General features: G+C 70.1%; 37 protein-coding genes and 2 pseudogenes (1 of these 39 running past the window's edge). 14 read left to right on the top strand and 25 right to left on the bottom strand.

Features of this window, described 5'->3' with window-relative positions; genetic code table 11:
* Both ABZ464_RS30620 and ABZ464_RS30625 read right to left on the bottom strand, forming a co-directional pair.
* Positions 1-218, bottom strand: the 5' portion of a protein-coding gene (locus ABZ464_RS30620) for a cold shock domain-containing protein (RefSeq protein ID WP_358997105.1). It extends 172 nt beyond the left edge of the window; the window shows 218 of its 390 coding nt (coding positions 1-218); its start codon is at positions 216-218; its stop codon lies beyond the left edge, outside the window.
* 134 nt (positions 219-352) lie between these two features.
* Positions 353-745, bottom strand: a complete 393-nt coding sequence (locus ABZ464_RS30625; protein ID WP_359281995.1) for a DUF5997 family protein — start codon at positions 743-745, stop codon at positions 353-355.
* A gap of 58 nt (positions 746-803) precedes the next feature.
* Here ABZ464_RS30625 and ABZ464_RS30630 point away from each other — a divergent pair, with 58 nt between their 5' ends.
* Positions 804-1,631 (top strand): LysR family substrate-binding domain-containing protein, encoded by an 828-nt coding sequence (locus ABZ464_RS30630; protein WP_359281998.1) that lies wholly within the window; start codon positions 804-806, stop codon positions 1,629-1,631.
* Positions 1,632-1,651: 20 nt separating this feature from the next.
* Here the strand turns inward: ABZ464_RS30630 and ABZ464_RS30635 are convergent, their stop codons facing one another.
* The 3 genes from ABZ464_RS30635 to ABZ464_RS30645 form a co-directional block, all read right to left on the bottom strand.
* A complete protein-coding gene (locus tag ABZ464_RS30635) occupies positions 1,652-4,456 on the bottom strand; it encodes a beta-L-arabinofuranosidase domain-containing protein (protein ID WP_359282000.1) in 2,805 nt (934 codons plus the stop codon).
* Between the two features lie 135 nt (positions 4,457-4,591).
* The gene (locus ABZ464_RS30640) at positions 4,592-5,068 is read right to left on the bottom strand and encodes an Lrp/AsnC family transcriptional regulator (RefSeq protein ID WP_359282001.1); all 477 of its coding nucleotides are present in this window, start codon (positions 5,066-5,068) and stop codon (positions 4,592-4,594) included.
* A gap of 64 nt (positions 5,069-5,132) precedes the next feature.
* Positions 5,133-6,269, bottom strand: coding sequence for a CapA family protein (locus ABZ464_RS30645; RefSeq protein ID WP_359282004.1), 1,137 nt, complete (start codon positions 6,267-6,269; stop codon positions 5,133-5,135).
* Positions 6,270-6,382: 113 nt separating this feature from the next.
* On the opposite strand from ABZ464_RS30645, the gene ABZ464_RS30650 reads away from it, so the two are divergent.
* The 5 genes from ABZ464_RS30650 (at position 6,383) to ABZ464_RS30670 (ending at position 14,009) form a co-directional block, all read left to right on the top strand.
* Positions 6,383-7,072, top strand: a complete 690-nt coding sequence (locus tag ABZ464_RS30650; protein WP_359282006.1) for an alpha/beta family hydrolase — start codon at positions 6,383-6,385, stop codon at positions 7,070-7,072.
* 74 nt (positions 7,073-7,146) lie between these two features.
* A complete protein-coding gene (locus tag ABZ464_RS30655; RefSeq protein WP_359282009.1) occupies positions 7,147-7,800 on the top strand; it encodes a phosphoribosyltransferase in 654 nt (217 codons plus the stop codon).
* A gap of 217 nt (positions 7,801-8,017) precedes the next feature.
* Positions 8,018-10,294 carry a LuxR C-terminal-related transcriptional regulator gene (locus ABZ464_RS30660; RefSeq protein ID WP_359282012.1) on the top strand — a complete coding sequence of 759 codons (2,277 nt, stop codon included), beginning with the start codon at positions 8,018-8,020 and terminating at the stop codon, positions 10,292-10,294.
* A gap of 205 nt (positions 10,295-10,499) precedes the next feature.
* Positions 10,500-11,423, top strand: coding sequence for a hypothetical protein (locus tag ABZ464_RS30665; protein ID WP_359282015.1), 924 nt, complete (start codon positions 10,500-10,502; stop codon positions 11,421-11,423).
* A 315-nt stretch (positions 11,424-11,738) separates the two neighbouring features.
* Positions 11,739-14,009: a LamG domain-containing protein gene (locus ABZ464_RS30670; RefSeq protein WP_359282016.1), complete on the top strand. Its 2,271-nt coding sequence runs from the start codon at positions 11,739-11,741 to the stop codon at positions 14,007-14,009.
* Between the two features lie 75 nt (positions 14,010-14,084).
* Here the strand turns inward: ABZ464_RS30670 and ABZ464_RS30675 are convergent, their stop codons facing one another.
* The 3 genes from ABZ464_RS30675 to ABZ464_RS30685 form a co-directional block, all read right to left on the bottom strand.
* Positions 14,085-16,547: a SpoIIE family protein phosphatase gene (locus ABZ464_RS30675; RefSeq protein ID WP_359282018.1), complete on the bottom strand. Its 2,463-nt coding sequence runs from the start codon at positions 16,545-16,547 to the stop codon at positions 14,085-14,087.
* A 136-nt stretch (positions 16,548-16,683) separates the two neighbouring features.
* The gene (locus ABZ464_RS30680) at positions 16,684-18,423 is read right to left on the bottom strand and encodes a CocE/NonD family hydrolase (RefSeq protein WP_359282021.1); all 1,740 of its coding nucleotides are present in this window, start codon (positions 18,421-18,423) and stop codon (positions 16,684-16,686) included.
* Between the two features lie 62 nt (positions 18,424-18,485).
* A complete protein-coding gene (locus tag ABZ464_RS30685) occupies positions 18,486-19,397 on the bottom strand; it encodes a serine hydrolase domain-containing protein (protein WP_359282023.1) in 912 nt (303 codons plus the stop codon).
* On the opposite strand from ABZ464_RS30685, the gene ABZ464_RS30690 reads away from it, so the two are divergent.
* The gene (locus ABZ464_RS30690) at positions 19,327-20,460 is read left to right on the top strand and encodes an AMP-binding protein (protein ID WP_359282025.1); all 1,134 of its coding nucleotides are present in this window, start codon (positions 19,327-19,329) and stop codon (positions 20,458-20,460) included. The two genes, ABZ464_RS30685 and ABZ464_RS30690, sit on opposite strands and share 71 nt — an antisense overlap.
* A 1-nt stretch (position 20,461) precedes the next feature.
* Positions 20,462-20,920 carry a hypothetical protein gene (locus ABZ464_RS30695; RefSeq protein ID WP_359282028.1) on the top strand — a complete coding sequence of 153 codons (459 nt, stop codon included), beginning with the start codon at positions 20,462-20,464 and terminating at the stop codon, positions 20,918-20,920.
* 334 nt (positions 20,921-21,254) lie between these two features.
* Here ABZ464_RS30695 and ABZ464_RS30700 read toward each other — a convergent pair whose 3' ends face one another.
* The 5 genes from ABZ464_RS30700 to ABZ464_RS30720 all read right to left on the bottom strand — a co-directional run bounded on the left by ABZ464_RS30700 (position 21,255) and on the right by ABZ464_RS30720 (position 26,161).
* Positions 21,255-21,989, bottom strand: a complete 735-nt coding sequence (locus ABZ464_RS30700) for a GntR family transcriptional regulator (protein WP_359282031.1) — start codon at positions 21,987-21,989, stop codon at positions 21,255-21,257.
* A gap of 292 nt (positions 21,990-22,281) precedes the next feature.
* Positions 22,282-23,478, bottom strand: a complete 1,197-nt coding sequence (locus tag ABZ464_RS30705) for an ABC transporter ATP-binding protein (RefSeq protein WP_359282033.1) — start codon at positions 23,476-23,478, stop codon at positions 22,282-22,284.
* On the bottom strand, positions 23,468-24,268 hold the full coding sequence (locus ABZ464_RS30710) for an ABC transporter permease (RefSeq protein ID WP_359282035.1): 801 nt from the start codon (positions 24,266-24,268) through the stop codon (positions 23,468-23,470). The genes ABZ464_RS30705 and ABZ464_RS30710 overlap by 11 nt, the downstream gene beginning before the upstream one ends.
* 5 nt (positions 24,269-24,273) lie before the next feature.
* Positions 24,274-25,209, bottom strand: coding sequence for an ABC transporter permease (locus ABZ464_RS30715; protein WP_359282037.1), 936 nt, complete (start codon positions 25,207-25,209; stop codon positions 24,274-24,276).
* Positions 25,210-25,213: 4 nt separating this feature from the next.
* Positions 25,214-26,161, bottom strand: a complete 948-nt coding sequence (locus ABZ464_RS30720) for an ABC transporter substrate-binding protein (protein ID WP_359282039.1) — start codon at positions 26,159-26,161, stop codon at positions 25,214-25,216.
* Between the two features lie 374 nt (positions 26,162-26,535).
* Between ABZ464_RS30720 and ABZ464_RS30725 the strand changes: the two genes are divergently transcribed.
* The 3 genes from ABZ464_RS30725 (at position 26,536) to ABZ464_RS30735 (ending at position 29,107) form a co-directional block, all read left to right on the top strand.
* Complete coding sequence (locus ABZ464_RS30725; RefSeq protein ID WP_359282041.1) at positions 26,536-27,642, top strand: alcohol dehydrogenase family protein; 1,107 nt, start codon at positions 26,536-26,538, stop codon at positions 27,640-27,642.
* The gene (locus ABZ464_RS30730) at positions 27,639-28,607 is read left to right on the top strand and encodes a PDR/VanB family oxidoreductase (RefSeq protein ID WP_359282044.1); all 969 of its coding nucleotides are present in this window, start codon (positions 27,639-27,641) and stop codon (positions 28,605-28,607) included. Before ABZ464_RS30725 ends, ABZ464_RS30730 begins: the two co-directional genes overlap by 4 nt.
* 74 nt (positions 28,608-28,681) lie before the next feature.
* On the top strand, positions 28,682-29,107 hold the full coding sequence (locus tag ABZ464_RS30735; protein WP_359282046.1) for an aminotransferase class III-fold pyridoxal phosphate-dependent enzyme: 426 nt from the start codon (positions 28,682-28,684) through the stop codon (positions 29,105-29,107).
* On the opposite strand, the pseudogene ABZ464_RS30740 reads toward ABZ464_RS30735, so the two are convergent.
* The 12 genes and pseudogenes from ABZ464_RS30740 to ABZ464_RS30795 all read right to left on the bottom strand — a co-directional run bounded on the left by ABZ464_RS30740 (position 29,104) and on the right by ABZ464_RS30795 (position 44,376).
* Positions 29,104-30,139, bottom strand: a pseudogene (locus ABZ464_RS30740) (amidase). The gene ABZ464_RS30735 and the pseudogene ABZ464_RS30740 overlap by 4 nt on opposite strands.
* Positions 30,140-30,252: 113 nt before the next feature.
* Positions 30,253-31,662, bottom strand: coding sequence for an aldehyde dehydrogenase family protein (locus tag ABZ464_RS30745; RefSeq protein ID WP_359282049.1), 1,410 nt, complete (start codon positions 31,660-31,662; stop codon positions 30,253-30,255).
* Positions 31,659-32,768, bottom strand: coding sequence for a tartrate dehydrogenase (locus tag ABZ464_RS30750; RefSeq protein WP_359282051.1), 1,110 nt, complete (start codon positions 32,766-32,768; stop codon positions 31,659-31,661). The genes ABZ464_RS30745 and ABZ464_RS30750 overlap by 4 nt, the downstream gene beginning before the upstream one ends.
* On the bottom strand, positions 32,765-34,207 hold the full coding sequence (locus ABZ464_RS30755) for an aminobutyraldehyde dehydrogenase (RefSeq protein ID WP_359282052.1): 1,443 nt from the start codon (positions 34,205-34,207) through the stop codon (positions 32,765-32,767). Before ABZ464_RS30755 ends, ABZ464_RS30750 begins: the two co-directional genes overlap by 4 nt.
* A gap of 182 nt (positions 34,208-34,389) precedes the next feature.
* Positions 34,390-35,499 carry a Zn-dependent alcohol dehydrogenase gene (locus ABZ464_RS30760; protein ID WP_359282055.1) on the bottom strand — a complete coding sequence of 370 codons (1,110 nt, stop codon included), beginning with the start codon at positions 35,497-35,499 and terminating at the stop codon, positions 34,390-34,392.
* A complete protein-coding gene (locus ABZ464_RS30765) occupies positions 35,496-36,623 on the bottom strand; it encodes an aromatic ring-hydroxylating dioxygenase subunit alpha (protein WP_359282058.1) in 1,128 nt (375 codons plus the stop codon). Before ABZ464_RS30765 ends, ABZ464_RS30760 begins: the two co-directional genes overlap by 4 nt.
* Before the next feature lie 52 nt (positions 36,624-36,675).
* On the bottom strand, positions 36,676-37,929 hold the full coding sequence (locus ABZ464_RS30770) for a M20 family metallo-hydrolase (protein WP_359282060.1): 1,254 nt from the start codon (positions 37,927-37,929) through the stop codon (positions 36,676-36,678).
* The gene (locus ABZ464_RS30775) at positions 37,913-39,469 is read right to left on the bottom strand and encodes a long-chain fatty acid--CoA ligase (protein ID WP_359282061.1); all 1,557 of its coding nucleotides are present in this window, start codon (positions 39,467-39,469) and stop codon (positions 37,913-37,915) included. Before ABZ464_RS30775 ends, ABZ464_RS30770 begins: the two co-directional genes overlap by 17 nt.
* Positions 39,466-40,293 (bottom strand): enoyl-CoA hydratase/isomerase family protein, encoded by an 828-nt coding sequence (locus ABZ464_RS30780; protein WP_359282063.1) that lies wholly within the window; start codon positions 40,291-40,293, stop codon positions 39,466-39,468. The genes ABZ464_RS30775 and ABZ464_RS30780 overlap by 4 nt, the downstream gene beginning before the upstream one ends.
* A gap of 28 nt (positions 40,294-40,321) precedes the next feature.
* The gene (locus ABZ464_RS30785; RefSeq protein ID WP_359282065.1) at positions 40,322-41,722 is read right to left on the bottom strand and encodes an aminotransferase class III-fold pyridoxal phosphate-dependent enzyme; all 1,401 of its coding nucleotides are present in this window, start codon (positions 41,720-41,722) and stop codon (positions 40,322-40,324) included.
* The gene (locus tag ABZ464_RS30790) at positions 41,719-42,720 is read right to left on the bottom strand and encodes an agmatinase (protein WP_359282067.1); all 1,002 of its coding nucleotides are present in this window, start codon (positions 42,718-42,720) and stop codon (positions 41,719-41,721) included. Before ABZ464_RS30790 ends, ABZ464_RS30785 begins: the two co-directional genes overlap by 4 nt.
* Before the next feature lie 708 nt (positions 42,721-43,428).
* Positions 43,429-44,376 carry an AraC family transcriptional regulator gene (locus ABZ464_RS30795; RefSeq protein WP_359282068.1) on the bottom strand — a complete coding sequence of 316 codons (948 nt, stop codon included), beginning with the start codon at positions 44,374-44,376 and terminating at the stop codon, positions 43,429-43,431.
* Positions 44,377-44,521: 145 nt separating this feature from the next.
* Here ABZ464_RS30795 and ABZ464_RS30800 point away from each other — a divergent pair, with 145 nt between their 5' ends.
* The 3 genes and pseudogenes from ABZ464_RS30800 to ABZ464_RS30810 all read left to right on the top strand — a co-directional run.
* Positions 44,522-45,073 (top strand): YceI family protein, encoded by a 552-nt coding sequence (locus tag ABZ464_RS30800; RefSeq protein WP_359282070.1) that lies wholly within the window; start codon positions 44,522-44,524, stop codon positions 45,071-45,073.
* Between the two features lie 70 nt (positions 45,074-45,143).
* Complete coding sequence (locus ABZ464_RS30805) at positions 45,144-45,284, top strand: hypothetical protein (protein ID WP_359282072.1); 141 nt, start codon at positions 45,144-45,146, stop codon at positions 45,282-45,284.
* A 31-nt stretch (positions 45,285-45,315) separates the two neighbouring features.
* Positions 45,316-45,497: pseudogene (locus tag ABZ464_RS30810) on the top strand (alpha/beta hydrolase); the annotation flags it as partial.

Consider the following 45,497-nt stretch of genomic DNA (forward strand, 5'->3'; position numbering starts at 1 on the left):
GGCTTGCCGTCCGCGCCCCGCGCGAGCCGGACCCCGGACGCCTTCGGGCCGCGCTCACCGTCCTCGATCTCGAACTCGACGACGATGCCACGCCGCACCTGCGACTCGGGCATCAACATGTCGTTGACGTGCAGGAAGACATCCTCCCCGCCGTCATCGGGCGCGATGAACCCGTAGCCCCGCTGGCTGTCGAAGCGCACCACACGACCAGCAACCATCCCAACCCCCAGCAACCTCGAAACACCCACTTCGGTGAACCTGCCCAGATCGTAGTCAAACCGACCGCTCCCCGGCGACTCCCGGGGTTCACCGCGCGCGGCGCACCGCGCTGAGCTGCGGAAACGCGCGTCGGTCAGTCCTCGGCGGCGTCGCGCTCGGCGTCGCGCTTCTTGAGGCGGGCGGCCTCCTTGCGGACCTCGGCCTGGGTGCCGCGCTCCTTCTCCAGCCACTCCGGCCTCGCGTCCTTGAGCGCGTCGATCTGCTCGGTGGTGAGCGCCTCGGTCACCCCGCCGCGGGCCAGGCCCGCGATGGACACGCCCAGCTTGGCCGCGACCACCGGACGGGGATGCGGGCCGTTCTCGCGCAGCGTCCGCAGCCATTCGGGCGGGTTCGCCTGGAGTTCGTTCAGCTCGGCGCGCGAGACGACGCCCTCCTGGAACTCGGCGGGCGTGGCGGGGAGGTACACACCCAGTTTCTTCGCCGCGGTGGCGGGCTTCATCGTCTGGGCGGTCTGCTGCGACTTCATACGGTCCAGGGTATCGGCCGCCGCGGAGACCTCCGACCACAGCCGGTAACCTGGCGGGATGACCGACCAGGCGGATTCCCCTTCGTTCCGGCTCGCGTACGTCCCCGGAGTGACGCCCGCCAAGTGGGTGCGGATCTGGGAGGAGCGCCTGCCCGACACCCCTCTCACCCTTCTTCAGGTGTCCCCGGCGGAGGCCTCCGACGTCCTGCGCGACGGCGCCGCCGACGCGGCCTTCGTCCGTCTCCCCGTCGACCGCACGGTGTTCAGCGCGATCCCCCTCTACACCGAGACGACGGTCGTCGTGGTCCCCAAGGACCATGTGATCACCGCCGCCGAGGAGATCACCCTGGACGATCTCGCCGACGAGGTGGTCATCCACCCCCTCGACGACGTCCTCGGCTGGGAGGAGCTGCCCGGTGAGCCCGCCTTCGAGCGCCCGCAGACCACGGCGGACGCGATCGAACTCGTCGCGGCGAACATCGGCGTCCTGATCGTGCCCCAGTCCCTGGCCCGCCTCCACCACCGCCGTGACCTCACCTACCGCACGCTGCTGGACGCCCCGCAGTCGGCGGTCGCCCTGTCCTGGCCGGAGGAGGCGACCACCGACCTGGTCGAGGACCTCATCGGCATCGTGCGGGGCCGTACCGTCAACAGCACCCGGGGCCGGGACCGGCAGACGACGGCGAAGCAGGGCGAGCCCCGCACGACGCAGTCCGGGGGTGCGCCCCGCAAGAGCGCCGGAAGCGGCGGCGGCGCCCGGGGCCGCAGCGGCGGCACGAAGGGCGGCGGCTCGGCGAAGGGCGGCGGTTCGGCCAGGGGTGGCGCCGGTGCGAAGGGCGGCGGCCGGCGCGGAACCGGCGGCGGCAAGCCCCGCCGCCGGTCCTAGGGGCCACAACGGCCTGCGGCTCAGGCCACGTAACTCGCCGCGTCGGCGGTGTTCACCACCTTCGTCCCGTCCGCCGACGCCAGCAGCCCGGCGGCCACCCACGTGTCCACCACCGTCCGCACCCGGGCGACCAGCGCCGCCTTGGAGGCGAACGGCGCCGCCGCCCACACCTCGTCGAGCAGGGTGGTGCCGTCGGACTTCGCGGGGTTGGCGACCCCGGAGTCGACCGTCCCGAAGACGACCTTCGGCTCCGACCGCCGGAAGTAGGCGTGCGTCGGGTCCTCCGTCCCCTCGAAGAACGGGGCGAACTCGGTGCCGTTCAGCATGTAGTGGAGGGACTTGCCGCTCACCGGGGTCAGCGTGGGCAGCAGATCGCCGGAGAGGGCCGCGTTCGCGTACAGCCCGAACGGCAGGTAGCTCGTCGAGGAGTTGCGGGCGACCAGGTTGACCGGGCCGTGGAACAGGGTCTGCAACGACGGGTCGTCCAGGGCCTTCTCGACGCGCAGCCGGAACGGGACCGTGACGCGTACGACGTCGCCGGACTTCCAGGTGCGGGACACGGTGAAGTAGCTCCCGGCGACCGGAGTGCCGCTCACCGCGGTGCCGTTGACCGTCACCTGGAAGCCCGCGGTCGCCCAGGACGGCACCCGCAGCTTGAGCCCGAAGGCGGCGCTGCTCCCGCCGAAGGTGAGCGTCGTGCCCTGCTCGGCAGGGTAGGCCGTGGTCTGGGTGACCGTGACGCCCTTCTCGGCCCAGGTCAGCGTGGACGGACTGTAGAGGTTGACGTAGAGCGCGCTGCCGTCGGCGGCCTTGAAGTACACCGAGTCCTGGTACTTGGTGGCGCTCTCCATGCCGGTGCCCTCGCAGCAGGTGGTGCCCTGCTTGGGGGTGTAGTCGCGGACATGGCCGGGGGTGAGCCCGATGAAGTACGTGACGAGCGGCTTCTCCGCGTCGGCGGTGTCCTGCTTGGAGCCGAGGACCTGGTTGTACAACGCCCGCTCGTAGTAGTCCATGTAGGCCGGGGTCTGCTCGTGGAAGAACAGGGTCCGGCTCAGCTTCAGCAGGTTGTACGCACAGCAGGTCTCCGCGTTCGTGGCGCTGATCGTGCCCGCGACGCTGTCCCGCGCCTTCCAGAACTCCCCGGTGCTGGTCCCGCCGATGCCGTACATGCGGTGCGGTACGACCATGCCCCAGAAGTTCTTCGCGGCGGTCAGGTAGCGCGTCTCGCCGGTCGCGTCGTACAGCCTGAGCAGTCCGGTGAAGATCGGGATGTGCTGGTTGGCGTGCAGCCCGTCGAGCGTGTCGGTGTTCGCGGCGCACGCGTCGATCAGCGAGTCGAGGTCGAACAGCTTGGCCAGCGCGAGGTGTTCGGCCTTCCCGGTGAACGCGTACAGATCGACGATCGCCTCGACGATGCCGCCGAACTCCCCGCTGGAGAACAGCCCCCACATCCGCTGGAGCGTCGCCTCGGACAGCACCGACAGCCGGGAGTACATCCAGTCGCCCATGCCGGACGCGAGGTCGAGGGCACGGGTGTCGTCGGTGGCGATGTAGGCGTCCAGCAGACCGCGCAGGATCTTGTGCGCGGTGTAGTACGGCGCCCAGACCTTGGTGTAGTCGCTGCCGGTCATCGACTCCAGCAGGATGAACTGGGTCTCCGGGTACGCCGCGAGGAACCCGGGGTGGCTGGGTCCGCCCCAGGTGCGCTTCAGGGTGGCGGTCTGCCCCCGGCCGGAGCCGTCCGAGAAGGTGCCGCCGCTCGTGGCCTGGAACCAGTACGACGCGAGGGTGCCGAGTCCCGGCGAGGAGAGCTTGGCCTCGTTGGTCTGCAGCGAGGTGATCTCGGCCTGGGTGAGCACCCGCGACCACACGTTGAACTCGTCGTAGCAGCCGGCGTACAGGGGGTCGCCGGAGTAGTTCGAGCGGCCCAGCCAGTTGTTGGTGAGTGTGCCGAGCGTCGCCGGGGTGAGGGTCATCGCCGTGTTCGTGGCGACGGCCGTGCCGTTGACGTACAGGGTGCCGGTGGTGCCCGAGAGGGTCACCGCGAGGTGGCTCCACTGGTTCAGCGGCAGCGCGGCCGTGCCGTTGAGGCCCTGCTCGCCGCCCGCCCCGCCGGTCGTGATGGCGAACCGGGGCACACCGCTCGCGTTGCGGCTCGCCAGGTACATGTACCGGGTGGTGTTGTTGCCGAAGTCGAAGACCCGCTGCCAGTTGGCGTCGTGGGTGGGCTTGACCCACACCGACAGGGTGATCGCGGAGGCGCCGTTCAGGACGGTGGCGGGCAGGTCGACGTACTGGGAGGAGCCGCGCACCAGCTCCAGCGCGCCGCCCCACTTCCCGGTGACGGCGAGCATCTTCGGGTCCGTGCGCAGGGCCGTGCGGACATCGGTCAGCGCGCCGACCATGGTCGCGATCCGGTCCGCGAACACCTGCTCGCCGGTGCTCGCGTACGCCTGCGCCAGCATGGTCAGGAAGTGCCCGGTGTAGTGCCCGCGCAGATTGCCGTTGGCCTCCCCGTCGAGCCCCTCCCAGCCGCCCGGCGCGACCGCGCCCAGGGTGGAGAGCCCGGCGTTGGCCCGGAAGACCTGGAGCAGCCGGTTGACGTCGTAGCCGCGGGCGTGATCGAGCATCAGCTTCCGCTTGGTGGCGAAGATCCCGGTGCCGAGGGCCACGTCCTTGAGTGCGAAGGGCCGCAGCGCCCAGGAGGCCGGCGGCGGAAGCGTGGCCGCCGAGGCAGCGGGAGCCACCGCCGCGCCGGCGCCCGGGACGGCGGCGGCGAGGATCGCGCTCTGGAGGAGGGTCCGTCTGCTGAGGGGACGTGCCATGTGCTGCTCCTCTGATCCACAGGGGGGTGTGTTCGCAATGTTCGAGATTGCGAACAATGTGCGGATGGTCGACCAGACGTTAGAAGGGGGACGGGAGACCGTCAACGGGCCGGACAGGATCAAAAGTTGAGAAAGCTACTTCCGGGCCGCGCGGCCGATCGACTCCACCAGCGGCAGCAGCCGGTGCGGCACGCGTTCGCGCAGGGCGACCTCGGTCCGGGTGCGGACCACTCCGGGGAGGCTGATCAGCTTCTGGATCACGTCCTCCAGATGGGCGTTGTCCCGCGCCACCACCCGTGTCAGCAGATCACCGCCGCCGGTGATCGAGAAGGCCTCGACGATCTCGGGTACGGCGGCCAGCGCGTCGCCCACGTCGTCGAGATGGCCCTGGGTGACCTCGATGTGCACGAACGCGAGCACCGGATGCCCGAGCGCGGCGGGGGAGAGCGACGGCCCGCTCCCGGTGATCACTCCGTCCCGCTCCAGGCGGTCCAGCCGGGCCTGGAGGGTGCCGCGCGCGACGCCGAGGATCCTGGCGTACTCCCGCACGCTGGTGCGCGGCTGTTCGATAAGCAGCCGCAGAATGCGGGTGTCGAGCTCGTCGACGGCCATGACGCCCGGCCTCCTCGTCCAGGATCGATCTTCGCCGACTGTACCAACGGCCCGGTCGAACGGCTCACGAGCCCGCCGCCCGCCGCTGATGGAGGGCCGGGTGCACCACCGTGAGCGTGCCGTCGGGAGCCTCGGCGACCCGGACGCCGGGGCTGATCAGGTCCAGCGTCGCGCGCAGCCAGGCGCGGTCCGCGGGGGGAGCCTCCTCCAGGCGCATGCGGTGTGCGCGCAGGGGCACCATGGTCAGCCCGGCCAGCCGGCCCGTGTCCGCGGCGAGCCGCACGAGCCAGGCGATCCGCAGATCGTCGCGGTACTCCGCGTGGCCGGAGATGCCTTCGTAGTCGTCGATGAAGTCGCCGCAGCCGTGCAGGACGAGGCGGTCGCGGTAGATCTCCACGGGGCGCGGATGGTGGGAGGAGTGCCCGTGGACCAGGTCGACACCGCCGTCGACCAGGGCACGCGCGAACCGGGTCTGGTCGCGGGGCACCCGGTATCCCCAATTGGAGCCCCAGTGCACCGACACGACCACGAGGTCGCCCGCGCGCCTGGCCCGCCGGACATGCCGGACCACCGCGGCGGCCGTCGCCGCCGACAGCTCGGGCAGATAGGCGACCCCGGCCACGGCCCGGCTCGCCGCCCAGTCGGGCGGGATCCCGCTGGAGCGCGCCCCCAGCGCGAACACGAGCACTCGGCCGCCGCCCGGGACGGGCACCGCGGCGGGCGCGTAGGCCTCGTCGGGATCGTGCCCCGCCCCCGCCGTCCGCAGACCCGCACCGGCCAGTGAGCGGAGCGTCTCCGCCAGACCCGGCCGGCCGAAGTCCAGCACATGATTGTTGGCCAGCACACAGACATCGGGCCGGGCCACCGTCAGCGCCGGCAGGTTGGCCGGATGCATCCGGTAGTGGATCGCCTTGTCGGGCGCGAACGCGTCACAGCGCGTGACGGACGTCTCCAGGTTCACCACCCGCACGTCCGGGCCGCTCTCGGCCAGCACCCGCAACGCCTCGCCCCACGGCCAGGAGGGACCCACGGGCGCCGGGACCGGCCCGTGCGCCGACTCCGCCAGCCGTACGTAGTCCCGCGCGTCCGTGACCCAGTCCTCCCGCAGCCGGGGGCTGCCCGGATGCGCCAGGATCTGATCGACGCCGCGCCCGAGCATCACATCGCCACACAGGAACAGCGTCACGACGCCGCCGGTCACGCCCTCACGGTAACCCCGCTTGGCCGGTGCCATTCTGGATACCCGGAACCCGTGTCGGCGCCGGGGGAGGCAGGCGCGGCGCCGCCGCCGTTCCGCGGAAGAAGATGACGGTGATGATCTCCCAGCTGGTCCGCGTCCCCGCCGACGGCGCGGCGCTCACTGGTGACCTCCTCGTCCCGGCGCACGCCCGGGCGGTGGTGCTGTTCGCCCACGGCAGCGGCAGCTCCCGGCACAGCCCGCGCAACCGGATGGTCGCCGCCGAGCTGCGCACCGCCGGCCTCGGCACCCTGCTGATCGACCTGCTCACCGAGCCCGAGGAGCGGGCGGACGCGTCGACGGGCCTGCACCGCTTCGACATACCGCTGCTGGGGCGGCGCGTGGTCGCCGTCGTCGACTGGCTGGCCGCGCAGCACGACACCGAGGCGCTTCCCGTCGTCCTGTTCGGCGCCAGCACCGGCGCGGCGGCGGCCCTGGTGGCCGCGGCGGAGCGGCCCGGCCGGGTGCTGACCGTGGTCTCCCGGGGCGGGCGGCCCGACCTGGCCGAGGCCGCCCTGGACGCCGTACGGGTGCCCGTGCTGCTGATCGTGGGCGGGCGGGACCCCGAGGTGCTGCGGCTGAACGAGGAGGCGGCCCGGCTGCTGCGGGGGCCGTGCGCCCTGCACGTCGTCCCGGGCGCGACCCATCTGTTCGAGGAGCCCGGCGCGCTGGAGCAGGTCGCCGGGGCCGCGAAGCGGTGGTGCGACGACCGGCTGCGGTCCGTCCCGCTGAAGACGGAACGGGGAGGGGAACGGGGAGGGGACTGAACCGAATGATCCGGATGATTCGAATGATCCGGAGGGGGACGGAGGGGGAGTGACCGGAAGGAAGGGGCGGTCCCATGCAGTTCCGTGACCGCGCGCAGGCCGGACGCGAGCTCGCCGGCGTGCTGCGGACCCGGCAGGACGAGGGCGAACTGCCCGACCCCGTCGTCCTCGCCCTGCCCCGGGGCGGTGTCGCCGTGGCCGAGGAGGTCGCCCGGGCGCTGAACGCGCCGCTCGACGTGCTCGTCGTACGGAAGATCGGCGCGCCGTTCCAGCAGGAGCTCGGCGTCGGCGCGCTCGTCGGCGGCGCCGAGCCGCTCTTCGACGAGGACATCCTGCGCGCACTCGGCCTCACCGAGCGCGATCTCGCCCCGGTGGTGGAGCGGGAGCGCGCCGAGCTCCACCGGCGTGAGCTGCTCTACCGCGACGGCCGCCCCGCCCCCGACCTGCGCGGGCGTACCGCGATCGTGGTCGACGACGGCCTGGCCACCGGGGCCACCGCGCGCGCCGCGCTCCGCTCCCTGCGGCGTGCCGCGCCCCGGCGCACCGTCCTGGCCGTACCGGTCGGCTCCCCGGAGGCGGTCGCCCTGCTGGGGCCCGAGGCGGACGACGTCCTCTGCCTGTACCAGCCGGCCGCCTTCATGGCCGTCGGCCTCTGGTACGACGACTTCGACCAGCTCACCGACGCCGATGTGCTGCGCGCCCTGCGCGCGGCGGCCGACGACCGGTGAAGCGGCGCCGCCGGTGGTCCGTTGACGCCCCGTCGGCGGGGCGTCAACGGCGACGCCCAGGGCCTTCGCCTTGCTCGTTCGTGTGACCAGCGGCACTGCGGTCTGTACGGAGACTGTGGATTACGGTGGCGCTGTCGCACTGGTCACGCGCGCGTACGGCACCCTCGTGCGGCTGACGGCCGAGGTGACCGCGAAAGAAAGAAGGTGAGGGCGCGGCATGACCAGCATGATCTCGGAGGCGGGGAATCTGCCCGTGGCCTTCACCAGCTTCGTGGGCCGACGGCACCTCATCGCCGAGATCCGCCGTGTCCTCGGTCCGGCGAGGCTGCTGACGCTGACCGGTATGGGTGGCGTGGGCAAGACGCGGCTGGCGCTCGAGGCGGCCGCCGCGTCGAGAAGGGCGTTCGCGGACGGGGTGTGGCTGGTTGACCTGGCTCCGGTGCGGGAGCCGTTGGCCGTGGCGGACGCCGCCGCGGCGGCGCTCGGGGTGCCGGAACTGGGCGCGAGGCCCGCCCTGGACCGGCTCACGGGGTATCTGGCGGGGCGCCGGGCGCTGATCGTGCTGGACAACTGCGAGCATCTGGTCGACGCGTGCGCCGAGCTGGCCCAGGCGCTGCTGTCGGCCGCTCCCGAGGTACGGGTGCTGGCGACGAGCCGGCAGACGCTGGGCATCGCGGGCGAGCACGTCCTCGTCGTACCGCCGCTGTCGGTTCCGGACGAGGCGGTCGAACTGCTGCGGGACCGGGCCACCGCCGTACGGCCGGAGTTCCGGATCACCGACCTGAACCGGGCCGGCGCCTCCCGGCTCTGTGCCGGCCTGGACGGGCTGCCGCTGGCCATCGAGCTGGCCGCGTCCCGGCTGCGCACGCTCACCGTGGACCAGGCGGTGGACCGGCTGGAGGACCGTTTCACGCTGCTCACGAGCGGCAGCCGGACAGCGCGGCCCCGTCAGCGCACGCTGCGGGCGCTGGTCGACTGGAGCTACGAACTGTGCGGTCCGGCCGAGCGGCTGCTGTGGAACCGGCTGTCCGTGTTCGTCGGCGGTTTCACCCTGGACGCGGTCGAGGGTGTCTGCGTGGGAGAGGGCATCGCCCGGCACGAGGTGGTGGACCTCCTGGACCGGCTGGTCGGGCAGTCCATCGTTCTGGTGATCGAGCAGGAGGGTCTGCCGCGCTACCGGATGCTGGAGACCATCCGCCGCTACGGAAGACTGCGGCTCGCCGAGTCCGACGAGGAACAGCGGTTGCTGACGAGGCACCGCGACTTCTTCCTGGCCCTCGCCGAACACGCCGCCGGCACGTGGTACGGCCCAGGACAGCAGCAGACCCTGGCCCGGTTGCGCGCCGAACACAACGATCTGCTGGCGGCACTGAACCACGGCGGCGACCCGCAGGCCGAGCTGGCGCTGGCCGCGGCGCTGCGCTACCACTGGTGCGCCGACAGGTACCTCGGCGAGGGGCGCCGCCGGCTCGACCGGGCGCTCGCGGGCGCGCCCGAGCCCACTGCGGCGCGGGCCCGGGCGCTGTGGGCCGCCGCCTGGGTGGCGTTGCTGCAGGGCGATCCCGCCGCGGCCGACGAGTGGCTGACCGAGGCAGCGGAGCTGGGCGACCAGCTCGACGATCCGACGGTACGCGCGAACGTCCTCGGTTTCCGAGGGACGCTGGCACTGTTCCGCGGGAACCTCGCGGAGGCCGTGTCCCTCTTCGAGGGCGCGGTGGCCGCTCATACGGCGCTGGGGGAGGAAGCCACGACGGTCTTCTGGCTGTTTCAGCTCGCCAGAACCCAGGCCCACCTCGGTGACCCGCGCGCGGCCGAGACCGCCAGGCGGGCGGTCGCCGTCTCACAGGCCCACGGTGAGGGCCTGAACCGCGCATACGCGCTGTGGGCGCTGGGCCTTGACGCCCTGGTGCGCGGCGACCTGGCGGTGGCCCTGGAGCTGACCCGCGCCGGGCTGGAGATCCAGCGGGACTTCAACGACTACGTCGGGGCCGCGCTGCTGCTGGAACTGCACGCCTGGATCAGCGCCGCCGGCAACGACCACGAGCGTGCGGGGCGGCTGCTGGGCACGGTGCGCACCCTGTGGCGGGACACCGGCACCAAGCTCTCCGTGTTCGGCCCCGATCTGGCCGAGCACCATGCGCGCTGCGCGGAGTCGGTCGTCAGGGCTCTGGGCCCGGCAGCGTACGAGAAGGCTCTTACGGAGGGCAGCCGCCTCGACCGCCCCGGCCGGGGCATCGCCTTCGCGCTGACCGGCGGTGCCGAACTGGCCGCCGTGACGGCCGCGGCCCCCAGCCCGCTGACCCAGCGGGAGCGGCAGGTGGCCTCGTTGGTGGCCGAGGGTATGACCAACCGTCAGATCGCCGCCGCCCTCGTGCTCTCCCCACGCACCGTGGGCGGCCACGTCGACCACATCCTGGCCAAGCTCGGCTACGGCCGCCGCGCCCAGATCGCGACCTGGTGGGCGGAGAACCAGGTACCCGACCCGTCCGAATGACGCATGCGCCGGGGCGCCCCCCGCTGTGATCCTTACCGCCATGAACGCCAGTACGGCGGACATGACAAACGGGTGACGCGGGGCTGCTGAACGCACCGGCGGTCCGCTCGTGACTCCATCCGGTACACGCATACCCGGTCTCAGTAAAAGCCGACCTCGAGCCGGTATGCGCCCTCGCACTCTCCTCATTCAGCCCGGAGGACACATGTTCAAGCGAACCGCAGTGCATGTACGCGGAAAGACGAGATCCAGAAAAAGGAAGCCTGTTTTCGCGGCTTTCTTCGCGGTTGCCATCGCAATAGCGCTGCTCCAGGCCCTCCTGTCGATCACATCGGCACAGGCTGTATCGATCAACGACTGTCCGGGAGGCGCAAATTCCGGAGAAGGGTCATCCAGCTGTCCCAACCTGCACAACGATGACCTCAACAATCAGAGGGCGTTTCCCCGTCAGCTGTATCGCGGAGACACCCGCCTGCCGTACGACATCTTCACCAACGGCTTCACTGCGGTAGGAAGCAATGTCGACATAGAGCGGCATGTCCACGGCGGGGACAACAGCAACTATATTTCGACGACGGGAACGCTGGGCGTTGCGGAGGGGTTCGCGCGGGGCCAGGGACTGCGCAATCTGGAATCTGCGGCGCGGATACCACGCTGTTCGACCAGTCGGACATGGATATACGGACTCATTCCGTGGCGTGGTCTGCTGGAAAGCTGTGATCACGGTCAGGTGACCGCGCGCTCCTTCGTCTACGTCATCGATCCCGTGTGGGCAAGGAACGCAGTCTATATTCCCGATCAGATCCGAGGGAATGTGGATCTCCTCACCCACTATCGATCCCAGGACGAATGGGCCTACGTCCACCGGATTCCGAGAGAAGCGATTCTGGGTGTCCGCATCTATCGGATGACGGCGCACGCCAACGGCAGCCTGATACAAACACGGACCATCACGTGGGCCTACGACCATTTCGTCACGAACCCCCATCACGTGGAAGCGCGAATAGTCTACCAGCCGGCCAACGATCCGAATGGGCACTTCGCCTTCGACCAGGACCTGAACGTGCCCGCAATTCAGGCGAACCCGTACACCCGCGGCTGTTCGACAATCAACCGGTGCGCACGCTGACCGTGAAACTCCGCAAGAATTCCGTTCGGCGGCATCCCGTTCACCCTGCACCAGCTGAATCCGCCGCGCTTCAGGTTCGCCCGCCCGGCCGCCCGACCGAGCCCCGCAGGCGCAGGCCGCCCCAGGTGTTCTCCGCGCCGCCCCTTCTCGACGAACTCGGGCCGGCGCCGGTGCACCACGGTCGCTCGAAACAAGCCGGTCACCGATGAGGAGTGAAAGCACTCCCGTTGCCCACCCCGGCAGAATCCGTCGGCGAAGCCGCCCGGCTCACCCCGATACGAAAGGCAGCACATGCTGAAGAACAACGAGCCAGGGGTGAGAACCCGGACGGCCACCTCGCCCATGCGACGGATGCGGACCGGTCTCGTAGCCACCTGCTCCCTCGCGCTGGTCGCCACCGGCGGGCTGCTGACGACCGCTCCCCCGGCGCAGGCCGACATCACCGACGGCCTGCTGCTGCGGTACAAGCTGGACGAATCCGCCGGCACGGTCGCCCATGACTCCTCGGGCCACGGCCTTGACGGCACCGTCAACGGCACCGCCGACCTGGGTGGTGACAATGGGCTGGGCTTCAACGGCTCCAACACCTACGTCAAGCTGCCGAACAACATCATGGCCGGGCTGAACTCGATCAGCGTCGACTTCGACGTGTGGGTCGACAGCACCCTGACCAGCCCGTACTTCATGTACGGGCTCGGCAACACCAGCGGCAGCAACGGCAACGGCTATCTTTTCACCACCGGCGACACCTTCCGCACCTCGGTCTCCCTCACCGACTACACGGCCAAGAAGGACATCCAGCCCTCGGGCGGCTACACGCTGCCGCACGGCGCCTGGAAGCACGTCACCTACACGCAGACCGGCACCACCGGCATCCTCTACGAGGACGGGGTGGAGAAGGCACGCAACACCAACGTCACCATCACCCCGGGCTCGATCGGCAACGGAACCACCACCGCGAACTACCTCGGCCGGTCCCTCTACGCCAACGACAAGTACTTCAAGGGCCGGATGCGCGACTTCCGCCTCTACAACAAGTCCCTGTCCCCGGCCGAGGTCGAGGACAGAGCCAACGACATAGAGCTGCAGTCGGAGGAGCTGCAGGCCCTGGCCACCTACAACAACGCGCTCGCGGCGTTCGAGGACCCCAACATCGGCCCGGTCCTCATCTTCCCGTCCGACTACACCGGGGACATCGACAACGTTCAGCGGCCGCCGGACTGGACCGACTCCTCCGGTCGGACACCGACGCTCTGGCCCACCCCCACCACCGCGAAAAGCCCACTGTTCACCGCCGATCTGATCACTGCCCTGCAGGACGCGGTCTACGCCGCGGTCCAGCCCGACGGCGACACGACGTACAACCTGGCCGTCTACTACGACGGGATGAGCGACCGGGTGGTGGCCGTGACCAACGCCCCGTCATCGGTCACCGACCCCCTGGCCACCCAGTACGCCGGCCAGCTCGTGATCGACACGTCCACGGACACCCACCCGTCACCGCCCACGTGCCGGCCGGCGCAAGCCGGCAGCACCCAGGGACTGCTGCTGGACTACAAGCTGGACGAGCCCGTCGGCGAGATCGCCCACGACTCCTCGGGCCACGGCCGCGACGGCTGGATCAACAACGCCGCCGACATGGGTGGTGACGAGGGACTGGGCTTCAACGGCTCCGACACCTACGTCCAGATGCCGTACAACGTCATGAAGGGGCTGAACTCGATCAGCGTCGACTTCGACGTGTGGGTCGACAGCACCCTGACCAGCCCGTACTTCATGTACGGGCTCGGCAACACCAACGACAGCAACGGCAACGGCAACGGCTACCTGTTCACCACCGGCGACACCTTCCGCACCTCGGTCTCCCTCACCGACTACACGGCCAAGAAGGACATCCAGCCCTCGGGCGGCTACACACTGCCGCACGGCGCGTGGGAGCACGTCACCTACACCCAGACCGGCACCACCGGCATCCTCTACGAGAACGGCGTCGAAAAAGCACGCAACACCAACGTCACCATCACCCCCGGCTCGATCGGCAACGGAACCACCACCGCCAACTACCTCGGCCGATCCCTTTACGCCAACGACAAGTACTTCAAGGGCCGGATGCGCAACTTCCGCGTCTACGACCACGCCCTGACCCCGTCCCAGGTCCACGACAGGGCCGACGAGCCCGCGAAGCGCATGGAGCAGTTGCAGGAGCTGGCCGACTACAACTGCGCGATCTCGTACTTCGACGACCCCGACGTAGGGCCGGTGATCACCTACCCGTCGGACTACACCGGCGACCTCGACGTGCAGACACCGACCGACTGGACCGACTCCTCCGGGCAGACACCGACGAGCTGGCCCCAGCTCTCCATCGCCAAGAGCCAGCAGTTCACCGCCGCCGAGATCAAGAAGGTCACCGATGCGGTCTACCAGGCGATCCAGCCCGACGGCGACACGACATACGGACTGGTGGTCACCTACAACGGGCCGACCGACAAGATGATGGTGGTCACCTACGCTCCGGCCTCGGTCACCGACCCGCTGATGAGTGCCTTCCCAGGCAAGATCCTCCTCGAGGCCCCCACAGCCTGACAGGCGACCGGGATCAGCTGAAACCAGGGAGGGGCCCGGTCACCGGGCCCCTCCCCGAAGCCGCGACCGGGCAGGTCAGAAGTGGCCGGGCGGAACCGGCTCGAAGGTCTGTTCCGCCCAGATGGTCTTCCCCCGGGCGCCCTGGCGGGTGCCCCAGCGCTGGGTCAGCTGGGCGACGAGGAGCAGGCCGCGGCCGCCCTCGTCGTACGTGCGGGCGCGGCGGAGGTGGGGAGCCGTGTTGCTGCCGTCGGAGACTTCGCAGATGAGGGTGTTGTCGTGGATCAGGCGGAGTTGGATCGGAGGTTGGCCGTGCCGGATGGCGTTGGTGACGAGTTCGCTGACGACCAGCTCGGTGACGAACTCGGCGTCCTCCAGTCCCCAGGCCTCGACCTGCGCCAGCGCGTCCTTGCGGGTCTGGGCGACGGCGGAGGGATCGGCCGGTATCTGCCAGGTGGCGACCTGGGAGGTGTCGAGGGCGCGGGTGCGGGCGAGGAGGAGCGCGACGTCGTCGGCGGGGCGCTCGGGCAGGAGATCGGCGAGCACCGTGTCGCACAGGGCGTGCAGGGAGGGTGTCGGCCGGGTGAGCAGGTGGCAGAGCCGTTGGAGGCCGTCGTCGATGTCGCGGTCCCGGGATTCGATCAGGCCGTCGGTGTAGAGGGCGAGCAGGCTGCCCTCGGGCAGGTCGATCTCGGCCGCCTCGAAGGGCAGGCCGCCCAGCCCGAGCAGGGGGCCTGACGGGAGGTCGACGAGTGCGGCGGTGCCCTCGGGGCTCACCACGACCGGCTGCGGATGTCCGGCCCGGGCGAGCGTGCAGCGGCGGGAGATCGGGTCGTACACGGCGTACAGGCAGGTCGCGCCGACCTCGCCGCCGCTCTCCGGGTACCGGCCGGCCGGCTGGGTGCCCTCCTGCTCGGTGGACAGGCGGGCGACCAGGTCGTCGAGGTGGGTGAGCAGTTCGTCGGGGGGCAGGTCGATGTCGGCGAGGGTGCGTACGGCCGTACGCAGCCGGCCCATGGTCGCGGAGGCGTGGAGGCCGTGACCGACGACGTCGCCGACGACCAGGGCCACCCGCGCCCCGGACAGGGGGATCACGTCGAACCAGTCGCCGCCCACGCCGGCGTGCCCGCCGGCCGGGAGGTAACGGGAGGCGACCTCCACCGCCGCCTGCTCGGGCAGCCCCTGCGGCAGCAGGCTGCGCTGCAGCGTCACCGCCGTGCCGCGTTCACGGGTGTAGCGCAGGGCGTTGTCGATACAGACGGCCGCCCGGGCCACCAGTTCCTCGGCCAGAACCAGGTCGTCCTGCTGGAAGATCTCGGGATGGTGGTAGCGGACGAAGACGGCGACGCCCAACGTGGTTCCGCGTGCCGACAGAGGCACCGTCATCGCCGAGCGGGCGCCGAGTTCGCAGACGCGGGACAAGCGGGCCGGGTCGCGGGCGATCCACTCGGCGATCGCGGCGTCGGTCGTCCGGTGCACCGCGGACCGCCCTGACCGCAGGCTCTCGACCGGCGCCGAGCCCTCCGGGTACTCGTCCACATCGCCCAGGCCGAGGACCGCCTCCGGGATGCCCGGGGTCACGGACTGGTGGGCGACGCGCCGCAGCATGAGATGGCCGACCGCGGTCCCGCCCTCCGGGGGCGGTTCGTGCAGGTCGTCGAGGGAGGTCAGCAGGTCGACGCTGACGAAGTCGGCGAGTTCCGGGACCGTCACGTCCGCCAGCTCCTGCGCCGTCCGCATCACATCGAGCGTGGTGCCGATGCGCCGGCCGGCCTCGGCGATCAGCTGGAGCCGCGTGCGTGCCCAGTACTGCTCCGTGATGTCGTGCGCAGTGAGGCAGACACCCTGCACGTGGCCCGTCTGGTCCCGCAGCGGCGACAGGACGACCGACCAGGCGTGCTCGCGCGTTTCACCGCCGGCGCGCATGAAGTGCTCCTGGTACTCGGGCTCCCCGGTCTCCAGCACCCGCAGCATGCCCTGCTCTGCCAGCTCACCGACCGGCCCGTCCACGCCCTCGCCGGTGCGCAGTCCGAGTAGGTCGTCCCGGGTGAGGCCCAAGGCCTGTTCCATGCGGTCGTTCACCCACCGCGCCCGGAGCCCGGTGTCGTAGAGCGCCTGCGCGCAGGAAGGGGACTGCTCGAAGCTGCGGCTCACGAGGGCTTCGTCGGCCGGCTGAGGCTGCTTCCCGGTCAGGGCGGAGACCACGAACCACTCGCGGGTCCCGGTCTCCGGCGTCCGGTGGTGCGCGAGGACCCTGATCTCCAACCGCCGGCCGTCCCGGTGCCGGACGGAGACCTTCCCATGCCATCTCGGCAGCTCCTCGATGGGGCGCAGGTCCTCCACCGGGATCGGCTCGGCCAGCAGACCGGCCGCCGACCGCCCCACGATCTGCGTGGCCGAGTACCCCAGCAGGCGCTCGGCGCCCGCGTTCCACCCGGTCACGGTGGCGTGCTCGTCGAGGGTGACGCGCGCCGTGAGCGCCCCGTCGACCGGCTCTGCGAGCGGCCGCGCCGCCGCGTCGGCGGCGCTTCGCTGGTCCATGATCGCTCATCTCGCTCTCGCGGAGATCGCACCGGCCGGCGATTCGCGGTCCGCGTACCTCGGGCGGCGAATCGCGGGACGTAAGCCATTATCGCCCTATCCTGCGGCTCTGCCCGAGGGGCGGTCGGGTGGCTGATCATGTGAGAACGTCGAGAAGATCCGGGCGCCCGGGCAAAGGCGCCCGGCTCTCACCCGTTCGGCGTGGGCAGGAGTACGCGGGAGAGCGCGCCGTGTCGTGGTGGACCGTGTGCGTGCAGGGCCGCAGCTCGGTTCCGGTGCCGGGCAGTTCACCTGTGCCCTCGTTGCGTGTGTACCTGGGGTGGGAGCCGCCGGCGATCAGCAGGCGGATCCGGTGTCCGGCCTTGACCTGGTGGGTGCAGGCGTCCAGTCGTACGCGTACGGTCTGCACCTGGTCGAGGGGTGAGGTGGGGTCCAGCCGGAGGAGTCCTTCGGCGAAGTTGCGGGACACGCCCTTGGGGTCGACGTCGCAGAGCCGTACGAAGACGTCGGCGTGGGGGTTGCTCCTGGTGTGCGCCAGCTCGACGACCGGGGTTCCCATGATCTCCAGGGGATCGGTCAGCGGGTCGGTGGTGAAGGTGAGTACGTCGGGGCGGTTCTCCAGTTTCGCGTTGTCCTTGCTTCCGGCGTCGAGGGTGAGCAGGGGGCCGCCGAGGGTGGGTGTGGGGTCTGCGGGGTCGTAGAGGTAGGTGGACGGCGCGCCGCCGCTGGGCTCGCCGGCCTGGAGCCTGCCGCCCGGCTGCAGGTAGTGCACGGTCTCGCCCGTCGCCGGTGGCCATGCGGCCAGCTCGCGCCAGGCGCCCTGCCCGGTGACGTACACCTCGACGGGGGGTGCGGACCGTGGCTGTGCCGGTGCTTCGTCGGCGAGGTGCGTCTGAAGCCATTCAAGGTTGCCGCGGAGCATGATCCCCATGCCCTTCTGACCCAGTTCGTTGTGGGACCACGGGCCGACGGTGAGCGAGACGTCGACCCCGCGTGCACGCAGCGTCTCGTACTGGTGCAGGGTCTGGTCGAGGAAGAGGTCCTGCCAGCCTGCGGTGAGCCGCACCGGGACGTTCACCCGCTCAAGGGCGTCGTCGAGCTTGAGCCGGTCCCACACGGCATCGTCGCGCTTTGGAGTGGTCAGCCATTCCCGGAACCACCGCGCGCGGTGCCCGGTCGCCGCGTCGGCCGCGTCGGCCAGCGGGAGGGCGCCGAAGACCGGGGCCAGCCGCCGGTTCAGGGTGAGCATCCGGGGCACACCCCGCAGCCCGGGGAACCTCTCCTGGTTGACCACCAGCTCCGTGAAGGACAGGAAGTCACCCAGACGGAATGCTCCGCTTCCGTGGGCCGCGTCGTGCATGTCGTGCGGCCCGACTGCGATCAGGGAGGTGCGCAGCTCGGGAGGCGGATCCATCAACAGCGCCCACTGGGTCCAGCCCACATAGGAACCCCCGGAGGTCGCGAGCCGTCCGTCGAACCACGGCTGCGTGCGCAGCCAGGCCACCGCGTCCTGGGCGTCGTCGGCCTCGTTCGCCATCGGGTGGAAGTCTCCCGTGGAGCCGAACGTGCCCCGGCAGCTCTGCAGCACGACGTGATACCCGCGGTCCGCGTAGACCCGCGCCTCCAGGTCGTGCGGGAAGCGGCGTCCGTACGGTGTGCGTATGAGGACGGTGCCCTTCGGCCGGTCGGTGACGGGGACGTAGTGGTCCGTCACGAGGACGGCGCCGTCGCGCGCCGGCACCGGCAGGTTCCGCTCGACCCGGTAGCCGTGGCGGGTGCCCGGCAACCGCATCAGGCGGGTCAGGAGCCGGTCGGCCCCGCGAGCGGCCGGGCTCGGAGGCGTCGGAGCGGTGGGACGCGGAAGTGTCGTGGTCATGGCCTGGTTTTCCGGTTCTTCGGTGGACTGGTTCGGGCGTGAAGCGGTGACGGAGCGGGCCTTCACAGGCAAGCACGCAGCGCGTGGCTGAGCGCGTCGGCCCGGTCGTCGGGCAGGCCGCCGGGCTGTGCCGTCTGGTAGGCGAAGGCGATCTCGGACTCCGGATGTGCGAAGCCGAGGCAGCCGCCCAGACCGTCGTGGCCGAAGCTGCCGGGGCCGATCATCGGCCGGTGGACGGAGCTGGTCATGAAGCCGGTGCCCCAGCCGCTGTTCACGTCGGGGCCTACGAACGGACGCCCCTCGGATCGCACCGCACGGGCGTCGCGGACGATCTCCGGGCCCAGCAGCCTGACCCCGTCGACCTCGCCCACCGTGGCCGCGTAGAGCCGTGCCAGGCTGCGGGCGTTGGTCACGAGATTGCCCGCCGGTATCTCCACCGACAGCCATGGTTCTTCGTTGGCGGCCTGGATGATCCGGGCGGCGTCGAAGACCCTGCCCAGGCTGATGGAGCGTGCGATCATCGGTTCGGCGAAAGCCGCGGCCATCATCGCGGCGGCCTCGGGTTCGGTGATGGGCAGAGGGTCCGCCAGGGGATGGAGATCGGCGGACGCGGGGTCGGCGCCGAACGTCATCGTCAGGTTCAGGGGACCGACGACGTGCTCGCGCAGCCACTGACCGGGCCGCAGTCCCGTGGCCCGGCGCAGCACCTCGCCGGCCAGCCAGCCGAACGTGAGCGCGTGGTAGGCGTACGCCGTCCCGGGCACCCAGGCCGGCGCCTGCCGGGCCAGCGTGTCGGCCACCGGCGTCCAGGCACGCAGATCCTCCGGCGTCAGATCCGCCTCGGGTGCCACCAGGCCGGCCTGGTGTGCGAGGAGCTGCCGTACGGTCGTCTCCTCCTTGCCGTTGTCGGCGAACTCCGGCCAGTACTTCGCCACCGGGGCGGCCGCCCTTCCCGCGTCGTCCGTGGCGGTCAAGCACGCAGACGACCCCGCGGTGCTGATGTTCACCTCCGGCACCACCGGCACGCCCAAGGGCGTCGTCCTCACGCACGGCAACATCTGGTGGAACGCGGTCAACGTCGAACTGCGCCTCGACACGCGCAGAGGCGACGTCACCTACGCTGCCGCTTCGCTCTTCCATGTGGGTGCCCTCAACAGTTTCGTGCTGCGCACACTGGTGCGCGGCGGCACCGTGGTGGTGCGCCGCGGATTCGACCCGAAGCAGTGCGCCGACGACCTTGTCACCCACCGCGTCAACTCGATGTTCGGCGTCGCCCAGATGTTCGCCGCCCTGGAGCGCGTCCCCGGACTCTTCGACCAGGACCTGAGCCACCTGCGTGCGGTGGTGGTCGCGGGCGCTCCGGTGCCGCCCTCACTCATCCAGCACTACGCCGAGCACGGCGTGCTGCTCCAGCAGGCCTGGGGCCTGACCGAGACCGCCCCCTTCGCCACCCACCTGCCGGCGGAGCGCACCCTGGAGAAGCTCGGCTCTGCCGGCATCCCCATGCCCTTCACCGACGTCCGTGTGGTCGACGCGGTCACCAACGAACCGGTGAAGCCCGGTGAGGCCGGGGAGATCGTCGTCCGCGGCCCGAACGTCACGGCCGGCTACTGGAACAACCCGGCGGCCGACCGGGCCGCCTTCGACGAGGAGGGCTGGTTCCACTCGGGCGACATCGGCACTCTCGACGGAGACGGGTTCCTCTACATCGTCGACCGACTCAAGGACATGATCATCAGCGGCGGTGAGAACGTCTACCCGGCCGAGGTCGAACGTGTCCTCGCCTCCATGCCGGGATTGGTGGACGTCGCCGTCGTCGGTGTACCCGACGCGGAATGGGGTGAGACCGTGGCAGCGGTGATCAGCGCGGAGGACCCGGCGGCGATCACTCTGGACGACGTACGCGCGTACGCGGCCGCTCACCTGGCCAAGTACAAGCTTCCACGCCACCTGAAGATCATCGACGCCGTCCCGAGGAACGCCTCCGGCAAGCTGGACAAGGGCGTCATCCGACAGCTCGCCGAGGAGGCTGACTGACGTGCTCACGGTGCCACCCCTGCCCACACTCGACGCCCCGCACGGCTGGCGAACCACCATGGTGGCGGGGACTCGCTTCACCGCCCGGTTCCACCTGCGCGGACCGGGCACCGACACCGACGCCGAAGTGGAACGCTGCGCGGCCGGACGTCTCCGGGACACCTACCCTGTCAGCGCCCACGACGTGGAGGTGCGTGTTGCTTCCGGAGCCCTGGGCTCGCTTCCGTCCGAAGCGCTCCGCATGCTGACGAAGGCCGTGTGGAAGGCGGATCCGCGCTGTCGGCGCATCGTCTGCGCCGCCCCGGACGGAGACCTGAACACCCTCGCGCAGGCCGAGGCCGCCGGCTTCCGCCACGTCGTCGACGTGGACCTCGCAGACGAACAGTTCCGCCTGCTGGTGGCCGAGCCGGAGTGGGTCACCGGAGGCGACCGGCGGCTGGACCACGTACCCCAGACCTGAACGGACACAGAGCCGGGCGCAGCCCACCACGCACATGCGGCCGCGTTGGGGGAATGTTCCGAGCCTGGCGGGTTGGAGGGAGATGTCGAAGGGGCCGATGCGGTACCCGGCCATGATGATCACGTCGTCGTCGCGGGAGGAGAAGAAGAAGCAGCCGTTCTCGTCCCGGAGGCCGGCGACGCCCGTGAGGTACCACCGGACGCCGGAGACCGGTACCCACGAAAGGTTTCTGGTCTTCGCCCTGACCGGGAAGCAGCCTCAGCCGACAGACGAACGCACGGAACGGGCCTTGGGCCGCACCGAGCTCGGGCGGCCGGCGTGGCTGGGACCGGAACTATGCTGTGGGTCCCGGTAGCCGGTAGACGCCTGGTGGAAGCAGAAGCGCCGGGTCACCACCCATGCTCCGTACGAGGCTCCCGACGGTCGTGAGGACGTGCGAGCCGACAGCCTCGACAGCGGCGACCTCGTCCCCGGATTCGACGGCCTCCAGTACCTCGACGTGGCTGTGCGCGATGCCGAAGGAGTCGCCGACTTCGGCGTCGTGCAGCGCGATGGCGAGCTGAAGACGCGCGGCGAGGGCGTCGAACATCTCAAGGATCACGAGATTGCCGGAGAGCTCGCACAGCGCGCGATGGAAGTTCAGACCTTCGGTGGTAACGGCCCGCTCATCCCCGCTCACAGCGAGGCCTTCCAGTTTCTCCACGAGGTCCCTGAGGGGGGCGGTGGACACACCACTGCGGATCACGAGCCGCGCCGCGAGCGATTCGAAGGCCATGCGGGCGTTGTACATGTCGATGATGTCATCGGGGGTGATCTGGCGGACGTACACCCCTTTCTGTGGGCGTTCTTCCAGAAGCCCCTCCTCGACCAGGCGGCGGATGGCCTCGCGCAGCGGGGCCCGGCTCATTCCGAGTTGCCGGGACAGGTCCACTTCGAGCAACCGCTGCCCCATGGGCAGGAGCCCCTGCAGGATGGTGCGGCGTATCTCTCCGTACGCGTGATCGGCGAGGCGGGGGCGCTCCGCCGGTACCAGGAGGGGCTTGGCATCCGACCCGCTGCCCTCCGGCACGTCTCCGTTCCGAGTCCTGGCCAATTCCACCCTCCCGTTGTGTATCGCACCGAGCGTATGCAACGGCATCCCATGCCGGTAGTCGACTGTGGCGCGCCTGCGCATACTCTCACTTGCCGTACGGGACAGCATAGTCGGATGTCGACATTCGACTGTCCCGTCTCGGGTGCTGTGGACCACGTGACACTTCCGCGGGTGCCGGTGATCACTTGCTTGCCGCGCCCGCTCGCGCCCAAGCCTGGTCAGCTCGACCGCGGGCGAACTCGTACGGAGCCGCTGTGAACGGGACCTCTCACGCGTTCGCCTCGGCCGCCCTGGGAACGGATTCCTCGCCCGGAGCCGCCGGCGGTCCCGGCTCGGCGTCGGAGGGAGAGCCCGCCAGCAGGGCACCCGCGTCCAGCGGCCAGTGCACGGCGACGGGGTCGCCCGGCCGTACGTCCTCACTGCCGGCCGCGGGTTCACGCACGCTCATGCGGCCATGACCCGGAACATCGACGTCGATCCGTCGTGCGGAGCCCAGGTAGACGACGTCGCACACCGTACCCGACAGCCGGTTGTGCGACTCCGGTAGGTCCTTGGCGGTGGAGGCCGTCACACGACAGCGTTCCGGCCGTACGAGAACACAGCCGGTCGCGCCGATCACGCGGGCGGCGCCGGTCGCGGACGCGGTGAGGGGGACGCGGATGCGCGCGTCACCCACCGCGACGGTCGCGGTGCCGCCGACGACGTGCGCGGGGCCGGTGAAGATGTTGGAGTCCCCGAGGAAGTCGGCGACGAACCGGGTGGCGGGTCGCTCGTAGAGCTCTTCCGCCGTGGCCGCCTGCTCGATGCGCCCGTCGTTGAAGACCGCGATCCGGTCGGAGAGGGTCAGTGCCTCCTCCTGGTCGTGGGTGACGAAGACGACCGTGACGCCGAGTTCCCGGTGGATGCGGCGGATCTCGGTCTGCAGTGCCTCGCGCAGCTTCTTGTCCAGGGCACCCAGCGGTTCGTCCATGAGCAGGATCCGCGGGTTGAAGACCACCGCGCGGGCCAGGGCGACGCGTTGCTGCTGCCCGCCCGACAGGGCCTTGGGATACCGGTCTCCGAACTTCTCCAGGTGGACCAGCGCCAGCGCCTCGCGGACCCGGGCCTCGGCTTCCGACTTCGGCACACGGCGCTGTCGCAGCGGAAAGGCGATGTTCTGGGCCGCTGTCATGTGCGGGAAGAGAGCGTAGTTCTGGAACACCATGCCGATGTTCCTGCGGTGTGTGGGCAGATCGCTGATGGGTTTGCCGTCGGCGAGGATCTCACCGCCCGTGGGCTGTTCGAATCCCGCGATCATGTTGAGCGTCGTCGTCTTGCCGGAACCGCTGGGTCCGAGCAGGGTGACGAACTCGCCCGGCTCGATACACAGGTCCACCGACTTCACGACGTCCTGCGCGCCGAACCGCTTACGCAGACGGCGCAGTTCGAGTGAGGCGCCGGCTTCGGCCGGATGCTCAGGCTTCATCGGTCTTGCTCCTCCCGGCTCGGACGGTGAGTGCCACGAGGAACAGCACTGCCGTCAGAGCGGTCGTCAGGGTCGAGGCGGCGGCGATGGTGGGGTCGGACTCCTTCGCCACGCTGGTGTACATCTGCACCGGCAGGGTCCGCAGGGTGGGGGAGACCAGGAAGATGGACACGATGGTCTCGTTGAACGATCCGAGGAAGGACAACACGGCTCCGGTGAGCACTCCGGGGGCGATGATCCGCAGGGTCACCTGGAAGAACGTCGCCAACGGGGTGGCCCCACAGATGGCCGCCGCCTGCTCGAGCCTGCGGTCGAACGTGTGCAGCGAGGCGGAGACCGAGATGAAGACGAACGGCATCGACAGCACCGTGTGGGCCAGAATGAAGCCCATCGGGGTACCGGTGAGCCGCCACCGCAGGAACAGTGAGTACATGCCGATGCCCGCGATCAGCACCGGCACCACGGTCGGCAGGAGAAGCAGTGTCTGGAGCAGGGGGCCGACCCGGGAGCGCAGGCGGCTCAGCCCGAGGGCGGCGGCTGTGCCGAGCAGGGTGGCGACCACCATGACGACGAGCGCGATCTGCACGGAGTTGACAAGAGACTGGTACCAGTTCGGGTCGTCGAAGAAGTTGCGGTACCACCGCAAGGACCAGTTGGACGGCGGGAACCTGAAGCTTTCGCTGCCGGTGAAACTCATGATCGCGACGATCAGGATGGGCGCCGTCAGCCAGACCACTACCGCGACGCCCCAGGCCGTCAGCGGCATCCGGCTCATGCTGAATCGTGCCATGGACCCTATTCCTTGGAGTGGTTGCCGCTCACGCCGGTGGCGGTCGCGGCTGTCGGGCGGACGAAGCGCCAGCCGAACAGCAGGAAGACACCGGTCACGAAGATCATCACCGCGGCCATGGCCCCGCCGCGGCCCCAGGCCAGCAGGCTGTTCACCTCGGTGACCAGATACTGGGAAAGCAGCATCTGCTGGGGAGAACCGAGCAGCGACGGCGTGATGTAGAAGCCCAGGGACAGGACGAAGACCATCAGGCTGCCTGACAGCACCCCGGGCATCGACATCGGCACATAGACACGGAAGAAGGCGATGGCGGGCCTGGCCCCCAGCGTTTGGGCGGCGAGTACCAGGCGCCGGTCGATGCCCTGCATGGTGGAGTACAGGGGCAGAATCATGAACGGCACCATCGCCTGGGTCATGCCGATCCCGGCACCCGTCACGGTGCCCAGGAGCCCGGAGTGCCCGAGCCCCAGCCGGCCGGTGAGGCTGTCGACCGGTCCGTTGTCCTGGAGGAGGATGACCCAGGCGAAGGTCTGGGCCATCGCCGAGGACCAGAACTGCACCAGGACCACTCCGAGCAGCACGGCTCGCAGGCGACGGCCGGCCACTGTCATCAGGTAGGCGAAGGGATAACCGATGACGAGGCAGGCCGTGGTGACGGCGACGCCGGTCACCACGGTGCGCACAAGGATGGTGATGTTCACCGCGTCCCCGAAGAACCAGGCGTAGTTGTCGAAGCCGCCTGATTCCGGAGGGATGAAGTCGGTGAAGCTCCGGCGCAGCGCCTCGGCCACCGGGTAGACGAAGAACGCCACCGAGACGGCGAGCGCCGGCACGGCCAGCGCGCTCCAGCCGAGGCGGCGTCGGCGGGCCGGAGCCTGTGCCGACGCCGCCCGAGGCGTGGTCCCGTTTCTCGGCATGGTGGGGGAGCCCGTCGAGGTCATGGCCTCATCCCGTCTGCCACTTGGTCCAGGCCTGCGTCACGTCGTCGTTGTTCTTGGCCCACCAGTTCATGTCGATGACATGGGTCTGCGGCAGCGCCTTCGCCGAGGTCGGCAGGAATTCCTCGGTCAGTGCGTCGACCTTGGGGGAGGTGTTCACCGTCGTGGGCGCGTAGGGGATGGTCTGAGTGAGGGCCGCCTGAGGGTCAGGCGTGGCGATGTAGCTGATGAGCTTCTCCGCCGCGGCCTTGTTCGCGGCGCCCTTGGGAATCACGAGAGCGTCGGTGGTCCGGAACGCGGTGCTCCACACCGGTGCGTAGTCCGCGCCGTCCTTGGCCGCCGCGTACGCCCGCCCGTTGTAGACCAGCGCCATGGAGACCGAGCCGGAGTTGAGCTGCTCGGTGGACTGGGTCGGCTGGGCGTACCAGGAGACGCTGCCGCGTATGCTGCCGAGCTTCTTCAGCGCCCGGTCCACGTCGAGGGGGTACAGCTGGTCCTCGGCCACGCCGTCGGCGAGGAGCGCCTGTTCGAGCAGGCCGGGCGCCGCCGCGTTGTAGACGCCGCGCTTGCCCGGGTACTTCTTGAGGTCGAAGAAGTCCGCCATGCTCGTGGGCGGGTTGTCCCCGAACTTCTTCTTGTCGTAGACCATGACGACGGACTGCTGGACGACAGGTATTCCGCACGCCCCGACGTCGAGCTTCGGGTCGATCTTCGAGGTGTCGACGGCCGTGGTGTCGATCTTCTGGAACAGGGTCCCGCACTCCTTGATCGCGACGTTCGCGTCGACGTCCATGACGTCCCAGGAGACGTTCCCGGCCTGCACCATGGCCTTGAGCTTGGAGTAGTCGGTGGGTCCGTCCTGTACGACCTTGGTGCCGGTCTTCTTGGCGAACGGGTCGGTCCACGCCTTCTGCTGTGCGTCCTGGAAGGCCCCGCCCCAGGACACGAACGTCACTGATCCGCTTCCCGATCCGCCGGCGGTGGTCCCGCCTCCGCACGCGGCCAGGACGAGGCCGAGACCCGTCGCCGTACAGATCGAATAGAGCACTCTTCGCCGCATAACCGCTCCTTGCGCTAGCCGGGCTCCCTCGTGCAGCCTTGGTGCCCGACAGAATCTCTGTCGACATTCGACAGGTCAACCCCCTGAATGGACATTTAACACAGGATCTTGCGGTGTTACGGAAATGTTTCCGACCGCCTGTGCGTGTGGCCCACGTGTCAACACCCTTGCGCGCCCGGAGGTGGCGGGGGAGGATGTGTCGACATTCGACACTCTGTCTGATTGGGTCACGTTCCACTACCCGTGCGACAGAGAGGAAGGGTGCGGTCATGGTTCCCGAAGTCATGCGCGCCATGGTGCTGACCGGTCACGGAGGCATCGACAAGCTGGTGTACCGCGAGGACTATCCGGTGCCGTCCCCGGCGTCGGGTCAGGTACTCATCAGGGTGAAGGCGTCCAGTGTGAACAACACGGACATCAATACCCGAACCGGATGGTACGCCCCTGGGGTGACCGGTGCGCTGACCCCCGAGATCGGCCTGCTCGGGCTGCAGCAGGAAGACGCCGACATGACCTGGGACCGGAACCCGCTCGGCTTCCCCCGGGTGCAGGGCGCGGCCATCGCCGGCGAGATCGTCGCCGTCGGGGAGGGCGTCCCGGCGGATCGCACAGGAGAGCGAGTGATCGTCGACCCTGTGATCCGGGACGCGCGCCTGCCGCGCTGGGCTCGCGGTGTGGTCTTCGTGGGCAGCGAGTGCGACGGCGGCTATGCGGAGTACGCGGCGGTCGCGGCCGAGAACGCCTTCCCCGTCCGTACCGAACTCAGTGACGCCGAACTCGCCTGCTTCCCGTGCGCCTACTCCACAGCGGAGGAGATGCTGCAACGCACCCAGGTGAGCGAGGGGGAGACGGTCCTGGTCACCGGTGCGTCGGGAGGAGTCGGCTCTGCCAACGTCCAGCTGGCCCGCCTGCGCGGAGCCCGGGTCGTGGCCGTCGCCGGCGCGTCGAAGGAGGCCGCAGTGCGGGAGCTGGGAGCGGACTTCTTCATTCCCCGGGAAGAGGGCGATCTCGCGGGCGCGGTGCACCGGCTCGTCGGCGAAAGGTCGGTGGACGTCGTGGCCGACGTGACCGGCGGACCGGCGCTCACCGACATGCTCCGGGTGCTGCGGCGCGGCGGCCGGTACGTCACCGGCGGCGCGATCGCGGGACCTGTGCCCCCTATCGACCTGCGCGATCTCATCTACAAGGACCTCACCATGATCGGCGTCGCGAACCCCGAGCGTGACTCCTTCGTCGAGCTGGTCCGCCACATCGAGTCGGGCGAGCTGCGTCCGGTCGTGGACAAGGTCTTCCCGCTTCGTGAACTGCCGCGCGCACACGAGTACTTCGTCCGGAAGGCTCATGTCGGCAAGGTCGTCATCGCGGTCTCCGAATGACCGGCACGCCTGCTCTCCGGCTCACGGTCACCCGCATACGGTACGAGGCCGAAGGTGTGCTGTCGCTCACCCTCGCGGATCCGGCGGGGACACCGCTGCCCGAGTGGACACCCGGCGCACACCTCGACCTGCGGCTGCCCTCCGGGCTGACCCGCCAGTACTCGCTGTGCGGCGACCCCGCGAACCGACACGAATACCGCGTCGCCGTACTCCTGGCCGAGGACTCCCGAGGAGGCTCGCGCGAGATCCACGCAACGGTACGACAGGGCGACATGCTGGATGTCGCCGGCCCCCGCAACCACTTCCGGCTGGTCGACGCTCCGGCGTACCTGTTCATCGCCGGCGGGATAGGCATCACGCCCCTCCTGCCGATGATGCGGCAGGCCACCGCGGCAGGGACCCCCTGGTCCCTGTTGTACGGAGGACGCACTCGCCCCTCCATGGCCTTCCTCGACGAGATCGGCGACCTGAGCGGGGGCAAGGTGTCGCTCGCCCCCCAGGACGAGGCGGGCCTGCCCGACATCGGGGCACAGCTGCGCGAGGCCCCTCCGGAGGCGGCCGTGTACTGCTGCGGACCCGAGGGCCTGCTGCGGGCCGTCCGCTCCCAGTGTGCGGAGCGGCCGGACCCGCCCACCGTGCACTTCGAGCGCTTCGCGGCGGCCGACCCCGCCCGGGCCGCGGCGGACCAGGAGACCTCCGCGGCCTTCGAGGTGGAACTGCGGCGCAGTGGCATCCGGCTGACCGTTCAGCCCGGAACGACCGTGCTCGACGCCGTACGTGAGGTGCTGCCCACCGCCCCGTTCTCCTGCGGAGAAGGCGTCTGCGGCACCTGCGAGACCACGGTTCTGGACGGTGTCCCGGACCACCGCGACGAACTCCTCACCCCGGAGGAACACGAGTCGGGCACCACGATGCTCATCTGCGTCAGCCGCTGCCGCGGCCCCCGACTCGTCCTCGACCTCTGACACCACTTCCGGCCCTCGACCACCGGCCCGTTCCCATCGGGCCGGCCCAGGTCGGGCCGTCAACAGGAGGAACAGTGGCTTTCACGGATCTCCACGCCAAGGCGCGCCGCCACCTCTGGCCGCACTGCACGGAGATGTCACGGGTCAAGGACGGCAGTCTGCCTGTCATCGTCCGAGGTGAGGGCTGCACCGTCGAGGATGAGCAGGGGCGCCGTTTCCTGGACGGGCTGGCCGGACTGTTCTGTGTGCAGATCGGCTACTCGCACGGCGCCGAGATCGGCCGGGCCGCCGCTGCCCAACTGGAAGAGCTCCCCTATTACCCGAACTGGAGCTATGCCCATCCACGCGCCATCGAACTGGCCGCCGAGGTCGCCGATCTCGCCCCGGAGGGACTGGAGCGCGTCTTCTTCGTGTCCGGAGGCGCCGACGCGGTGGAGACGGCGTGGAAACTGGCCTGCCAGTATCACCAGGAGCGCGGGGAGCGGCGCTGGAAGGTCTAGGTCTCGAAGAGGTCCTGTACGGCCGCATACAGGGCGGTGCGTTCGGCAGCCGCTGTGGAGACGTCCAGTCCGCTCAGCCGAAGCCCGTTCTCGATCTCCCACACGGCTTCGGGCTTGAGCCCGGCCCGGTGCCCGGGGTCCTGGTAAAGGGCATGCCCGGCCGCCGCGTTGCTCCACCAGCGCCAGGTCAGGAAGGTCTCCCAGATCCTCTCCGGCGCATACGCGGGAAGCGCGCTCTCAACCGTGCAACCCAGGGACTCGAAGACGTCGAAGGAGGACTCGCAGAGCTCCATCAGGCCCGGTTCCGTGGCCAGATGGCCGTTCCAGTCCCCCACCCAGGCGATGCGAGTCCCCCGGAAGTCGCCGTCGAGCCCGCGGGCGAAGACGCCGGGGTCGTCGGCGAGGGACAGCGGCGAGCCGGGGTCGGCGCCGGCCATCACGGACAGCAGAGCGGCCAGGTCCTCAGTGGTGCGCGCCATCGGCCCCACGACCGCTGGTGAGACCACGAAACCGGGCTCGGGCACCCGCCCCGCGCTGGGCCGCAGGCCGAAGACGTTGTTGAAGGCGGCAGGATTGCGCAGCGAGCCCATGAAGTCGCTGCCGTCCGCCACGGGCACCATCCGCAGAGCCACCGCCGCCGCTGCTTCCACCGGCGGTCAGGTCCGGTTCGTATGCGTTCCCCGTGGTCCCCCAGAGCGGGTTGTAGGTCTGCGAACCGAGCCCGAACTCGGGTGCGTTGGTCTTGCCGATGACGATCGCGCCGGCAGCTCGCAGCCGTGCCACGAACACCTCGTCCTCGGCCGCCACTCGGTCTTCGAACAGCGGTGAACACATGGTGAAGGGCAGTCCGGCGGCGGCTGCGAGGTCCTTCACCGCGTGCGGGAATCCGTGCATCCAGCCGAGGTACTCACCCCGGCTCAGCTGGTCGTCCCGTTCACGGGCCCGGGCGATCGACACTTCTGGGTCCTGCATGCCCACGATCGCGTTCACCTGCGGGTTCACGAGTTCGATGTGGCTGAGGTAGGCCTGCATGACCTCGACGCAGGAGACGGTGCGCTGCCGGATGGCCCGGGAGAGGGCATGGGCGTCGAGGGCGACTATGTCGTGCACGAAGTGCCTCTCGGTCGGCTTCCGGGAGAGTCCTCCTACCCCCCGAGAATCACCAGCTTGGGATCGAGCAGTGCCCGAACCGCGTAGGGCACGCCTTCGCGGCCCTCTCCGGAGTCCTTCACGCCCCCGTAGGGCATGTGGTCGGTGCGGAACGAGGGCGCGAGGTTGACCAGCACCGCGCCCGCCTCCGCCTGGCGGACGTACTTCAGCGCCGTGGCCGTGGAGGCCGTGAAGACGGCGGTGTTGAGGCCGAAGCGGGAGGCGTTGACCTCGCGTACGGCGGCGTCCAGGTCGGGCACCGTGTTCACCGATACGACCGGCCCGAAGACCTCCTCGCACATCACCGACGCGTCGGAGGGCACGTCCGCCAGCACGGTGGGCCGCAGGACACCGTCCGCGATATCGCCGCCGGCCCGCAGCGACGCCCCGCTCCGCAAGGCCGCCTCCACCCAGGAGCTCACCCGTTGCGTGGCCTCCGCGCTGATGAGCGGTCCGACGACGGTTCTCTCGTCCTTCGGGTCGCCCGCCACCAGCGACTCGGCGGCCTTGGCCAGCCGCTCCAGGAACGGCTCGGCCGCGCCCGGCGTGACGTAGACCCGTTGCAGGGAGATGCAGGCCTGGCCGGAGTAGGTGAAGGCCCCGGTGACGGCGGCCTGTACCGCCGCGTCGAGATCGGCGTCGTCGGCGACCACCATCGCGGTGTTGGAGCCCAGCTCCAGGACGTGGCGCTTGGCGGGGGAGCGCTGTTTGAGGGACCAGCCCACCGAGGACGAGCCGGTGAAGGTGAGCACGGCCACCCGCGGATCGTCCGTCCATGTGCCCACCACGGTGCCGGGATCGCCGGTGACGAGGTTCAGCATGCCCGCGGGCAGACCGGCTTCGTCGAAACACTCCACCAGCAGACCGGCGGTGAGCGGAGTCCGCTCCGACGGTTTCAGCAGCACCGGGCACCCGGCGGCGACAGCCGGGCCCACCTTGTGGGTGACCAGGTTCAGCGGGAAGTTGAACGGGGTGATCGCGGCCACCGGGCCGACCGGCCGGGGCACGGTGAAGGCGAGCAGACCCTCGCCCGCCGCGACCGCGTCCATGGGGATCGCCTCGCCCGCGAGCCGGCGGGCCTCCTCGGCGGACAGCCGCAGCGTGTCCACCGCCCGGCCCACCTCGCCCCGGGCCGCGCTGATGGGCTTGCCCGCCTCGGCCCGGATGGTCTGTGCGAACAGCTCGGCACGCTCCTCCACGAGGTCGGCCGTACGGCGCAGCACCCGGGCCCGTTCGTGGGCGGCCGGGCAGTCGGCGGCCACGGCGGCGTCCACCGCCGCAGTGGCCTGGTGTGCTTCCGCGGAGGCCACTCGCCCCACGACCGTGCCGTCCCAGGGGTCGGTGACCGTGAAGGTCGCGTCCGGGTGCTGCCAGGCACCGCCGATGTACAACCCCTGTGTTCTCATGATCCGCTGCTCCTGTCCGCTACGGTGCCGGCCGTCGCCGTGATCGTGGCGACGACCGCGGCGACGAAGTCGGTGGTCGAGGCGTTCCCGCCGAGGTCACGGGTGAGTACTCCCGCCGCCAGAGCCGCGTCGACGGCGTCCAGCAGGGCCCGCGCGGCCGCCTCCTCGCCGAGATGGCGCAGCATCAGCGCCGCCGACCAGATCTGCCCCACGGGATTGGCGATGCCCTTGCCCGCGATGTCAGGGGCGGAACCGTGCACGGGCTCGAACAGCGACGGATGCTTCCGCTCGGGGTTGAGGTTGGCGCTCGCGGCGAGTCCTATGGAACCGGTGAGGGCGGAGGCCAGGTCGGAGAGGATGTCGCCGAACAGGTTGGACGCCACGATCACGTCGAACCGCTCCGGACGCAGCACCAGTTCGGCGGCGAGAGCGTCGATGAGAACCTTGCGCAGGGCCACCCCGGGTGACGCGGCGACGGTCTCGGCGACCACCTCGTCCCAGAACGGCATGGTGTGGATGATCCCGTTGGACTTGGTCGCCGAGGTCAGCCCGCCGCGCCGCTCGCCCGCGAGCCGGGCCGCGTAGCCGGCCACCCGTGCCACTCCCGCCCGGGTGAAGACGGACTCCTGGATCGCCATCTCCTCGGGCCGCCCGCGATGGAACCGGCCGCCGATCTCCGAGTACTCGCCCTCGACGTTCTCACGCACGATCACCAGATCGATGTCGTTCGCATCGCGCAGCGGGCCGCGCACGCCAGGCATCGAACGCACCGGCCGCAGATTGACGTACTGGTCGAACTGGCGCCGGATGGGGATCAGCAGCCCCCACAGGGTGACGTCGTCGGGGATGTCCGGTGTTCCGACCGCGCCCAGCAGGATCGCGTCGTGCCGGGAGAGCACGTCCAGCCCGTCGACCGCCATCATCCTTCCGTGGCGCCGGTAGTGGTCCGAGCCCCACGGGTACTCCGTCCAGCGCACGGTGAAGCCGTGGACCGCCGCGACGGCGTCCACCGCGGCGACGGCCGCGGGGACCACCTCGATGCCGATGCCGTCCCCGGGGATGACGGCCACCGAATGACGCCTGGCGCTGTGTCGGTCGCCGCTCATGAGAGAGTCACCATGACGTGCTTGAGGTCGGCGTAGTGGTCCAGAGCGGCCAGCGACAGGTCCTTGCCGTGCCCGGACTGACCGAAGCCGCCGTGCGGCATCTCGGCCACCACGCTCTGATGCCCGTTGACCCACACGCATCCGAAATGCAGGGCCTTGGACAGGCGCAGTGCGCGTCCCACGTCACGGGTCCAGACCGAGGCCGCGAGACCGTACGGCGTGTCGTGCGCGCAGCGGATCGCCTCGGTCTCGTCGGTGAACCTCTGCACGGTGACCACCGGTCCGAAGATCTCCCGCTGCACGAGTTCGTCGTCCTGGGCCACTCCGGCGATCACGGCGGGTTCCAGGAAGTAGCCCGCCTGTTGTGGCCTGCCGCCGCCCGTGACCAGTTCGGCGTGGGCCGGACGCCGCTCGAGGAAGCCCTCGACCCGGTCGCGCTGGCGCGGGCTGTTCAGGGGGCCGAGGTCGATGTCACGGCTCATGGTGTCGCCGGTGCGCAGCGCCTTCGCCCGGTCGGCGAGTCCGCTGACGACCGCCTCGTACACCCGGTCGGCGGCCAGGACACGGGTGGCGGCGGTGCAGTCCTGTCCGGCGTTGTAGAACGCGGCGGAGGCGATCCCGTTCAGGGCGGTTTCCAGGTCGGCGTCCTCGAAGACCAGGACAGGGGCCTTGCCGCCGAGTTCGAGGTGCGTGCGCTTCAGGGACTCCGCGGCCACCTGGGCGACCCTGCGGCCGGACTCCACCGAACCGGTCAGCGAGACCATGTCCACACCGGGGTGGCGGACGATGGCCTCGCCGGTCTCCCCGGCGCCGAGGACGACGTTGAGCACACCGGGGGGCAGCACGCCGTCCGCCAGTTCGGCGAGGCGCAGGGCGGTCAGCGGTGTGGTCTCGGACGGCTTGAGCACCACCGTGTTGCCGGTGGCCAGGGCCGGTGCCGCCTTCCAGATGGCCATCATCAGCGGGTAGTTCCACGGTGCGATGCCGCCGACCACACCGACCGGCTCCCGGCGCAGCAGCGACGTACGGCCGGGCGCGTACTCGCCCGCGGCGGCGTTCTGCAGGGAGCGGGCCGCACCGGCGAAGAACCGCAGATGGTCGAGGTTCAGCCGCATCTCGTGCTCCGACGCGGCGATCGGCTTGCCGGCGTTGCGGGCCTCGAGCTCGGCGAGATGGCCCAGGTGCTCTTCCAGCCGGTCCGCGAGCTTGAGCAGGGCGTGGGCGCGTTCGCCGGGTGTGCTCGCACCCCATCCTGCTTCGAGGGCGCGCCGTGCGGCGGTGACGGCGCGGTCCACGTCCTCGGCGGTGCCGAGGGGAGCGATCGCCATGAGGTCGCCGGTGGCGGGATCGATGATGTCGTAGCCGGTCTCGGTCCCGCCGTCGGCGAACCGGCCGTCGATGAAGTGCTGCAGGACGGGAGGTGGTGCGGGGGTCGGCATGAGTGCTGCTCTCGGTGAGGAGGTGGTGACGGGTCCGGGTGCCGGACGGGCGGGGAGCCGAGGCGTGGTCGAAACGCCGTCCCAGGAAGACGTGTCCGGACGGGTCGGGTCGGGTCGGATCGCGTGCCCCGGCCGCCGCCGATACGAAGTCGCCGAACCGGCGAGTCGGTCCAACCGGCGAGTCAGTCGAACATGACGACCGAGCGCGCCCGTTCGCGGCGGCGCAGGGCGTCCAGTGCCTGGTCCACCTCGCCGAGTCCGATGCGGTGGCTGATCAGTTCGTCGACGGGGAGGAACCCGGCGAGGTAGAGGCGGGCGAGGCGGGGGAAGTCGACCGCGGGGACGCTGGCCCCGTAGGTGCAGCCGACCACTCGCTGTCCGGACATGCTCAGTGCCAGCGGGTCCAGCGCGAACTTCGTCCCGGACGGCGGCATCCCGACGAGGACCGCGGTGCCGCCCACGCCGAGCACAGCCGTGCTCAGCTGCATGGTGGCCGGATGCCCGGCGCACTCGAAGGCGTGGTCGACGCCGTCGCCCACGATGTCCCGCACGGCGGCGACCACGGCCGCCGGGTCGTCACCGCCGAGCACGGTGTGGGTGGCGCCGACCTTCTCGGCCAGCTTGAGCTTCTCGGGGGAGAGATCGATCGCGATCACCGGGTGGGCGCCGGCCGCACGGGCGCCCATCACGGCGGACAGCCCCACGCCGCCGCAGCCGAGGACGGCCACCGCCTCACCGGGGCGGACCTGGGCGCTGTTGAAGACCGCGCCGACACCGGTGGCGACACCGCAGCCCAGGAGGCTCGCCACATCCCAGGGAATCTCCTTGGGAATGGCGATCACGGCCGACTCGGCGACCACCGCCCGTTCGGAGAAGGTGCCCAGTCCGATGTGCTGCAGCACGGGCTCGCCGTCCATGGCCAGACGCGTGGTGCCGTCGGGCAGGAGGTTGTCCTCGGTGCGGTTGTTGTGGCAGGCCCAGGCCTTTCCCGTCACGCAGTGCCGACAACGACGGCAGGGCGCCGCCCAGGCGAGGACCACGTGGTCGCCGGGTACGACGTCCCGCACCCCCTCGCCGACCCGCTCGACCACACCTGCCCCCTCGTGGCCCAGCACGATCGGTGTGGGCGTGCCCCAGTCGCCGTCCCGGGAGTGCAGGTCGGAGTGGCAGACCCCGCTGGCCCGCAGCCGCACCTGCACCTCGCCCGGACGAGGGGCGCCCAGGGTCAGCGTCCGGTCCGCAAGCGGCTGATCCGGCGCGAGGTAGACAAGAGCACGCGTCGTCGACGTCATCGCAGCTGCCCCATGGCCTGCTGGTAGAGGTGGCGGAACTGCTGGCTGGAGTACTCGTACACGGTGTTGTACGGTCCCGGCTGGTAGTGCCGGGAGCCGATCCCCCGCTGGGTCTTCTCGCACAGTCCGCTGTCCTGGCCGCGGGCGATGCGGTGCAGTTCGAAGATCCCCTCGGCGTCGTAGTCCTCGTTCTCGACCGCGTCGGCGTGCACCATCAGCACCAGCCGCACCTCGGTCTGCGTGGTGGACAGGGGCTTGAACGTCTGGATGTGGGCGTGGTCGGCGGCGGCGGTCAGCTCGAAGATGCTGGAATGCCAGTTCAGGAAGCGCATGCCCTCCGGAGGGCTGTCCGGATCGCCGAGCAGCCGCTTGGAGCGGTACTGCCCGTCGAGGGTGAGGGTGTGCATGCCTTCCAGCAGAGGGAACTTGCGGTCGAAGCGGTAGTCGGCGACGAGCGAGTGGGACTCCGAGGCCCCGGTGCGGGTGACGCTCATGACCCGGCCGAGTTCCGGGTGATTGATCGCGCAGTGGTAGCACTCACCGCCGTTCTCCCACACGATCTTCCAGTTCGCCTCGATCACGGTGCGGTACTCCACCGCGACCTTCGCCCGCTCCAGCTGGTGCTCACCGAAGTCGGCGTCGGGGAGCCGTTCGGCGACGGACGGCGGGCGCTCGTCGGCGAGGGACACGAAGACCAGCCCGTTCCAGGTGTTCACCCACGCGTGCTTGAGCCCGTGGGGCGTCTTGTCGAAGTCCGGCTGCATCCTGGGCGCCGAGCGCAGCTCACCGTCGTAGTCGAAGGTCCAGCCGTGGTAGGTGCAGGTGATCGCCCGCCCGCAGCTGCCGGAGGTCTCCTCCAACAGCTGGGCGCCGCGGTGGGTGCAGAAGTTGTACAGCGCGCGCAGCTCGCCGGAGCGGCTGCGCACCACGATCACGCTCTCGCCCGCGAGGTCATGGCGGACGAAGTCGCCGGGCTTCGCCAGCTGGCTCGTGTGAGCGACGTACATCCAGTTGTTGCGGAAGATCCGCTCCATCTCCTCCTCGAAGATGTCCGGCGAGATGAAGTCCTCGCGACGGAAACCGCTGGTCGGCATTTCGATGGCCGGGACGTCCTGGAGGGTCATGGCTGTTCCTTTCCCGCCGCGGCGCGGGCGGCGGCGGATCGTGGCGTGGCGGTCAGTCCTGGGCCAGCCGGATCAGGGACGCGGCAAGGACCCTGGTTCCGGCCGCGAGGTCCGGGAGGTCGGTGTGTTCGGCGGGGTTGTGGCTGAGGCCGTCGACGCTGGGCACGAAGACCATGCCGGTGGGGCAGTGCCGGGCCAGGTGGAGGGAGTCGTGGAAGGCGCCCGAGTCGATCTCCATGGCGGACAGTTCCAGGTCCCGCGCGGCCTCGCGGACGGTGTCACGGATCCGGCCGTCGAATCCGGTCGGCGGCATCGCCATGGTGCGTTCCAGACGGGCCCGGCCGGCGTGGGCGGCGGTCAGTTCGCGCAGCCGCTCCTCCACGGCGTCGAGCACCGCCTCCTCCGGGTGTCGCACGTCCACGGTCATCCGCACGTGTTCGGGGACGACGTTGACGGAACCGGGACCGACCGTCACCCGGCCGATGGTCATCCGCAGTCGCTCGTCACCGGCGTCGAACGCCGTGTAGACGCCCGTCGCGATCTCGGTCGCGGCACGCAGGGCGTCCTGGCGGTTGGCACGGGGGGTGCTGCCGGCGTGCGCCGCGATTCCGTCGACGGTGATCTCGTACCAGCGAGTCCCCTGGATGCCGCTTACGACGCCGATGGTCACCCCGGCGTCGGCCATCACGGGGCCTTGTTCGATGTGGGCCTCCACGAAGGCGTGGATGGGGGTCCCCAGGGGACGGAGGGGAACGTCGGCGAAGTGCGGTTCGGCCTCGGCCAGTTCCTCGCCGACGGTACGTCCCGTCGCGTCCGCGGTGGCCAGGAAGCCGTCCAGGAGCGACGGTTCGGTGAAGGCGGACGCCCCCATGGAACCGGGGGCGAAGCGGCAGCCCTCCTCGTTGGTCCACACCGCGACCTCGATGGGGCGCCGGTGCGCCACGCCGCTGTCGGCGAGGGCGGCCAGCACCTCCAGGCCCGCGCACACTCCGTAGGCTCCGTCGAGCCGGCCGCCGGTGGGCTGGCTGTCGGCGTGGCTTCCGGTGACGACCGGGGCCGCCTCGGCGTCCTGTCCTGGCCTGCGGAAGAACAGGTTGCCGATGGAGTCGCGGTAGGCCTGGGCGCCGTAGGAGCGCGCGAGGTCGACCAGGAATCTGCGGGACTTGAAGTCCTCGGGTGTGAGGGCCTGGCGGTCGACCCCTCCGTCGGCGCGTGCGCCGAAGGCGGCGAGGTCGCCGACCAGGGTGCCGAGCCGGGCCTCGTCGACGGCCCCCGCGATGTTCGCGACGTCAGACACGGCGTTCATGTCCCTCCCAGTACTGCTCACGTAGTTGGCGTTTGAGGACCTTGCCGTAGGCGTTCTTCGGCAGTTCGCCGAGGAACTCCACGGAGCGGGGTTTCTTGTACGAGGACATGTGCTCCCGGCAGAAGGCGATGACGTCCTCGGCGGTGAGTTCGGCCCCCGCGCGGGGGACCACCAGGGCTTTGACCGACTCGCCCCAGTCGGGATCGGGGACCCCGATCACCGCGACCTCGGCGACACCGGGGTGCAGACAGATCACCTCTTCGATCTCGCGCGGGTAGAGGTTCGCCCCGCCGCTGATGATCAGGTCCTTCATCCGGTCGGTGATGTAGAGGTAGCCGTCCTCGTCGAGGTGGCCCACGTCCCCGGTGTGCAGCCAGCCGCCGCGCAGGGTCTCGGCGGTGGCCTCCGGCCGGTTCCAGTAGCCCGGCATGACCAGGTCGCCGCGCACGACGATCTCGCCCTTCGCACCGGGCGGCAGCGGCTTGTCGTCCTCGTCGACGACCCGGACCCGTACGGCCGCGCATTCACGGCCGACGGAGGCCAGCCGCCGCTCGCGTACCGGGTCGCGGCCGGTGACGTGCTCGGCCTTGGGGAGCACCGAAACCGTCATGGGGGCCTCACCCTGCCCATAGATCTGGGCGAAGACGGGGCCGAACGCGTCCATCGCGGCGTGCAGTTGGTCGGTGTACATCGGCCCGCCGCCGTAGACGACCGTCTTGAGGCTGGACAGGTCGTAGTCCGTGCGCCGATCGCTGAGCGTCAGCCTGTTGATCATGGTGGGGGCCAGGAAGACCGTGGTGACCCGATAGCGCTGCACGGCCTCGAAGAAGGCCGCCGGCTCGAAGCTGCGGGTCAGCGGGAAGGCCTGTGCGGCGCCGACCGTGAGGTGCGGCAGCATGCAGCTCGCGGTGCCGTGCGAGATGGGCGCGGCGTGCAGGACGACATCGGTGGGCGCCGCGTCGGGCACCAGGTCCAGCAGCATGTGCTGGGCCATGGTCAGCAGGTTGCGATGGGTCTCCATGGCGCCCTTGGGCGCCCCGGTGGTTCCGGAGGTGTAGAAGAGCCAGGCCAGGTCGTCGGGTGCCGGATCGGTGTCCGGTGCCTCGGCGCTGCCGGTGGTGGCCAGTTTCTCGTAGTCGTCGGCGCCGCCGTCGCCGTCCACGACGATCCAGTGCGCCACGTCCGTCGTCGCGGCACGGATGTCGGCCGCCGTGTCGGAGAACTCGGCGGCGTGGATGACGATCCGGGCGCCGGAGTCCCGGACTATGTAGGCGTGTTCCTCCGCCGTCAGCCGGGTGTTGAGGGGCACCGCGGTCATGCCGGCCGCCATGACGGCGAGGAACGCCTCCAGGCCCTCGAAGCGGTTGGGCATCAACAGGGCGACCCGGTCGCCGAGGGCTCCGCGCTCGCCCAGGGCCCGGGCCACCCGGTTGAGGCGTTGCTCGCCTTCCGCGTAGGTGATGGACCGGTCGGCCGTGAGCCACAGCGGCCGCGAGGGGTGACGCAGTGCGCCACGGCGCAGGAGATGGGGAACGTTCATCCGCTGACCCCCGTCGAGACCTCCGGCTCGCCGGAGGGGAAGCGCGGCTCTCGCTTCTCGCGGATGGCGGTGAGACCCTCCTCGACGTCGTGCCGCTCGACGAAGTTGAACATCTCCATCACCACCGAGAGCTCGAAGGCCGGTGCGGCCGACTTGTACCAGTGGTTGAGCGCCCGCTTCGTCCAGCGGAGCGAGGGCTGACTGCCCGCGGCCAGCCGGTCGGCCACCTGCAGGGCGCGATCGAGGACTTCGGCGTGCGGAACGCACTTGCTCACCAGGCCGATCCGCTCCGCCTCGGTGCCGTCGATGAAGTCACTGGTCAACAGGTAGTACTTGGCCTTGGCCATGCCGCACAGCAGCGGCCACAGCATCACGGCGTGGTCACCGGAGGCCACCCCCAGACGGGTGTGGCCGTCGGTGAACCGGGCGGTGTCGGCCATGATGCTGATGTCCGCGGTGAGCGCCACCGCCAGGCCCGCCCCCACCGCCACACCATTGATCGCCGACACCACCGGCTTGTCGAGGTCGAGCAGGTTGTAGACGATGCTCCGCGCCTCCTCGCCGGTGCGCAGGACGCCCGTGATGTCGTCGAGGTTGCTGGTGACCATGGTCAGGTCGCCGCCCGCGCTGAACGCCTTGCCCGCTCCGGTGATCACGACGGCCTTGGTCGCCTCGTCCTTCGCGACCGTCCGCCAGATCTCGGCGAGTTCGAGGTGCAGGCGGGCGTTGGTGGCGTTGTAGACCTCGGGACGGTTGATGGTGATGAGCAGCACGCCGTTCTGCCGGTGCTCGAACAGCAGGTGCCTGTAGTCCTGGTAATCCACGAGGATCTCCCGGAAATCGGGCGCGAGGTCAGCCGAGGAGCCCGTCGCGCGTCAGTTCGTCAGTGAAGTCGTCGAGGGTGCGGCCGATGCGGTCGACCATGGTGTCGACCTCCTCCTCGGTGATGACCAGGGGCGGCGCGACCATGAACCACTCGCCGTACCGGCCCCCGTTCTGCTGCCTGGCGTAGAGCATCAGCCCGTGTCGCAGGCCGAGTTCCCGGATCCGGTCCGGGGCGCGGACCTCGCGGGGGAGGGTGGCCTTCGTCTCCTTGTCGGCGACGATCTCGACGGCCTGCAGGAGACCCAGTCCGCGGACGTCGCCCACGAGAGGCGAGTTCTTGCCCAGTTCCTCGAGCCGGTTTCGCAGGTGGTCGCCCATCCGACGGGCGTTGCCCAGCAGATCGCGCTCCACCAGTTCGTCGAGGACGGCGACCGCGCCGGCGCAGGCGATGGGGTTGGCGTTGTAGGTGTGCGAGAGGTTGAACCCGGTCAGTCCGGCGAGCTCGTCGACCATGCGGGCCGGGGCCAGCATCGCGCCCAGGGGCGTGTACCCGGCTCCCAGTCCCTTGGCGAGGACGACAATGTCGGGGCGTGCCTCGGGCCACTGGTGGGCGGCCAGGAAGGTGCCGGTGCGGCAGGCCGTCATCACCTCGTCGAAGACCAGGTACACCCCGTAGCGGTCGCACACCTCACGGACGTCGGCGAAGAAGCGGCCGGCCGGTACGTTGGCACCGGTCGACACACCGCCCACCGGCTCGATCACGAAGGCGAGCACCTTCTCCGGCCCCAGGCGCAGGATCGTTTCCTCCAGCGCGTCCACGGTTCTGCGGGCGTTCTCCTCCGCACTGATGCCGTCCGGAGTGCGGTAGGCGAGCGGCGCGGGGATCTTCTCGGAGAACGTGATCATGCCGTCGTAGACGGTCTCGTACTCCGGCTCACCGGTGATCGCCATCGTGAGCAGGGTCGCCCCGTGGTAGGACGGCACGCACGAGATGACCCGGGTCCGTTCCCGCTGCCCTGTGGCATAGGCGTACTGGCGCAGGAACTTCAGCGCCATCTCGTTGGCCTCCGAGCCGCCCGAGGACAGGTGCACGCGCTCGTACCCCGGCCCCGCCAGCGAGGCGACCCTGTCGGCGACCATCCGGTTGGGCTCGTGCCGGGACACCCGGACGTAGGAGAAGGTGAGCTTGCGGCCCTGCTCGGCCATCGCCGCGAGCACGCGCTCGTTGCCCTGGCCGAGGTTGTTCACGACCGCGCCCGACGCCACATCGATATAGGGGGTGCCGGCCGAATCGAAGAGGTATATGCCCTCTCCCCGCACGATGTGCGGGAGGCGCTGGGTGTTGCCGTTGGCGTAGAAGAGATCCTGGTGGCCGCCGAGGGCGGGGCGCGCGTCCGGCGTCGGGTCCGTACCGGGGCGGGCGCTCACTGCTCGCCGCCCTTGCGCCGGGCGACGGACTGGGCGATGGAACACAGCATCTCGAACATCAGGTTGGCGGCGTTGAGAGCGGTGTGACCGTACGGGTCGAGCGCGGGGATGAGTTCGCTGACGTCCGCGCCGATCAGGTTCAGCGGCGCCAGGGAGCGGATGATCACCTGCGCGTCGCGCATGCTCAGTCCGCAGGGCTCCGGAGCCCCGGTGGCCGGGCAGTACACCGGGTCCAGGGCGTCCAGGTCGAAACTCACGTACACGGGAGCGTCACCGACGACTCGGCGGATCTCCTCGACGACGCCCTGCCGGCCGATCTCCTCGAACTCGTCCATGGTGACCATGCGCATGCCCGTCGCCGCGTGATAGTCGCGGTCGTCCAGGGAGAAGCGGGTGCCACGGATGCCGATGGAGATCAACTTGGTCGGGTCGAGGATGTCCTCCTCCACCCCTCGACGGAGCATCGTGCCGTGGTTGTAGCGGTTGCCGTACAACTCGTCGTAGGTGTCGGGGTGGGCGTCGATGTGGATCATCGCGATCTTCTCGCCCGTGAACAGTCCCCGCAGGATGGGGTGGGCCAGACCGTGGTCACCGCCGGTGCTGACGGGCACGATGCCGCGGTCGCGCAGACCGCGGTAGTACTCGACCAGGTCGTCGAAGGCTCCCGCGTGGTCCAGGGGATTGACGGGGGCGTCGCCCACGTCGGAGACCCGCACCAGGTCGAAGGGCCCCACACCGTCCGAGTTGAAACGGCGGATCAGCCGGGACATCTCCCTGATCTGGGCGGGCGCGCCTCGCGCGCCGTTGCGGTTGGTACCCCAGTCGTAGGGCACTCCCACCAGCGCGACGTCCAGCTCCACCGCGTCCAGGTCCTGCACCCAGGGGGAGCGGAAGAAGGTCGCGGGCTGCGCGAAGCGGGGCACCAGCGAGGAGTCGATGGGCTGCGGGTGGGAGGCGCTCGCGCCCTCATGGGACCGCACGTTGGCTGCGTCGTTCACCACGCCTCTTTTCTGTCGTATCAGGGCTGGAATCTGCCGAGAGTATTGCTTGTCGACATTCGACAGTCAATGGGGGGCGGGCTCGGGCGCGCCTCGGTGAGGGGCTGACCGTCACGCAGAACACCTGGTGGCGGCGCCGTGGGTGATCGAAATTCCCGCGGCGCTGGTCGCCCGGCTTTGGTCCAGACGCGGGTGGTAGGTCGGATTCGAGTTACGGCAGGTGTGGGCGCATGGCCGTGTCGGTGGCGAAGACATGGGCGCACATGGCGGCCCCGCCGACAGCGATATTGCGGAGGAAGCCGTCCGCGTCGTACCGCTTGTCCTTGCGTCGTCCCTGTACGTCGGGTGCGGCCAGAAGGACAGTGGCGGCGTGTTGAGCGCACCGCGGGCGTCGGAGGTCATACGACGTCCCGTTCCGTCTGTTCCCGCTTGCCGGCGGTGCTGTACTCGGGGATGCCGTGGGGCCTTCCCCCGTGATGGTGGACTCGCTTCGTTGATCACGCGGCGAGCGTGAGCTCAGGCGCGACTCAACGGTCGGCTGGACGGAGGTCTGCGCCACTCCCGGCACCGCCTCGGTTCGCCCCCGCGCCGCCCGCCTTGGGGTTGGCGGCCGGGGGAGGGGCGGCGGGGTCGCCCTGCGGGAGCGTGTGGACTTTCCGAGCAGCGACGGAACGGGTCGCCGACTGTTGCCGGTCGGCCGTGCCGGGCTCAGGGCGGGGCGGTCTCGGGGCCGGCGGTGACCTGACGGCGGTATGCGCCCGGTGCCAGGCCGAAATCCCGTTTGAACGCCTTGGCGAAGGCGAACTCCGAGGTGTAGCCGATCTGTTGGGCCACGCCGGCGAGTGACCCGCTGTCCTCGCGGAGCAGACGTGCGGCGGTGGTCATGCGCCAGCGGGCCAGGTAGGTGAGTGGGGGCAGGCCGACGGCGTCGGTGAAGCGGCGTGCGAACGTCGCACGGGACAGACCCACCCGGGCGGCCAGGGTGGCCACCGTCCAGGGGGCGCCTGGTTGTGCGTGGATGAGTTCGAGCGACCGCGCCACGGGGATGTCGGCCATCGCCTTGGACCAGCCGTCGGCCGGGTAGTCGTCCTGCTGCTCCAGCCAGGCGCGCAGGATGAGGATCAGGACGGCGTCCACCAGGGACGGGATGACAGCGCGAGAACCTGGCGGGCCGGTGTCGATCTCCTCACCGAGCAGGGTGATCGCCGTGTGCAGGGTGCGGTGTCTGCCCGGACTCGCCGGAAGGTGCATGAAGTCGGGCAGGGTGCTCAGGAGCGGGTGCGGGCGTTCCCGCTCGAGCAGGTAGGTGCCGCACAGGAGCAGGCTGCGGGGTCCCTGCCCGCCGGTCGGATCGAAGCCGGGGGGCAGTTCCACCTTGCCGGAGGTCTTGAGGCCGACGTCGACCAGCGGGGTCGTCGGCTGGTCGGCGATGGCGTGCGGGGCCCCGCGCGGCAGCAGCACCGCGTCCCCCGGCCCCAGCGCGTGAGGCGGCTCACCGTTCGGCGGCAGCAGCCAGCAGGTCCCTTGCAGGATGAGGTGAAAGGTCGCCCCGGTGGACTGGGTGAGACGTAGTCCCCAAGGGGCCCGGACGTCCGCGCGGCCGTACGAGGAGAGCCCGGTGCGCATGGCGGAGACCACGTCGGCGAGAACGTCCATGCGCTCACGTTACGGCACATGTCCGAGACGATCGGACATGAAGACCAGACAGAAGGACATGTCACGTCTCATTCGCTGCTCATAGCCTGCTGATGCCCACTGCCTCGGCCGACGCGCTGGCCCGTTCCAGGAGATGCGACCGATCATGCACGACAGCACGAACCGTTCCGCACCCACGACACCGCTGGCAGAAGCCGCCGTCGGCCGCTGGACCCTGGACCCCGGCCGCTCGTCGATCGCCCTCCAGCACACGGGATTCTGGGGTCTGGCCAAGATCAAGGGAGCCTTCACCAGGTTCTCCGGCGAGGGCGCGGTACTCGCCGACGGCTTCGCGCACGGCACCCTGACGGTCGACGCCGCCTCCGTGGACACCGGGATCGCCAAGCGGGACGCGCACCTGCGGGCAGCGGACTTCTTCGACGTGGCCAACCACGCCTCGTTCGTCTTCACGGCGATCCGCGTCACCCCGAGTGGCCCCGCGTCCGCGGAGGTCACCGGTGAGCTCACCGTACGCGGTGAGACCCGCCCGCTCAGCTTCACCGCGCAGGCCGCCGAAGCCTCCGAGAACGCCGTCACACTCACCGCCGAGGTCGACATCGCCCGCGGCGACTTCGGGATGACGGCGAACCCGCTCGGTCTGATGAAGGCCATCACGACCCTCACGATCACCACCCGCTTCACCCGCGTCGGGGCCTGACGCGTCAATTGGGGCACCGCATCCCCCCGGTTGCCACGTACCGCGTGAGCAACGCGCAAGCAGGACACTCATGAAGCACATCCTCGTTCTCGGCGCCCGCAACCTCGGCGGCACGATCATCGATCGTTTCCGCGCCGACGACATCACAAGCCAGTTCAAGGCCGCCCTCGTCGGCGACCTGGCCGGGCTGTACGAGCAGCTGGCCAAGTAGGACAGGGAAGACAGGAAAGGGAGACTGCGAAATGCCCAGCCAGGAGTCACGTCCCACGATGCACATCTCGGGGACCACCACACACACCATCGCCCCGCGTGCCGGGCGTGACGGCCATGAGGGAACCCTTCGCTACCTCAAGGCGGGCAGCGGTGCCCCGCTGGTCCTGCTGCACACCGTGCGCACCCAGGCCGAGCACTACCGCCTCCTCAT

Origin of the sequence: Streptomyces sp. NPDC005820, assembly GCF_040630255.1 — a bacterium.
GTDB lineage: Bacteria > Actinomycetota > Actinomycetes > Streptomycetales > Streptomycetaceae > Streptomyces.

Bases quoted from the DNA above. Each gene is read 5' to 3' on its own strand.
- ABZ464_RS30755 (WP_359282052.1), bottom strand. From the start codon at position 34,207: ATGCCGACCCCCGCACCACCTCCCGTCCTGCAGCACTTCATCGACGGC.
- ABZ464_RS30760 (WP_359282055.1), bottom strand. From the start codon at position 35,499: ATGACGTCGACGACGCGTGCTCTTGTCTACCTCGCGCCGGATCAGCCG.
- ABZ464_RS30640 (WP_359282001.1), bottom strand. From the start codon at position 5,068: ATGGCCGTCGACGAGCTCGACACCCGCATTCTGCGGCTGCTTATCGAA.
- ABZ464_RS30665 (WP_359282015.1), top strand. From the start codon at position 10,500: ATGTTCAAGCGAACCGCAGTGCATGTACGCGGAAAGACGAGATCCAGA.
- ABZ464_RS30745 (WP_359282049.1), bottom strand. From the start codon at position 31,662: ATGAGAACACAGGGGTTGTACATCGGCGGTGCCTGGCAGCACCCGGAC.
- ABZ464_RS30635 (WP_359282000.1), bottom strand. From the start codon at position 4,456: ATGGCACGTCCCCTCAGCAGACGGACCCTCCTCCAGAGCGCGATCCTC.
- ABZ464_RS30770 (WP_359282060.1), bottom strand. From the start codon at position 37,929: ATGAACGCCGTGTCTGACGTCGCGAACATCGCGGGGGCCGTCGACGAG.
- ABZ464_RS30715 (WP_359282037.1), bottom strand. From the start codon at position 25,209: ATGACCTCGACGGGCTCCCCCACCATGCCGAGAAACGGGACCACGCCT.
- ABZ464_RS30625 (WP_359281995.1), bottom strand. From the start codon at position 745: ATGAAGTCGCAGCAGACCGCCCAGACGATGAAGCCCGCCACCGCGGCG.
- ABZ464_RS30650 (WP_359282006.1), top strand. From the start codon at position 6,383: ATGATCTCCCAGCTGGTCCGCGTCCCCGCCGACGGCGCGGCGCTCACT.
- ABZ464_RS30765 (WP_359282058.1), bottom strand. From the start codon at position 36,623: ATGACCCTCCAGGACGTCCCGGCCATCGAAATGCCGACCAGCGGTTTC.
- ABZ464_RS30775 (WP_359282061.1), bottom strand. From the start codon at position 39,469: ATGAACGTTCCCCATCTCCTGCGCCGTGGCGCACTGCGTCACCCCTCG.
- ABZ464_RS30805 (WP_359282072.1), top strand. From the start codon at position 45,144: ATGAAGCACATCCTCGTTCTCGGCGCCCGCAACCTCGGCGGCACGATC.
- ABZ464_RS30725 (WP_359282041.1), top strand. From the start codon at position 26,536: ATGGTTCCCGAAGTCATGCGCGCCATGGTGCTGACCGGTCACGGAGGC.
- ABZ464_RS30680 (WP_359282021.1), bottom strand. From the start codon at position 18,423: ATGACCACGACACTTCCGCGTCCCACCGCTCCGACGCCTCCGAGCCCG.
- ABZ464_RS30730 (WP_359282044.1), top strand. From the start codon at position 27,639: ATGACCGGCACGCCTGCTCTCCGGCTCACGGTCACCCGCATACGGTAC.
- ABZ464_RS30630 (WP_359281998.1), top strand. From the start codon at position 804: ATGACCGACCAGGCGGATTCCCCTTCGTTCCGGCTCGCGTACGTCCCC.
- ABZ464_RS30795 (WP_359282068.1), bottom strand. From the start codon at position 44,376: ATGGACGTTCTCGCCGACGTGGTCTCCGCCATGCGCACCGGGCTCTCC.
- ABZ464_RS30675 (WP_359282018.1), bottom strand. From the start codon at position 16,547: ATGGACCAGCGAAGCGCCGCCGACGCGGCGGCGCGGCCGCTCGCAGAG.
- ABZ464_RS30660 (WP_359282012.1), top strand. From the start codon at position 8,018: ATGACCAGCATGATCTCGGAGGCGGGGAATCTGCCCGTGGCCTTCACC.
- ABZ464_RS30710 (WP_359282035.1), bottom strand. From the start codon at position 24,268: ATGGCACGATTCAGCATGAGCCGGATGCCGCTGACGGCCTGGGGCGTC.
- ABZ464_RS30655 (WP_359282009.1), top strand. From the start codon at position 7,147: ATGCAGTTCCGTGACCGCGCGCAGGCCGGACGCGAGCTCGCCGGCGTG.
- ABZ464_RS30705 (WP_359282033.1), bottom strand. From the start codon at position 23,478: ATGAAGCCTGAGCATCCGGCCGAAGCCGGCGCCTCACTCGAACTGCGC.
- ABZ464_RS30750 (WP_359282051.1), bottom strand. From the start codon at position 32,768: ATGAGCGGCGACCGACACAGCGCCAGGCGTCATTCGGTGGCCGTCATC.
- ABZ464_RS30800 (WP_359282070.1), top strand. From the start codon at position 44,522: ATGCACGACAGCACGAACCGTTCCGCACCCACGACACCGCTGGCAGAA.